This window comes from Geminocystis sp. GBBB08, from assembly GCF_016743215.1.
In the GTDB taxonomy this organism is placed as follows: Bacteria; Cyanobacteriota; Cyanobacteriia; order Cyanobacteriales; family Cyanobacteriaceae; genus Geminocystis.
The window spans coordinates 1-42,031 of record NZ_VRZC01000013.1; the positions used below are offsets into that span (position 1 = coordinate 1).

Annotated in this window: 35 protein-coding genes; 15 read left to right on the plus strand and 20 right to left on the minus strand. The window is 33.0% G+C overall.

Translation table 11 applies throughout. From position 1 onward, the window contains the following. Nucleotides 1-23: 23 nt before the first annotated feature. A complete protein-coding gene (locus FWJ34_RS03240) occupies nucleotides 24-221 on the plus strand; it encodes a DUF3285 domain-containing protein (protein WP_308253924.1) in 198 nt (65 codons plus the stop codon). Nucleotides 222-305: 84 nt separating this feature from the next. Here the strand turns inward: FWJ34_RS03240 and FWJ34_RS03245 are convergent, their stop codons facing one another. From FWJ34_RS03245 to FWJ34_RS03260, 4 genes are all read right to left on the minus strand, one after another. Next, nucleotides 306-2,051, minus strand: coding sequence for an ABC transporter ATP-binding protein (locus FWJ34_RS03245; RefSeq protein ID WP_308253893.1), 1,746 nt, complete (start codon nucleotides 2,049-2,051; stop codon nucleotides 306-308). Between the two features lie 177 nt (nucleotides 2,052-2,228). Next, on the minus strand, nucleotides 2,229-2,951 hold the full coding sequence (locus FWJ34_RS03250) for a sugar transferase (RefSeq protein ID WP_308253894.1): 723 nt from the start codon (nucleotides 2,949-2,951) through the stop codon (nucleotides 2,229-2,231). A gap of 250 nt (nucleotides 2,952-3,201) precedes the next feature. Further along, nucleotides 3,202-3,558, minus strand: a complete 357-nt coding sequence (locus FWJ34_RS03255; RefSeq protein WP_308253895.1) for a single-stranded DNA-binding protein — start codon at nucleotides 3,556-3,558, stop codon at nucleotides 3,202-3,204. A gap of 277 nt (nucleotides 3,559-3,835) precedes the next feature. Next, nucleotides 3,836-4,846, minus strand: coding sequence for an ABC transporter permease (locus FWJ34_RS03260; protein ID WP_308253896.1), 1,011 nt, complete (start codon nucleotides 4,844-4,846; stop codon nucleotides 3,836-3,838). Nucleotides 4,847-5,012: 166 nt separating this feature from the next. Between FWJ34_RS03260 and hisH the strand changes: the two genes are divergently transcribed. Then, a complete protein-coding gene (gene hisH, locus FWJ34_RS03265) occupies nucleotides 5,013-5,642 on the plus strand; it encodes an imidazole glycerol phosphate synthase subunit HisH (protein ID WP_308253897.1) in 630 nt (209 codons plus the stop codon). Between the two features lie 157 nt (nucleotides 5,643-5,799). Here hisH and FWJ34_RS03270 read toward each other — a convergent pair whose 3' ends face one another. The 8 genes from FWJ34_RS03270 to FWJ34_RS03305 form a co-directional block, all read right to left on the minus strand. Continuing rightward, nucleotides 5,800-7,401 carry a serine/threonine-protein kinase gene (locus FWJ34_RS03270; protein ID WP_308253898.1) on the minus strand — a complete coding sequence of 534 codons (1,602 nt, stop codon included), beginning with the start codon at nucleotides 7,399-7,401 and terminating at the stop codon, nucleotides 5,800-5,802. A 126-nt stretch (nucleotides 7,402-7,527) separates the two neighbouring features. Next, nucleotides 7,528-7,983 (minus strand): DUF29 domain-containing protein, encoded by a 456-nt coding sequence (locus FWJ34_RS03275; RefSeq protein WP_308253899.1) that lies wholly within the window; start codon nucleotides 7,981-7,983, stop codon nucleotides 7,528-7,530. Between the two features lie 154 nt (nucleotides 7,984-8,137). After that, nucleotides 8,138-8,254, minus strand: coding sequence for a photosystem II reaction center protein J (locus FWJ34_RS03280; protein WP_396231615.1), 117 nt, complete (start codon nucleotides 8,252-8,254; stop codon nucleotides 8,138-8,140). A 30-nt stretch (nucleotides 8,255-8,284) separates the two neighbouring features. Next, nucleotides 8,285-8,404 (minus strand): photosystem II reaction center protein L, encoded by a 120-nt coding sequence (locus FWJ34_RS03285; protein WP_308253900.1) that lies wholly within the window; start codon nucleotides 8,402-8,404, stop codon nucleotides 8,285-8,287. Between the two features lie 9 nt (nucleotides 8,405-8,413). After that, nucleotides 8,414-8,545, minus strand: coding sequence for a cytochrome b559 subunit beta (gene psbF, locus FWJ34_RS03290; protein WP_308253901.1), 132 nt, complete (start codon nucleotides 8,543-8,545; stop codon nucleotides 8,414-8,416). A gap of 27 nt (nucleotides 8,546-8,572) precedes the next feature. Next, complete coding sequence (psbE, locus tag FWJ34_RS03295; protein ID WP_308253902.1) at nucleotides 8,573-8,818, minus strand: cytochrome b559 subunit alpha; 246 nt, start codon at nucleotides 8,816-8,818, stop codon at nucleotides 8,573-8,575. 62 nt (nucleotides 8,819-8,880) lie between these two features. Then, nucleotides 8,881-9,882 carry a photosynthesis system II assembly factor Ycf48 gene (locus FWJ34_RS03300; protein ID WP_308253903.1) on the minus strand — a complete coding sequence of 334 codons (1,002 nt, stop codon included), beginning with the start codon at nucleotides 9,880-9,882 and terminating at the stop codon, nucleotides 8,881-8,883. Between the two features lie 48 nt (nucleotides 9,883-9,930). Next, the gene (locus FWJ34_RS03305; RefSeq protein WP_308253904.1) at nucleotides 9,931-10,278 is read right to left on the minus strand and encodes a rubredoxin; all 348 of its coding nucleotides are present in this window, start codon (nucleotides 10,276-10,278) and stop codon (nucleotides 9,931-9,933) included. Between the two features lie 452 nt (nucleotides 10,279-10,730). On the opposite strand from FWJ34_RS03305, the gene FWJ34_RS03310 reads away from it, so the two are divergent. Next, the gene (locus FWJ34_RS03310) at nucleotides 10,731-11,189 is read left to right on the plus strand and encodes a CBS domain-containing protein (RefSeq protein WP_308253905.1); all 459 of its coding nucleotides are present in this window, start codon (nucleotides 10,731-10,733) and stop codon (nucleotides 11,187-11,189) included. A 77-nt stretch (nucleotides 11,190-11,266) separates the two neighbouring features. On the opposite strand, the gene FWJ34_RS03315 is transcribed toward FWJ34_RS03310, so the two are convergent. The 6 genes from FWJ34_RS03315 to FWJ34_RS03340 all read right to left on the minus strand — a co-directional run bounded on the left by FWJ34_RS03315 (nucleotide 11,267) and on the right by FWJ34_RS03340 (nucleotide 18,946). Further along, entirely contained in the window at nucleotides 11,267-13,270 is a 2,004-nt protein-coding gene (locus FWJ34_RS03315; protein WP_308253906.1) for a ribonuclease R, read from the minus strand. Between the two features lie 240 nt (nucleotides 13,271-13,510). Continuing rightward, complete coding sequence (locus tag FWJ34_RS03320) at nucleotides 13,511-14,677, minus strand: family 10 glycosylhydrolase (protein ID WP_308253907.1); 1,167 nt, start codon at nucleotides 14,675-14,677, stop codon at nucleotides 13,511-13,513. A gap of 57 nt (nucleotides 14,678-14,734) precedes the next feature. After that, entirely contained in the window at nucleotides 14,735-15,622 is an 888-nt protein-coding gene (gene accD / locus FWJ34_RS03325; RefSeq protein ID WP_308253926.1) for an acetyl-CoA carboxylase, carboxyltransferase subunit beta, read from the minus strand. Between the two features lie 131 nt (nucleotides 15,623-15,753). Beyond that, the gene (locus tag FWJ34_RS03330) at nucleotides 15,754-16,587 is read right to left on the minus strand and encodes a photosystem II manganese-stabilizing polypeptide (RefSeq protein WP_308253908.1); all 834 of its coding nucleotides are present in this window, start codon (nucleotides 16,585-16,587) and stop codon (nucleotides 15,754-15,756) included. Nucleotides 16,588-16,955: 368 nt separating this feature from the next. Continuing rightward, nucleotides 16,956-17,669: a hypothetical protein gene (locus FWJ34_RS03335; protein WP_308253909.1), complete on the minus strand. Its 714-nt coding sequence runs from the start codon at nucleotides 17,667-17,669 to the stop codon at nucleotides 16,956-16,958. A 59-nt stretch (nucleotides 17,670-17,728) separates the two neighbouring features. Further along, on the minus strand, nucleotides 17,729-18,946 hold the full coding sequence (locus FWJ34_RS03340; protein WP_308253910.1) for an ABC transporter permease: 1,218 nt from the start codon (nucleotides 18,944-18,946) through the stop codon (nucleotides 17,729-17,731). A gap of 178 nt (nucleotides 18,947-19,124) precedes the next feature. Here FWJ34_RS03340 and FWJ34_RS03345 point away from each other — a divergent pair, with 178 nt between their 5' ends. Together FWJ34_RS03345 and FWJ34_RS03350 are read left to right on the plus strand one after the other, a co-directional pair. Continuing rightward, nucleotides 19,125-19,349 (plus strand): Calvin cycle protein CP12, encoded by a 225-nt coding sequence (locus FWJ34_RS03345; protein WP_308253911.1) that lies wholly within the window; start codon nucleotides 19,125-19,127, stop codon nucleotides 19,347-19,349. A gap of 338 nt (nucleotides 19,350-19,687) precedes the next feature. Further along, entirely contained in the window at nucleotides 19,688-20,749 is a 1,062-nt protein-coding gene (locus FWJ34_RS03350) for a Fe(3+) ABC transporter substrate-binding protein (protein WP_308253912.1), read from the plus strand. 274 nt (nucleotides 20,750-21,023) lie between these two features. On the opposite strand, the gene FWJ34_RS03355 is transcribed toward FWJ34_RS03350, so the two are convergent. After that, the gene (locus FWJ34_RS03355; protein ID WP_308253913.1) at nucleotides 21,024-22,925 is read right to left on the minus strand and encodes a S9 family peptidase; all 1,902 of its coding nucleotides are present in this window, start codon (nucleotides 22,923-22,925) and stop codon (nucleotides 21,024-21,026) included. Nucleotides 22,926-23,442: 517 nt separating this feature from the next. On the opposite strand from FWJ34_RS03355, the gene FWJ34_RS03360 reads away from it, so the two are divergent. From FWJ34_RS03360 to FWJ34_RS03380, 5 genes are all read left to right on the plus strand, one after another. Next, on the plus strand, nucleotides 23,443-24,906 hold the full coding sequence (locus FWJ34_RS03360) for a methyl-accepting chemotaxis protein (protein ID WP_308253914.1): 1,464 nt from the start codon (nucleotides 23,443-23,445) through the stop codon (nucleotides 24,904-24,906). Between the two features lie 190 nt (nucleotides 24,907-25,096). Next, a complete protein-coding gene (locus FWJ34_RS03365; RefSeq protein ID WP_308253915.1) occupies nucleotides 25,097-26,155 on the plus strand; it encodes a chemotaxis protein CheW in 1,059 nt (352 codons plus the stop codon). A 378-nt stretch (nucleotides 26,156-26,533) separates the two neighbouring features. Continuing rightward, on the plus strand, nucleotides 26,534-32,815 hold the full coding sequence (locus tag FWJ34_RS03370) for a translocation/assembly module TamB domain-containing protein (RefSeq protein WP_308253916.1): 6,282 nt from the start codon (nucleotides 26,534-26,536) through the stop codon (nucleotides 32,813-32,815). 112 nt (nucleotides 32,816-32,927) lie between these two features. Further along, on the plus strand, nucleotides 32,928-33,740 hold the full coding sequence (locus tag FWJ34_RS03375; RefSeq protein WP_308253917.1) for a tetratricopeptide repeat protein: 813 nt from the start codon (nucleotides 32,928-32,930) through the stop codon (nucleotides 33,738-33,740). A 225-nt stretch (nucleotides 33,741-33,965) separates the two neighbouring features. Next, on the plus strand, nucleotides 33,966-35,099 hold the full coding sequence (locus FWJ34_RS03380; RefSeq protein ID WP_308253918.1) for a 5-(carboxyamino)imidazole ribonucleotide synthase: 1,134 nt from the start codon (nucleotides 33,966-33,968) through the stop codon (nucleotides 35,097-35,099). An 84-nt stretch (nucleotides 35,100-35,183) separates the two neighbouring features. Here FWJ34_RS03380 and FWJ34_RS03385 read toward each other — a convergent pair whose 3' ends face one another. After that, complete coding sequence (locus FWJ34_RS03385; protein ID WP_308253919.1) at nucleotides 35,184-35,912, minus strand: Tic22 family protein; 729 nt, start codon at nucleotides 35,910-35,912, stop codon at nucleotides 35,184-35,186. 361 nt (nucleotides 35,913-36,273) lie between these two features. Here FWJ34_RS03385 and FWJ34_RS03390 point away from each other — a divergent pair, with 361 nt between their 5' ends. The 5 genes from FWJ34_RS03390 to FWJ34_RS03410 all read left to right on the plus strand — a co-directional run bounded on the left by FWJ34_RS03390 (nucleotide 36,274) and on the right by FWJ34_RS03410 (nucleotide 41,954). Beyond that, entirely contained in the window at nucleotides 36,274-37,002 is a 729-nt protein-coding gene (locus tag FWJ34_RS03390; protein WP_308253920.1) for an OB-fold-containig protein, read from the plus strand. A 299-nt stretch (nucleotides 37,003-37,301) separates the two neighbouring features. Beyond that, complete coding sequence (locus FWJ34_RS03395) at nucleotides 37,302-39,401, plus strand: SPFH domain-containing protein (protein ID WP_308253921.1); 2,100 nt, start codon at nucleotides 37,302-37,304, stop codon at nucleotides 39,399-39,401. A 168-nt stretch (nucleotides 39,402-39,569) separates the two neighbouring features. Then, nucleotides 39,570-39,860: a hypothetical protein gene (locus FWJ34_RS03400; RefSeq protein ID WP_308253922.1), complete on the plus strand. Its 291-nt coding sequence runs from the start codon at nucleotides 39,570-39,572 to the stop codon at nucleotides 39,858-39,860. Beyond that, nucleotides 39,857-40,966: an o-succinylbenzoate synthase gene (menC, locus tag FWJ34_RS03405; protein WP_308253923.1), complete on the plus strand. Its 1,110-nt coding sequence runs from the start codon at nucleotides 39,857-39,859 to the stop codon at nucleotides 40,964-40,966. Before FWJ34_RS03400 ends, menC begins: the two co-directional genes overlap by 4 nt. A gap of 88 nt (nucleotides 40,967-41,054) precedes the next feature. Continuing rightward, nucleotides 41,055-41,954 carry a bifunctional riboflavin kinase/FAD synthetase gene (locus FWJ34_RS03410; protein ID WP_308253927.1) on the plus strand — a complete coding sequence of 300 codons (900 nt, stop codon included), beginning with the start codon at nucleotides 41,055-41,057 and terminating at the stop codon, nucleotides 41,952-41,954. The last annotated feature ends 77 nt before the right edge of the window (nucleotides 41,955-42,031 follow it).

The window sequence follows — 42,031 nt, forward strand, 5'->3', positions numbered from 1 at the left end:
ATATTGTCCTGAAAAGTAAGTTTATGACTAATTCGACTCCTGAATCTATCACTACTAATTCTCAAGAATCCATAGAATCTAATGTTCAACCTCAAGACAGTTATGTTAAATTAGCAATGCGTAACATGGTGAAAAAAAGAGGTACATCTTTAAAGCATTTTTTCTTAACCACTTTTGCTTTATTAGGATTTCTCGTAGGAATTTCTTATTTAACCAGATAAGCCTCAAAAGTATAAAATAAAAAAAATACTCAGATAAATCCCTGACTACAAACCACCTCAAAATATTTTGTACCCTAAGCCTAATTAACTTAAAATTTCTTGTAACTGATGTTGTTGCCATAAAGATTTATACAAGCCTTGTTGCGCAAATAACTCTTCATGATTACCTGATTGAATTATTTTACCTGCTTCCATGACTAAAATACGATCTGCATTTTGTACCGCCGATAATTGGTGAGTTATAAAAATTACGGTTTTTCCCTTCTCTTGTTTAAGATTTTCTAAAATTTGAGCCGCAGTTTTATTATCAACACTAGAAAGAGCATCATCTAAAATTAGAATCGGTGCATCAGCAAATAACGCTCTAACTAATGAACTACGTTGTCTTTGTCCACCTGAAAGGGTTATACCTCTTTCTCCCACTAAAGTATCATATTTTTGGGGAAAAGTCATGATTTCTGGATGAATTTGAGCTTGTTTCGCTGCATATTCAACTTCTACCATCTCCCCAGCAGGATCACTATAAGCAATGTTATTCTTAATGCTAGTGGAAAATAAAAAACTGTCTTGAGGTACATAGGCGATCGCTTTACGCAAATCTGTTAAATTAATGTTAGTAATATCAATACCATCTAAAAATAATTGTTCTGGTGGTATATCTAATAAACGAGGAATCGCATTAGCTAAGGTTGATTTTCCTGAACCAATTAAGCCTACAATGGCAACAGTTTCACCTTGATTAATGGTAAAATTCAGATTATTTAAGACAGGATCATTGCTATTAGGATAACTAAAATTCAGATTAACAGCCCTGATTTCTCCTTTAACCTTTTCCACAGGTAAATTAACAGAAGAAGGATTATTTTGTATCTTAGATTCAACTTGAGTAATCGATTCAATACGATCAATACTCACCTCACCTCTTTGATAAGTGGTAATTGTAAAACCGAGTAAAGCAGTGGGAAAAACTAATCTTTCCACATAAATAATTAAGGCAATAAAATCACCTACAGTAATTAAACCTTTTTCAATATCCGCAGTACCAAACCAAAGTAAAATCAATAAACTAATATTCGCAATACCACCAATAATGGGAAATAATAAATTTCTGGTTTGTGCTAATTTTAAATTAGCTTTTAATAAATGTTGATTTTTTTTGGCAAAAGCCTTCCTTTCATTTTCCTCTTGAGCATAAATTTTTATTAAAGAAATACCACTCATATCCTCCTGAATTAATTCACTAATATCTGATAATTGTTCTTGTACTTCTAACTGTTCATCTCTTAACTTTTCACTAAATAATTGAACAGTAAATAACATTAAAGGATAGATAGCCAAAGCCATTAAACTTAACTTTACATTAATCAAAAGCATTGCTGGTAAAGTTAAACCGTAGGCAAAAATAGTGTTAATTATACTAAGAATAGCAAAGCCAACTAAACGGCGAATATTATCCACATCACTGGTGGCACGATTAATTAAATCTCCTGAAGTATTAACATTAAAATAAGCAGGTTCTAACTTTAATAAATGTTCAAAAATACGTTGTTTTAAATCAAATTCTACCTGTCTGCCAATGCCAAAAATAGCAATTCTGGAAAGCATCCGAATACACCACATAATACAAGCTAAGACAAACAGAAGAATCACATAACCAATCAGAGTTTTATAAGCAAAATTATTCTGTAAATCGTCAAAAATATCACGAATTAGCCAAGGGATATAAACCCCGATAATATTCACCACTAATAAAGCCGAAGTTCCCCAATATAGCTTATTACGATGCGGTTTTAAATAAGAAATTAATTTATTGAGTCGAGAATTAGCCATCAGATTTTTATTGATAATAAAGAGGAGGAGATAGTTAATAATGAAAGTAGAGACTTAATACATTAAACTCGGACAATAAATAATTAATAGTTGTAAAACAGGCAAGATGCCCATAATTCCACATTCCTCGAAAGGGAATAAGCCTGTAATTCCTCATTCCTAATTTCTCATTCCTCATTAATATGCTCCGTTATTTTTGGGGAAAAGAACAACCCCAATAGTCTTTAGTATAATCCAAATATCCAATAACCAATTATAATGATTAACATAATAGACATCAATTAGAACTCTTTGAGGATAAGGAATATCATTCCGACCAGAAACTTGCCATAATCCAGTAATGCCTGGTTTAATGGTTAAAACTCGATCCATTTTGCTACCATACTTATGTAACTCATCAGGTACAAGAGGACGAGGTCCAACTACAGTCATATCTCCTTTTAACACATTGAAAAACTGAGGAAATTCATCTAAACTTGTCCAACGTAAAAATTTACCTATCCAAGTAATGCGTGGATCATCTTTTAGTTTAAAATTATCTTCAAATTCTTGACGTTTTTGAGGACATCGTGCCAACATTTCTTCTAAAACTTGATCAGCATTTACCACCATAGTTCTAAATTTAATACACTTGAATCTTTTAAAATTTTTACCAACTCTTTCTTGAGTATAAAAAATAGGTCCGGGAGAGGCAAAAGCAATTAAAATGCTTAGAATTAGATATAGTGGCGAAAAAATCACTAACACAGAGGCTGAAAAAATAATATCAAAGCTACGTTTATAAAACTCTTTTGTAATTCTTATTTGTTCCCGATTCGGCTGACGAGATATACTAATTAACCCTCGTCTTGCCAAACCCTGAATTACCTTTATGGAAACAAGTTGGCTATTTGCTGTCATTTTTCTCCTTCACTTCACACCATGAATAATTAACCGTCATTTAATTGTCTTATTAAACAATGTTTATGACCTGTTTTATTAATTGACTGTTAAAATCAATCAAGTTATTGTCTAGTATTGTAAAACTTTTTTGATTTTATCGACAAACAATATTTGTAATTACTTAAAAAATATAGGTAACATTTTAAATTACGTTGCAAGATGCCTATTCCACAAAATTAATTGTTAATTGTTAATTGTTAATTGTTATTTAAAAATTACCATCATTATTTGGATAATTTTCAGAGTCTCTTTTTGCTCCTAATAAATCTAGCTTATCCACATTAATAACAGGTTTTGAACGTTTATCTCCACTATTACGATCATTCCATGTTTCAATTTTTAACGATCCTTGAATCCCAATTAAACTACCTTTTTTTACATAATTAGCGGCAATTTCAGCCGTTTTACCCCAAATTTCTAACTCAAACCAATCGGGTTGATCATCTTTTTTACTCACTCTATTTACGGCAAGAGTAATACGACATTTTACTTTTCCCGAATCAAAATAACGAATTTCAGGATTAATACCCGCACGACCGACTAAATGTACTATATTTAAACTCATGATTTTGCGTATAAATGTACTAAATATCATTTATTCTATCATAAGATTAGACTTGTTGCACAAGTACCGGAAAGAGCGGATTTGGGAAGAGGGAAGAGGCAACAGATAAACGTTTAAGTCAAGGCAAGGGGTTTAAACCCTTTGTTAGGAATTAATAAAAACTGCAAGTTAAATGCGTCAAGTGCTTAATAACTCTCAAACTCAAGTCATTTCTAAATTCTAAATTTTTCCTCAATGCAAATGCCACAAATCAAATAGGATTGCAACGCCGTTTATATTAACTATCACGCTTTTCTAATTTTATACGAGGATCAACTATTTTTAAGCATAAATCAGCGACTAAATTACCGATAATCAACATAGTAGCTCCCATCATTAAACTAGCCATGACTAAATATAAATCTTGAGCTTGTACTGCTTGTAATATTAATCGACCTAAACCAGGCCAGTTAAAGAAATATTCAGCGATAAAAGAGCCACTTAATAGACTAGCAAATTCAAAGCCTAACAAAGTTATTAAAGGATTAATAGCATTACGCAAAGCATGAACGTATAAAACACGTTTTTCAGGTAATCCCTTCGCTCTTGCAGTTTGAATATAATCTTGCCTCAATACATCTAAAAGTTGTCCCCTAGTAAGTCGTTGTAAACCTGCAAAACTGGTGATACTTAAAGCAATGGTAGGTAAAATCATGTGCCAACTTATATCTGTCACTTTTCCCCAGAAGGATAATTCATCATGGTTAATGCTTGTCATGCCACCAACGGGAAAAATCGGTGCTAAATTTTGAGCTAAAATCAAGAATAATAAAGCAGTGATGAAACTAGGAAATCCTTGCCCAAAATAGCTGATTACTCGTAAAATTCGATCAGTTATAGTATTTTGTTTAACAGCACTAATAATCCCTAAAGGTAAAGCGATCGCCCATGTGATGATGATAGAGGAAAATGCTAATAATAAAGTCGCCGGGATTCTTTCTAAAATGAGGCTAGATACCGAGCGAGAATAAACGAAACTTTGACCGAAGTCAAATTGGGTGATAACTTGTTTAAACCATAATAAATATTGCTGTAAAGGAGATTTATCTAAGCCGAAACGAATTTTTAATTCTTCGATGGTTTCTTGGGAAATAGTGGGATTTTGTCGTAAATTATCGAGGTAATCCCCAGGGGCTAATTGTATGATCGCAAAACTTAATATGGATGCTAAAAGTAAGGTTAAAAGCCCTTGAAATAAGCGTTTTAAAACATAAATAACATTTTCATTTAATAACCAATATTTTGTCATAATTCTTAATCATAAATTTCATTATTGTAACATTTTAATGAAAAATTAAATTTATACAAGTTAAATGAGTCTATAAAATTATGAACTATTATCTTATTAAACTAATTATCTCGATTTTGCATAACATCAGGTAATAATAATAAAATGTTGTAAATGTGAGCCAAAAATGACTATTATTGCTGTAATTGATTATGATATGGGAAATTTACACTCTGCTTGTAAGGGTTTAGAAAAAGCTGGGGCAATTCCTAAAATTACTGATTCTCCAAGAGAAATTGCTAATGCTGATGGAGTAGTTTTACCCGGGGTAGGTTCATTCGATCCGGCGATGCAACATTTAAAAGAAAGAGATTTAATTGAGCCGATCAAACAAGCGGTAAAAAGTGGTAAACCTTTTTTGGGCATTTGTTTAGGGTTACAAATTTTATTTGAGGCTTCAGAGGAAGGAAAAGAGGAGGGTTTAGGTATTATTAAAGGTAAAGTAAAGCGTTTTCAATCTGAGCCTAATTTGACTATTCCTCATATGGGGTGGAATACTCTTGATTTTACCCAAAATAATCAACAATTATGGAAAAATCTTCCTCTTTCCCCTTATCTCTATTTTGTACATTCTTATTATGTTGATCCTCTTAATGCCGAAATTATTTCAGGACAAGTTACTCATGGTTCACAAAAAGTAACCGCAGCGATCGCCCAAGATAACTTAATGGCGGTACAATTTCATCCCGAAAAGTCATCAGATTATGGCTTACAAATCTTAACTAATTTTGTTGAATTAGCTTCTCACTATTTTTAGATCAAAATCACCTCAGTTACCTCAGTTCTTCTGCTTTGAATATCCGATAAGGTTGCGGGTTTGACGGTTTGACGGTTGAAGATCATCAAGTTAGCTAATCAATTCCCTAAATTGAAAAATTGAAGGTAGGAAAAAGGGGAGAGTTTTTGATGCACCTCTAACTAATGTTACAATCCATTGTACGAGACATTAAACTATAAATGCCCCTTTCTAACAATCCTGACATCCCTACAGTGGGTAAATGTCCTTGAGGTGCTTTTATATTGTAAATTAGAATATCTTGAAATAACCATTTACCATTGATTCTCCATCCTAGGCGATCGCCAACTGCTTCCCAAACTTTTTTATCATATTCTCGTTTTCCTCCTAAACTAAGATAAATACGTTTTTGTACTGAAAAACCAAATTTACCCCTACTATATTTTGTCCAAAGTTTATCAAGAGTGTCTAAATCTCGACAAGGAAAAGTGCGCATCAAATCTTTCTCAATCCAACCAGAATCTTCTCGTTTAACGGCTTTTAACATTAGTTTATGAGTTTCTTCATCAGCTTTTTGCCATTGTTGATTTTTTAAAAATTCTTCTAAATTAGTATAATCTATACCAACTTCAGAAAGAGATATAACTGGCTGTGGTTCAACAATAGTTTGAGGAGATGATATTTCTGTCGGTAAATTTGATTGTTCTAAATCGCTATAAATAGGAGGTATTTCTTCTTGGACAAAAGTTGATTTGTGATCTTCAAATCTAGTAGGTGATAAAGGATCATAATGGGAATTATTATTGGGTATCACTTGAGATACTTTTGTAACTTTTCTTACCTTTCTCGTCACAGGTACGGGAGGAACTGCCATAATAGGTAAGTTATTCAGTGGAATTTTTTTTGGAGGATTAACAGGGATAGTTTTTTCTTTTTCTATGGATGAAGAAAGGTTGATTTGAGTATTTTCTGTGAGAATATGTAACCATTCAGCTACGGATTGAGGACGATTTTCAGGCTGTAATTCCATTCCCTTCAGAATCGCTAAATTAGTACGATCGCTTATGTGAGGATTATGTTGTTGAGGAGGAATTAAATTAATCCCTTGACTCCGAAATTGAGCGGGAAAAGGTATTTGTAAGGTAACAATATAATATAAAGTAGCCGCAAGGGCATAAACATCAGTATAAGCACCTCTTTTGGCATTTCTTAAATATTGCTCTAAAGGTGCAAAACCTTCTGTGCGAGAGTTAGTATGAATTTGGGTTTTATCCTCAATAAAATCTCTAGCTAAACCAAAATCAATTAATACCGCCTCATTAGTATGACGACGACGCATGATATTCGCAGGTTTAACGTCTCGGTGTAAAATGCTCCGTTGATGAATATAACTTAAAGCACTACCTATCTGATAAATATAGCGAATGGCTTCTACTTCATCTAAACCACCTTTTTTTTTGACTAAAGACTCTAAATTCCCACCATCAATGTACTCCATCATCATACACCACAAATTTCCCTCTTGACACACATCATCTACTCGAATAACGTGGGAATGATTACATTTAGCCAAGCGAAACGCCTCTTGTATAAATCTTTCTTGATGTTTAGGAAAATCAGGTTGTGCCTGAATTGTGGCATTTAAGGTTTTAATAGCGATAATATTTCCTGTTTGAACATCTTTGGCACTATAAGTAATACCTGCTCCTCCTGCCCCTAACACTTTCTCAATTACATATCTTCCTTTCTGGATAATTTGCCCTGTTTTCCAATAACTCATAGCGACTACAAAGTTTTCCGATGATCATCAGTAATGATTTCCCATTTTACTAGATTTGATGTTGATATTTTCTAATTATTAATGATCCTTTACCTTTACAGAAAATGCCATCACTTTTGGAAAACTTTATCTTTCAGGAAACCAATCTTCATCTAATAATTTATCTAAAGTATAAGGGCATTCAGGAGGAAAAGTCTCTAATCCTGTACTATCAATGACATATTTACGAGCTTTACGATAAATTGAGGATTTATTTTCCGTTAAATAATGATAAAAATTAGTTGTCATGCGATCGCTTATTTGCCCTCGAAAACTGGTAACTTCTGATCGCCAATGACGGTAACTTCTCTCTCTTTCATCCTGCCAATATTCTATTAATAATAAATGTCTAATTATTTGTTCTAATAAACTTTGTAAAGCTAATTTATCTCTTCTTGCCAAACTTTCTAACTCCTCGATTAAATTTTCTAAATCTAATTCATTTAATCTATTTTCTTTAAGTAAATTAATAGTTTCTTCTAACCACAAATAATCATCTATTTCATATAATTCTTTTAATTTTTTTTGAGTATCTATGATCATAAATTATCAGTCTTTATTGTCAATCGGATTTATTTTATTATATAGCAAAACTTTTTGATCCTATGGAATTTAAAAACCCTGTAAATAAAAAAACCGCCCTAGAGTTAATCTAAAAGCAGTTTTTTATCAGTTAATTAATTTTAATTAAACTATTTTATAAAGACGAACCGATTCCAGCATAAGCACCATAGAAAAATAATGCTACCACAGTTAAAATACCCATTCCGGCAACAGTGCCTACAATCCAAAGGGGAATTCTTGCGTCTCCCATAATCAAACCTCCTATTAAATAAATTAGTTTTTAGTTAAAGAAATAACTAGAGAATAAAACACCAAGCACCGCAATAAATAATAACCCTAAATAAAGGGAAGTACGGTTTAACTCTACACGTTGTTTGTTAGGATTTATGTTTCTGTCCATTGATTTCTCCTATCGTTGAATAAATTGCATAGCGGTAATAGCACCGATGAAAAATACAGAAGGTACGGCTAAAGTATGGATAGCTAACCATCTGACTGTAAAAATAGGATATGAAACTGGTTGATTAGAACTATTGCTCATCTTTTATTTACCTTTTTATGTAACTAACTATTTATTAAATTGTTCAATTTGTTTTGTAGCCTCATAGCGATCGCTAATAATCGGTAACTCTTCACGAGTTTGATTGAAATATTGATCAGGGCGAGGAGTACCAAAAGCATCATATGCTAAACCAGTACTTACAAATAACCAACCAGCGATGAAAAGCATGGGGATAGTAATACTATGAATTACCCAATAACGTACACTGGTAACTATATCAGTAAATGGACGTTCACCTGTACTTCCAGCCATAAGAGCATTGCCTCCAAAATTTTTTTAACTATCTAACTAATTTACAGCATTAACGACTCAAGTTATGCTTGACTTTGAGTATTATATTTTAACAGAACACCACGCTCTCCTAAAACAAAACCTTGATCTTCATTGAAAAAAAGTATTTTATAGAAATTAGAAGGCACAGATTCCACTTCTCGATCTTTCTCCCAAGTAATACCTGTATCAGAACTAACTAATAAATTTGCACTACCACCTGCTAACCAAATTTCATTATTTTGACGGGTAGCTAAATCTAAGAAACCCCAGCTAGTAGAATATTCAGGGTTAATAGCTTCTTCCCATTCTTCAAAATTATCAGGTTTCGTCAATTGAATTTGTCCACCTCTGGCAATTAACCAAAGACGATTATTTCCCAGAAAGCCCATATTTTGTAATCGTTTAGAAGAATTACGATTATGGGGAGTCCATTCTGTATCCCCAGGTTTCCATGTAGAATAAAAGTTACCTCTGGCACTTACGGCAACATATTTACCATCATCAGAACGACTAATATTCCGAGCAACACCAACAGAGCCTTCTACTAAGGCTTTCCAAGTTTTACCGCCGTCAGTGGTTTTATAAATAGCACCTAAATTAGTTACCATTTCTGCCGTATCAGGTGCAAGGGCAATTATACCATAAGGAATACCGGGTAATTTATTACTTAAAGGAATGCGATCCCAAGTAGCTCCACTATTTATAGTATGTAATAAAATAGAAGGTTCACCAGTAATCCAACCCTCATCACCATTAAAGCTAATAGCGGTAAAACTAACTCTTTCTTCCCCTAATTCAATAATTTTCGGTTGCCAAGTTTCACCACCGTCATTAGTTTCAAATAAACTAGCTTTTGTACCTACTAACCAGCCGTGATTCGAGTCGCTAGTAAAGGCTAAATCAGCAAAAGTAGCGTCAGTTTCTAAACTAATTAATTGCCAAGGATTTTGAGTAGTTGAAGGTACATTAGAGCAACTAATACATAAAAAACCAATGATTATCAATACTAAAAATTGTTTTAGTCGATTAAATAACAGATTCATTTTTATTTCCAAATATAATTTCTTTGATGAATTATTGATAGTTAATTTTTAACTTAATCCATATAAACTAATAAAAAACAGGAAACCCAAAGCTAAAGCACCGAAAATGAGTAAGTTTTTTTGCCCTGGTGTTAATTTATTAACTCCAAAACCAAACTCTAAGTTTTCAGCAAATCCTGATGGTGCATCTTGAGCTCCAATATTTACAAATGCAGTATGACTAGAACCACACACAGGACAACGCCAGTTACTTGGTAAATCAGTAAATAACGTACCCGGTGGTATATTGGTTTTACTATCACCTTTTGAGGGTGCGTAGGTATAACCACAGGAACGACATTCATAACTCGGTGGTGCTTGTTCTGCTAAAGTTTTTTCTTTGGCCGCTTCACTCATGACGATATGTTAAGCAAATCTTAAAAGTTCTTTAAGAATTATTACATAAAATGAGGAATTAGGAATTAGGAATTAGGAATTAGGCATGATGAGATGAGAAATGAGTAATACTCACATCTTGCACTCTTTACATAAAAACTAAGTAAAAGGTGGCCGGTAGTAGGTGTCAGGTTTGATGATTTTTGACTATTTTAAAGGTTGAGGCAACAATTAAGATTTTTTTGTTAGCTTAAACTCAGATCTTGCACCAGTACAATAATACCAATAAAATAAAACGGGAAAAATCAATTTTAGGAGTTTTAAAATCAATTCTGATTACTTTTCCCTCTTCCCTCTTCCCTCTTCCCTCTTCCCTATCCTCATCGAGAAATGTAAATAAATGAATAAATAAAAAATTCAGACAGTGCATTTTGATACAATTACTGGTATCAAAAAATTGGAATCAAAAAAACATGAATAAAACCGTTGCTGAAGTGATGACACCTACTGCTATTACTGTTACTCCAGAAATGCCTTTAAAAGAAGCGATCGCCATTTTAGTAGAAAATAAAATTAGTGGTTTACCTGTAATTGATGGAGAGGGAAAATTAGTAGGCATAATTTCTGAGAGTGATTTAATGTGGCAAGAAACAGGAGTTGAACCACCTCCTTATATTATGATTTTAGATAGTATTATCTATTTGCAAAATCTCGGACGATACGAAAAAGATATTCATAAAGCATTAGGGCAAACTGTAGGTGATGTTATGAGTGAGAAACCTATTACCATAAAAGGTAATCAACCCGTTAAAAAAGCGGCTCAAATACTCCACGATAAACAAATTCGTCGCCTTCCTGTTTTAAATGATCAAGATTTAGTCATTGGCATTATTACTCAAGGTGACATAATCCGTGCAATGGCTTCGGAATAAAATGCCGGAAACTTTCCCTTAAATAATAATTACTTACCTCTTCCCTAGCCTCAGCAAAATACTTTTTGACGCACCCCCTAATTATTTACTGCTTCTTTGAAACGAATTTCATCCCGTTGAGGATCACAGAAATGTACTTGTAATTTAATTTGTTCTCCTATTTTGGGAACACGATCGAAGCGATGAGCAAATTCTAACCCTAAATCTTCTAATAAAATCAAGGCTAAATTATCATCTTCTCTTAACCAACGCAAGACTAAACCATGCCAAATTTCGTTACTATGTTTCTGTAAATATTGTAAACTCCAATAACGATTCGTTTGTCTTTCTACTAAGACTGCCTCAGAAGAAGTGCTCATAACTTCAAAAATAATTTCTTGCATTTTATCCCGATGGAAAGGAAATTCATCTCCTCTTAAATGGGCTTTAATTTGAAAATGGGCAAGTAAGTCTGTATAACGGCGAATTGGTGAAGTTACTTGAGTATAAGTTTCTAAACCTAAACTAGCATGACGGGCAGCGGATAACCCTGTCTCACTTTTGGGCATACAACGGCGTAAAGCACATGATCTTACAGGACCTGGAGGTAAAAGTATTAATTCTTCTTCTGGAGGTAATTCAGGTTGGGGTTGACTGCGAAATGCTACGGGTATATTGTGTTCTTGACAATACTTTCCAGCTACTTCACCAGCTAATATCATCATTTCTGCTACTAATGAACGAGAAAAAGAAGGATCTAATAATTCGATGGTAACTTCATCATTATCTTTTACTTTAATCACCGCTTCTGGCATAGAAATCATAACAGATCCATTCTCTTTGCGCCACTGCGATCGCTTTTTTGCCGCTTCTGCTAACTGTTTTATTTCTGGTTCAGCTTGTATATTCAAATGCAACATTTCATCAACATCATGATAGGTTAATCGATAAGTTGGTTTGATTAAGGTAGAGTGAATTTCATAGTCCATAACGCCGCCATTCTCATCCAGAGTAACCCCAAAACTTAATGAGGGGCAAATTTGACCTTGAATCAAACTCATTGGTCCTGTGGCTAATTCTGAGGGAAACATCGGAATCATCCCCGTAGGTAAATATAAACTGGTACTGCGTTTACGCGCCTCTAGGTCTAAAATATCGTCAGGGTTGATTAAACGAGTTGGATCTGCTATATGTATCCAATAACGTAATCTCCCATCTTCTAAAGTTTCCACACTTAAACCATCATCTATTTCTTCTGTACTTTCATCATCGATGGTATATACTTTTTGATGAATTAAGTCTAATCTATGATTAGTATCTTCTATCGTACCGTTATTAATTTGATCTAAAATAGAATGAGCCACTTCCGACACCTGTAGAGGAAAATAATTAGGATAAGAACTACGGCGTAAAAAGATATTTTCGTGTTTATCCCATAGTTTTAAGTCTATCAGTAATTGCACTGCTCCATCACCACTTTTTTGTCTGCCGAGGGATTCTAATATTTCTTGTGCCTGTTTTGGTGGGTTGTCAGGTTGTAAAGCATATTTTTCCAAAAAATTAAGTTTCAGAAAATCGCCATCTTCCCATTTAACTATCTCCCCTTGTAAAACCTGATGAAGTCTAGCAATAAATCCTTCTTTTTCTTGTTTTTTCTGCGCTTCTATTTCGATTTGATGTTTAATTTCTTCTACTTGACTTGTTGATCGAGGTTCATAAATATCACCTTTTTTCTTAAAATAGATTTTATCATCGGAAAGAAGAATGTGTGTGGCATAACACATGGCAGGAGTTTCTTCTGAAAAAATCAAAGAAGCTAATTCTGATGGTGTCACAGGGGTAGAGTCTTCTACCAATAATTCCCATGCTATTTCCAAATTTGATTCATCTAAATAAGGCTTAACTTCTGCTTTAAATTGCCCTATTTCTGTGTATTTGAAAGATTGTCCTTTTATTTGATAATCAACTCTCTGAGGGCGAATTTTGTGGGGATTTCCCTTTTCATCTATGGCAATCCAGTCTTTTTTCCCTTCTGGCTTTTCTACTACTGCTAAACGGCGATCGCCATTTACTTTAAATTCTACTAAAGTTCCTTTTTCCACCCTGAATCCTTAATATATAACTTGATCACTTTATTTAATGTACCTTATAATGATTATTATTTTAGCTTATTTTCTATTTTGGAGATGTCTAATAGGGATAGTATAAAAAACTCGATTACTTCGACTACGAGTAATAGTAACTAAATTTTTATAATGAGTTAAACCACTGCTATAGTTAGTTATTTTTCCTCATTAACTGTTGAGATGATTCTTTTGTTAAGATTTAAGCTAAAAAACTGATTAATTAATTGATAATCGAGGTAGTTTTTCAGTAAAAATATTACTCAAATAATCTTGTCTTTCTTGAGGTGTTTCCGGTCCAAAATTCCAAAGACTTTCATAAAAGAAAAAAGCCATTCCACCAAAACCTTTTTCTCGGGTAGATTTTATTTGTTCATTAATTAAATTTAAATCAGTAGCTCTGCCTTTTAAACCTGATAAAATACCTATAGCAGAGGGGATATGATCTTTCGCTAATTGTAAATCTTTTTGTGCCAATTCACGGTTAAAAGAATCCATATTATTTCGGTAAATTTGGACTATTAATTCTTCTATTAAACCCTTTCTTTCCCATTGCCCCCAATCCATTAAAAATTCTTCTTTAGAAAATTCTTGAGGATTAGGAGAAACGGATATTATCACTTTTTGATTAACATTTTTGATTAACTTAAATAATGTCCCCATATAACTGGTTATTTTATCTGATCGCCATTGTATCCATTCAGGATTTTTTGAGTCTAAAGGCGGTAATTTTCCCTGATGTTCTTGACCGTATAATCTTACAGTATAAGGATCATAACCTAATTCTGAAGGATAACCAAAATGATCATCCACTTGAATGCCATCAATATCATATTTAGTCACTATTTCTAAGATTAAATCAGTGATAAAATTTTGTACTTGAGGATGTAACGGATTTAACCACACTCGTTGATGAATATTTCCTTCTAACCAAATTTTACTTCCATCTCGTCTTTGGGTTAACCATTCTGGGTGACGTTGGGCTAATAGTGAATCTGCTGGTGCCATAAAACCAAATTCAAACCATGGTATTACTGCCATCTTATGTTTATGACCTTCAGTGATAATTTCTCTTAATACATCTCGATTTTGTAAGCCTTCAGTAGGATCAATTTTACTCCCAGTGATATTTTCCGCAACGATACTCGGATTTAAAGTAGGGCCCCAATTCCAAACTTTTGGATAAAGACTATTAAAATTGAATTCAGCTAAACTGGCGATGGCCTTTTTCGTATTTTCAGGAGAAAACAAGACATCACTATCAATATTCGTTAACCAAACTCCTCGAATTTCTTTTTTTACCGGTTGAGTATAAGCATATTGACTATAACTATAAATAAAAATAATAGTGAGAAAAAAAATAAGACATAACTTAATTAATTTCATAAAAGTAGGGTGGAGTGTGCATCGCAATTATCAAAAATTTTAGGAATAAAACCCTAACTACAAACTTACTTGACCATTAATAGAGTATAAAGGTTGATGTAAACTTATTAGATGAGCTAAAGTCTTTTTAAGTTGCGTACGAGAGACAATCATATCAACGAAACCATGTTGTAACAAATATTCTGAAGTTTGGAAACCATCAGGTAATTTTTCTCTCAGAGTTTGCTCAATAACTCGTCTTCCTGCAAAGCCAATAGTTGCCTTTGGTTCGGCGATAATTAAATCTCCTAACATCGCAAAACTAGCTGTAACTCCGCCAGTAGTTGGATGCGTAAGCACAGGAATATATAACAATTTCTTTTCTCTATGACGCTCTAAAGCCCCAGAAATCTTCGCCATTTGCATTAAACTTAACATTCCTTCCTGCATTCTTGCACCCCCAGAAGCACAAATAATCACTACGGGGAAAGCTGTTTTTGTAGCATATTCAATCAATCTAGTGAGTCTTTCACCGACTACTGATCCCATACTACCGCCCATAAAACGAAAATCTATAACCCCTAAAGCTATAGGTAAACCATCAATTAAACCTGTACCAGTTTGTACAGCATCGGTTAAAGGAGTTTTAGCGTGTAATTCTTTAAGGCGATCGCTATAACTTTTGCGATCATGAAAATGAAGTGGATCTGTGGGAATCAAATGATGATTTAGAGGTTGCCATGTTTTAGCATCAATTAACTGCTCAATTCTTTCATCACTAAAAATGCGCATATGGTAATTACATTCCAAACATACCATATTATTAGCTTGTAAATCTTTGGTATAGGCTAAAACTCCGCATTCAGGACATTTAGTCCATAAACCATCAGCAATTTCTCTTTCTTGTTGGGGTTTTATTTCCGGCTCAGATTTTCTTAAATTATCAAACCAATCTAATAATGACATTTTCTCACAAAGGGCAAAGGGCAAAGGGCAAAGGGCAAAGGTAATCAAGAATTATAGTATATATGTTATTCCTTATTTCCCGTTACCTATTCCCCACTTAATTACTTATTACTTATTACTTATTATTTAATTTAAACTTGTGGTTCTAAACGAGCATAGAATACACCACGAATTTTAACTTCTTCTGGATCTTCTGCACCTAAGTCAGTGGAAGAAGGTTGCTCACTTTCAAATACCCCTGACACTTCCCCTGTCTCTTGATCTACTTTAGTAATTTGTAAAGAGATTTCACCTTGGTAAGAATCAGCATTTTTGATATTACTACGGGTATATTCTGTACTATCAGCACCTGCTGGTAAAGCTACGGCATTATCATAACCTGAAGTTAAACCACGCCCTTTCGGATCTAAGAAAGATGCACCACGATAAGAAGGTACTTTAAATTTACCAACAAAGTCAGCTGAAGTATTAACAGAAGTGAAACCGGGTTCAGTTTGTGCCACTAATTTTTTGATGGTAAAGAAGAAAGGTACTTGATTCCCACCGGGTAACTGAACTGTAGCAATCTGAAAATCAATACCGTCTAGTTCTGTTAAAGTTAAGACACCATTTTCGTCAGTAGTAAGAGTACCTCTGATTTGTTCAAGGCTAGAAGTGTCTCTAGTTAAGAGTTTACCTTGTATATATTCTGCTTTTTGTCTTTTATTAATAGGTTCTTCTTTAACAAAATATTCTTGTGGTTCTAAACATAAATCGACGATTGACAAGGGTTGATCAACAGAAATAGCAATAGTACCACGAGTAAACTCAGAAATTTCTGGACATTTGTTAGCTAACCCAGTATTAAGAATTTCATCATAGGTAATAGACTTAGGATCATACGCCTTAGCAGCACCATCACTACAAGCACCTAAAAATCCTAAACATACAATTAGGAAAGCGACTAATAGGTTGCGAAACCTCATAATTTGACCTCTCTGTGTTAATCTCTTTTAAATTTTTAATCTTAAGTCGTACTTACTCCTAATTATGATTCCTAATTAATTGACTAGGATTGAAAAGAATAAGTATAGTTAGATTTATCGTGATCTACTTTACCAAATTAAGAGTCTTTATTTACAAAAAATATTAATGATCCATTGACACAGAAGAATTTTTCAATAAAACACGCAAAAGGTTTAAATAACAAGGAAATATCAAGAAAAAAGTTTCAATATTCAACGATTAATTCTTTTTAAAATTTTATTAAGTAATTGTTACAAAAATTATTTTTTTTATGGTCTTTTATATGGTAGAGCAATTATATATATGTGTTAATTGTAAGTATTATATTTTAGATTTCAGTGTTAAGATCAAAACCTTTACTCAATAAACAACCTAATATTTTAGCTTCTGTGGATTCTTGATCACATTGAGAAAGATTCCCGAAAGTATAAGTTTTATTTTTGATAGTTGCAAAACATTTTAAAATTTTCGTAGATATACTAAATTTTGTCTGGCATAAACTAATAGCATCCATATCTAAAAAATAACTATTATTAATTATGTTATTGCAATCATTTTTAGTAGTAGAATTAGTAAAAGCATTGCAAATATTTTGAGCCTTATCAAGAGCTATTTTATGTTCATATTGATAATCAAGTTTATTTTTATTAACATTTTTTCCCCTGTGTTTTAAACAATCATAAATTTTATATTCATTAGTGCTGTTTCCGCATTTTAATAATTCTGAATCTGTATAAAATTTGTTACTAATACTTTGAAAACAGTTAATAGTTTGAGTAGAAATAAAAAATATATTTTCACATAAAAAAACTGCATTAAAATCTAAATAACTTGAATTATTAATTATCTCGTTACATTGCTGTCTTAAATCTGATCTAGTATATTTTTGACAAATATTTTTAGCTATATTCAAGCCTAATTTTAAAAAATAATGGTTTAGTTGATTGAAGTTATTTATCCGATTATTTTGAGCGATAATAGCAGTTATATTAACATTAAGAAAAATCAAGGAGAACAATAGAGTAAATTTTCTAAATAACATTTAAAATATCGGATAGTATCTATTATTTTACTAATTTTTAATTCCTTCTTTATTCTAAATTAAGCACTTCTTAAAGCTACAATAGGATCTAATTTTGCAGCCCGTTGGGCGGGTAAAACGCCGAATAATAATCCAATTCCTCCTGAAACTCCAACGGCTAAACCAATAGTTCCCATAGAGATATTCGTAGGCAAAGGAGATACTAAACCAACAATAGTTAAACCACCAATACCGATGGCAGTGCCAACTAAACCACCAACGGCGGAAATAATAATCGCTTCAATTAAAAATTGTGATAATATGTTATTTTCTGTAGCTCCGATGGCCTTTCTTAAGCCAATTTCTTGAGTTCTTTCACTCACCGACACTAACATGATATTCATTACCCCAATACCACCTACTATTAAAGAAATCGCAGCGATCGCACCTAACATCATGGTTAATCCTCCTGTAACAGTACCAACAATACTGAGAATATCTTTTTGAGTTTCCACCCGAAAATCATCTTCTCCGACAATTTTGTGCCTTAAACGTAATAAATTTTCAATTTGAAATCTAGCCGCCGTTATATCTTCAGCATCTTTAGCAGTAACATTAATTAAACTTAATTCTAATCCGTATTGAGAAGTTTTGCCGACAATTTGGTTAGCCATAGTGGTTAGGGGAATATATAAAGTTTCGTCCTGATTTGTGCCTAAAAACGAGCCTTTTGACTCCATAATACCAATTACTTCAAAAGAAACGTTTTTGATCCTTAAACGCTTTCCGATGGGGTTTTGTCGAGGAAAAAAATCTTCAGCAATTTGTGAGCCTAATACTACTACTTTCTTATTACGAACAAGATCCGACTCATCAATAAATCTCCCTTGAGCGACATCAAAACTGCGAACTTGTAAAAATAAGGGAGTTGTACCCATAATTGAAGCATTATTATTTTTATTACCATAGGTGACAAGTAAACGAGAATTAATTTGCGGTGCAACACCTACAATACTTGGTACTTGGTTGGCAATGGCTTCAGCATCAGCTAAGACAAGGGTTTTAGGAGTGTCAAAAGTAGTGCGTCGAGATTCTCGGCTACCGGGTACAACAAATAACACATTAGCACCTAAAGACTCAAATTGATCCGCCGCTAATTTTTGTGTTGCTTGTCCAATACCTATCATAGAAATCACAGAAGCATTACCTATAATAATTCCTAACATAGTCAAACTACTACGCATTTTATTTGCCAGTAAAGTAGTAATCGCCATCTTGATGCTATCAGTAATTTTCATGGTAGAGGAATAATCAATTATGAACTCTAATGAAATCTTAACCAAAAATTGTGATAGTTTCCTGAGATTAATATATAATTTTGAAAATGGCAATGGGATATTTCCCGATAACAAATCATAAAATTCTGTTATAAGCTATTAGTAGGGATAAAAAAATATTCAAAGGAATATCTAAAATATGACTAATATACAAGAGAAAATTCAAGAAGAACTAAAAGAAGCTAGGGAGGTTTGTGATGTGAGTGGAAAAGATTCTCCTGAATGTGCAGCCGCCTGGGATGCGGTGGAAGAATTACAAGCAGAAGCCTCTCATCAGAAAAACAATGAGCCTCAGAAGACATCTTTAGAGCAATATTGTGATGCTAACCCTGATGCGGCGGAGTGTCGTCTTTACGAAGATTAAATAGTTGGCAATCTTCATCATCAAAATTTTGTGGGTGGGCTTTCCCACCTTTTTTTTTGCTCTCAATATTTTGACGACTTTGAGTTAGCCTTTTGATCTTTATATAGCAATAAACGAGTTAGTTAAGACATTCTCGAAATCTATAGTTGTCATTCCGAGCATAGAGAGGAATCTCAAAACGTTCTAATCAACTCGTTATCTGCTATATTTAGTTTTCTTTGACCAATATGCAGAATATATTATATAATCTTTTTGCTAAAAAATATCATAATTAGTGCAATTAATTCTCAATACTGGTAAAATAAATTTCAGATAAAATTTTTCAAAACCAAGAGTCCATGAATAAAATTAGCAGAAGAATATTTTTAGGTACAGGAGCAGCAGTTTCGGCAGTGGCTTTAGCTGAATTAACGGGAGTAGGTAAAAGTTCAGCACAAAACAAACAGATTAATCTCTATTCGTCTCGTCACTACAATACGGATATGAAACTATATACTGATTTTGAAAAACAAACTGGTATAAAAGTCAATTTAGTGGAAGGAAAAGGAGAGGAATTATTACAAAGAATTAAAAGTGAAGGGCGTAATTCTCCGGCAGATATTTTTTTGACGGCAGATGTGGGAAATATTTGGTTAGCCCAACAAGCGGGAGTTTTTGCTCCTGTTAATTCTTCCGTCTTAAATCAACGAATTCCCCCCAATCTACGAGATACGGTTAAAAATGAATGGTTTGGATTTAGTACTAGAGTTCGAGTGATTATGTATAGAAAAGGAAAAATTAATCCTAGTCAACTATCTACTTATGAAGATTTAGGAAATCCGAAATGGCGAGGGAAATTGATTATGCGTACTTCTACCAATATTTACAATCAGTCTTTAACCGCATGGCTTTTAGGCATTCAAGGATCAGCAAAAACAGAACAATGGGCAAAGAATGTCGTTGCTAATTTTGCCCGTCAACCCCAAGGTGGCGATCGGGATCAATTTGAAGCTGTAGCCGCAGGAATTGCTGATTTAACAGTTGCTAATACTTATTATTTAGGAAGTTATGGTACTTCTAAAGATCCTCAAAAGAAAGAAATTTTTAATAGTATAGGTGTCTTTTTCCCTAATCAAGGTAAAGGACAAAGTGGTGCTTTTTCTAATATTAGTGGTGGTGGAGTGTTAAAAAATGCCCCTAATCGAGCTGGTGCTATCAAATTTTTAGAGTATTTAACTAGCCCCTCAGCACAAAACTATTTTGCAAAAGGTAATTTTGAGTATCCGGTGGTTAAGGGTGCAGAAATTGATCCTTTATTAAAAAGTTTTGGTACGTTTAGAACTTCAACCACTTCTTTAACAGGAGTTGGACCTAATTTAGCTAATGCAGTCAAAATTATGGATCGTGCTGGTTGGAAATAAAACCTTAACTTCAACAAAAAATAGGCGATCGCTGTCAGTAAGACTAGAGTTTAATATGAGGGACAAACAAAAAATTGAAATCCCCTTTTTTCAACTTGGGCGTTTTTAGAGTCTGCTATTTGATTGGGAGGCGATCGCCTTGGGAGGCACTGGGTGATCGAATGGCTTAAGGCGGTTTCCAAAAAAGAATTTACCATTCTTCTTTATAATTCCCCCTTTGTTAAGGGGAGTTAGGGGGGATGAGGCTTAAACCCGTTGCCTTGGCATAAAATTCTTAACCTTTCCTATTTATATTAAAAATTAGCACATAAAATTGAAATTCACTATCTAAAGCTCGTTTAATATTTTCGGCTTTTCTAAATCCATGCGCTTCATCAGGAAAAGTGACATAAATTGTTTTAATTCCCTTCTTTTCAAGAGCTTTTACCATCATTTCTGCTTGATTTGGGGGGACAATTTTATCTTCTAATCCTTGAAAAAATGCCACAGGACATGATAATTTATCGATGTGATTAATAGGAGATCGAGCTTGATAAATTGCTTTTTCTTCGGGATATTTACCGATTAAATTATCTAAATAACGAGACTCAAATTTATGGGTATCTTTGGCTAAGGCTTCTAAATCACTGACACCATAATAACTTGCTCCTGCTTTAAAAGTATCATCAAAAGTTAAAGCAGCTAAAGTAGTATAACCTCCTGCACTACCACCAGAAATTGCTAATTTATTTTCGTCAACTTCTCCTTGTTTAACTAAATATTTAGCAACATTGATACAATCTTCCACATCGACAATGCCCCAGTTTTTATTTAATCTTAAGCGATAATCCCTACCATAACCAGTACTTCCACCGTAGTTGACATCCACAAAAGCAAAACCTCGACTTGTCCAGTATTGTATCTTTAAATTATAACTAGCAGTGGTGGCCGCTGTAGGTCCTCCGTGACTTTTGACTAATAAAGGAGGCAATGAGTTTTTAGGTGCTTGAAAATCTTTGTTTTTAGGAGGATAATACCACGCAAAAGCAGTTTTATTATTACTGGTAGGAAATTCTATCTGTTGGGGTTGACTTAAGTAATCTTGATCTATATCTAAGTTACTCGATAGTTTGAGAATTTTGGTTTCCCCCGTGGCAATGTTGATTTTTACAATTCCTGTGGGTTGGGTTGGAGAGCCTCCTGTAAACAAAATATTATTGCCTTTGACTTGTAAATAAGCAATATTGGTAAAAGAAATATTAAGGTTAGTTAGGCTTTTATTTTTAGTATCTAAACTAGCTAAATGGGAAATGCCATCTTGGATATAAGTGCAAATAATAGTATTTTCATCAGCAAAACCATAAACTGACTCTCCAAAAACCCAATGAGGATAACTAAATTCGGCATCTAATGCGTATAAAGACGTTACTTCTCCTGTTTCTTCTCGGCGATAAATATTCCACCAATTACGGCGATCGCAACTAAAGTATAATGTACCGTTGGGGCTAAATTCAGGCTGACAAATCGATTCATTTTCTCCCCCTGCTACTAATTGGATATTGGTTAAACTGCCATCGGGGTTAATATCCGCTAAATATAATTTTGTACTATCCCAAGGCATATTAGGATGATACCAAGCTAACCATGCTAATTGAGCATTATCTGTAGAAATACGGGGCGAAGAGTAAAAATCTGCCCCTGTGACAAGGTTTTGAACTTTTCCAGTGGTTAAATCAATGGTAACAAGTTTATTTTCAGGTTCAGTGTTAGGATTAGTATGATCTTCAGCCACACAAATTAACCGATTACGAGTCTTATCTAAGGCAAAATCAGCATAACGTAAGGAAGATTCAGCAGTTAAGGGTTGCGGTATTTCTCCTTTTTTGTGTACATATATCTGTCGATCGGTAAAGTTACTAAAATAAATTATGCCCTCATGAATCAAAAATGCACCACCACCATATTCATGAACACGACTACGCACATTAAAAGGTTTTGGGGTAATATCCACCGTTGTACCATCTTCATTTAAACACACGATCACTGATCTACCGCCTTCCGATGGACGACTTTCTAGCCAATAGATTTCTTTTCTGTCAAATTTTACTGCACCTAAACCAATGGTAGCGGATACAATTAAATCTGAACTAATTGGCGATCGCCATGAACCATAATTTGCGATAGTCGTTTGTGTCATAAATGTACAAAATTAATTATCTATTGACGGTTTATCATCACCTAATCTTTATCTTGACATAAATTTTGATGATCAGGAATTAAATTTTTAGCAAAAAAAGATAAATAAAAAGAAATAATAAAAATTGTAAAAAAATAGCTCTTATTTTACGAATAAGACTATATTGAAAGTAGAGGAAAAAATAAATAGTAAATAGTCAAGATTCAATATAGCAACTATTTTAGTTATAAAAAGACTTCAACTATAGAGTACTACTACATGATGATTCTTAGGCTATTAATACCAGTGCAAAATAAATTGTACATAGGCAAGGCACAAGGTTTAAACCCCTTAATTGCCCCTTATTCTCCTAGTATGCCCAAAAATAAAATGCAGTATTGATTTTGCTTACCTACTTATTTTGACTTCCAGATGAGGTTAACAAATATTGATTATCAAAAATTATAAATTTAGTAAAAAAATAGTTAAATATTGTTAATATTATGTCAAAAAATAATTAATCTAAGGAGAAAAATACATGGCTACGGGAATTAGTAAAGGTTTAAAAATTAGATATTGGATAGGTATTGGTTATGCCATCCCCATTATTTTATCGGTTATCGCTCCCGTTTTAGTAGTTAGAAATATTGGACAATTAAAAGAAGCTATTGCCGAAACAGACAACGTTAGCTTTATCATGCAAGATGTAATCAATTTGACGGAAAATGTACAAATTAGTTCTCGAGCAACCCGTGGTTATTTACTCAACCCAGATCAAACCAGTCTTGATAACTTTAAAGATTCGATCAAAGAAGTACAAGATACTCTTAAATCTATTCAAAAAAGAGTCAAAAATGAGGAACAAATTAAAAGATTAGATGAATTTGAAAAAGTTTTTGCGGAAATGACTCAACTCAACCAAGATTTATTAGATGTTGCTCGATCTCAAGGAAATGAAGCGGCAATCAAAAAATGGATTGCTGAAGATGGAAGAGCTGCTATGGGCAGAGTAACAGAAATATTAGATGAATTTGAGGCTAAAGAAAAAGAAATTTTTGAAGAATATGCCACAAAACAAAATGAATCCGTCAACGCGCTCCAAAAAGTAGTTTTATTGACTAGCATTATTATTGTAGCAGGTTCTTTAACATTTGCGTTTATTATTTATTTCAATATCACCCGTCGTCTCAACGATGCTACTGCTCAAATTGCGACATCTAGCACTGAAATTGCCGCTACCATTGAACAACAGGATCGTACTTCCAGTCAACAAGCCGCTTCTGTTAATGAAACTACCACGACAATGGATGAATTAGGAGCTTCTTCTCGTCAATCATCTGAACAAGCCGAATCCGCCGCTAATGCTGCGAGGGAAGCCTTACAGTTAGCAGAAAATGGAGATCATGCGGTACAACAAACTCTCTCAGAAATGAATGAACTTAAACATAAAGTAGGTGCGATCGCCGAGCAAATAATGCAGTTAAGCGAACAAACTAACCAAATCGGGAGTATTTCCCAGTTAGTAAGTGATATTGCTAACCGGACTAATATGTTAGCCCTTAATGCTGCGGTGGAAGCAGTTAGAGCTGGAGAACATGGTAAAGGTTTTGCTGTAGTTGCTGCCGAAATTCGTAAATTAGCAGATCAAAGTAAACAATCAGCCGAAAAAATCAACGGTTTAGTATCCCAAATTCAAAACTCCATCAACACAACGGTAATGGTAACCGATGAAGGGACAAAAACTGTAGATTCAGGTATGCAAATCGCTCAAAATACCGCCCTTGCCTTTGCTGGGGTAAAAGAATCCGTTAATAACGTAGTGATGAATAACCAACAAATCGCCCTCAATATTCGTCAACAATCCACTGCTTTTGAACAAGTCTTAACGGCTATGAATGCGATTAATCAGGGTGCAAGAGAAACCTCCGCAGGTATTACTCAAACTCGTATTGGGACACAAAAGCTCAATGATGTTACAAAAGAACTAAAAGAACTTGTTTAATTAGGAATTAGGAATTAGGAATTAGGGATCAATAACTTAGTAAATCGTCATTGCGAGGCACGAAGCAATCTCAACCCCTTAATTTTCCAATTAACACAATCCCCTTATTATTGCGTAAGTCGTATTAACCTAGAGCATCGTTGCCTATTGCCCATTACTTCCCTTCAGCAAAAAATTTAGATTATTTATTATGAAAGATCATCCTTATCTTACTTTTACCCTCAATGATTCAATTTATGGTATCGATACCTTTGCCGTTGAGGAAATTTTCTTTTTACCCGAATTAACTCCCATTCCCGAAGCCCCTAGAGATATTATTGGAGTGGTAAATGTGCGAGGTGAAATTTTGCCTGTAATGGATATTAATCTTCGTTTTGGGTATCATGAAGAAGATCATCATATTACAGATAGTGTTATTGTTCTTAAATCTGATAATTTAAGGGTTGGTATCATTGTCAATCAAGTCGAAGAAGTCAAAAATATTGAAGATACTGCTATTAGTGAGGAAATTTCTATCGGTAGAGATTCTATTGTTAGTCAACGGCGTAAATTTATCTCTGGTATTGCCCGAAAAGATGAGAATATTATCGTGATTCTTGACTCAAATCATTTAATCCATTACATCGAAAAACAAGAAATTACTCAAGATTTAAGTGATCTTTCTCAAGATAATATTAATGAAGATTATTTAGCTTTAGAAAAAAGACCCGTTTTTTGTCCAAATGCGACTTCAGAAGAAAGAGAAATTTACCGTCAACGAGCTAATAATTTAAGACAAACAACTGAAACTGAGGAAAAAGAAGGTTATAAACCTCTTGCCATTATTGCTTTAGACGATGAGTTTTTCGGAATGGATTTAAGTATTGTTAGAGAATTTACCGATATTAGTCATTTAACCCCAATCCCGTGTTGCCCTCATCATATCATTGGTAACATGAATTTACGAGGAGAGATTTTAACTTTGGTAGATATTAGAAATTTACTAAATCTTTCCCAAAAGGATATGAGTAATAAATCTCAGGCGATCGTGGTACAAGTAGATGATATAGTGGCGGGAATAAAAGTAGAGGAGGTTGTTGATGTAATGTTCTTAAATCCAAAAGAGATTACTTCTATACCTACTGCCCTTCATTCCTTTAACGATGAGTATTTACAAGGCACTGCTCCTTATCGGGATAAAATGATGACTATTCTTGATCTTCCCAAAATTTTATTAAGTAATGCTTTAGTAGTAGAAGAACTTGTTTAACTGGTCATTACAAGTACTTAAAAGTTATAAAACAATAGACTTCTCCAAAAAATCTGATTTTAACTCAGGGATCATTAAAAACATAGCCTAAATTCATAAATAGTTTATTAGAATTGATTGCATTTTTAATTATTGGAGATGCCTAATAAATAGTGATGGGGTGAATAAGTAGGGGATTAATGAGAAGATAAAATTTTTTCTTAGGGAAATAAAGTTAAAGTTATAGAAATCTCTTATAACTCTCCTTTAATCTTAACAGGGTTGTTTTATTTTCGACTAGAAAAGAAATAGTAAAAAAAAGAGAAGAAAAAGTGCAAAGACGCAAAGAATACTATTAAGTTATTATCTAAGGATAAGGATAATCAGGAGATTGAGGAGATGACTAATCAACAACCAAGGAATTCAGAAGAGAATCAACAACAGTCGTTAAGTTTCGGGGAAAAATTGACTGCTATCATCGCAAAACCCCAGACTCAGTTGGTTTCTTTGTTAACAATAATGGCGATTGTTGCTGGTGGTTATGTCGTAAGTCGGCATTTAATCACAAAGGTTATTCCTTCACAAATGGAAAAAGAGTTAGAAAGAATTTTTGACAGGGATGTTAGTTTAGGGAAAGTTACCAGTTTTTCTTGGAATCAAGTTATTATTGAAAATTTAGCGATTCCACCCACAAAAAAAGATGTTAGTTTTGTCGAAATAGACGCTATAAAAATTAATGTAGATTTGTTGTCTTTAATTTTCCATCGTCATTTATTGTTAGATATTATCGCCTCCGATGTCAATGGTTATGCGCAGTTAGATACTTTATTTGATATTCAGAAGCAAAAGACGTTACCAAATTCTCTAAAGTTACCCCCTTTACCGATTGAGACAATTATTAGTTTAAGGTTAAATCATAGCAAAATCGCCATTACTCCGAATATGGAAACAAAGGCGGTAGAGATAAAAACGAAAGGAAAACTTAAGTTAATTTATGATAATGATACTCAACCTTTAAGTTATGAGTTAGAGAATACGATTAATAATAGTGAGATTAACATTAAGGGAGAAACTTTATTAAGCAACACCAGTAGTAAAAATGAGTTAGAAATTCGTTATCTTTATTTGCCTGAAGTTGTCTCATTAATTCCTAATTTACCTTTAGAGATAAAGGAAGGAAGACTTAACAGTAATTTAGAATTAGTTACTCTTTCTTTGCCACAATTTCCACAGACAATTATCACCGGTAAAATTAGCTTAGAAGATGTGGAAGGAAAACTCAATATTAACGAGATTAATGTTAGCAAAGAGATTAATAATATTCAGAAGGTAACAGATAAGGAAAAATCGAGGAAGATTCCCCTCTTGGAAAAAAGTTTTACTGGTAATGCTTCTTTAAATTTGCAAAACAATTCTCTTAATATTGAAACTGCTAATTTTACTTTCGGTGAGTTAGGAGGTTTTGTTAAGGGTGATATTGGTATCGACACTGGTTATAATTTGATGGCGAATCTTAATCCCGTTATTATCAGTAAAGTTTTACCGAGTTTAAATATTCAATCACCTGTTAAAGTTGATGGTTTATTATCAGGGAATTTTCTTGTCAAGGGAGAAATAGACAATCCGCAAATTTTAGGAAAAGTGAGGATAAAAAATAGTCAAGTAGATAAATTAGAGTTAGGAGAAATTAATAGTCAATTTTTGGCAAATTTAGATAACGTCACCATCAAAGAAGTAACGGTTAAACCACCAACAGGAGGGAAAATTGTCACTCAAGGAGTGATTAATACTAATTTTAGTCAAACTCTTAACGAAGGAAAATCAATAAAAGTGGAGAAGATTCCTTTCAATTTTCGATTTACTGCCAATTTACCTTCCACAGAGTTAATTAATAGTTATGATATTTTACCAACTGGCATTGATATAGGAAATTTGTTGACAGCAGGAGAAATTAAAGGGAATCTTAACCAACCTCAAGGAAGAATATCTTTTTCACTGCCGAATATAACGGGAGAAAAATTAGGAATCATTTCGACACAAGGAAAATTTGTTATCAACAAAAATGAAGTTAATCTTCTGGATACCGAGTTAGTCATAAATAAAAGTCGTATCCAAATTAATGGTGAGAGTAATTTTAAGGAAAAAACTTGGCAACTTTCCGCACTTAGTAACAATATCAATCTAACTCCTTTCCTTGATCAATTTTGTCAAACTTCTGCTAACTGTGAGAATCTTCCCGTCAATTTTTCTTTGCCGATAAAAGCGAAAGATTTAGATATTAGTTTAAAAGGAAGTTTTGAAGAAGAGGAGACACAGAGACAGGGAGATTTGTTAGTTAATATTTCTGAAAAGGAAGAGAAGAGACATGATGAAAGTAACGGGTTGGCAAAAATTAATTTTAATAATGTAGAAGGAGAAGGAAAAGTTAACCTTGTTATCAATGATGGTAATTTACGATTAGATACTCGTTTAGTTAATGGCAATTTATTTATTAACGGTAAGGCTAATCAAATTTCTGTCAATAATTTATTCCCTTCTTTACCGACAACTACTCATCTTATTAGTAGTCAATTTAAAATTAGTGGTGACGTTAAGGAGTTAATTGACATCGGTAACGAAAATAGAGAGAATCTTCCTCCGAGTTTAACTTTTTCTGCTGATAGTCAATTACGCATTGAAAATGGTTTAGTTGAAACTGCTACTAAAATTGATGAGGAAAAGACAGAATTTTCTGCGGATTTTCTTAGTCAACTTAGTCTTAATCAATTTATTCCTACTCTTAATGGTGAAGTTAACTCTAGTCAGATAAATTTGTCAGCAAAAACGAAGGAGTTATATCAATTAGCTAGACAATCTTTTAACTTCCATAATTTTTCTACTATTAATAGTCTTAACTTGACGGGAAATTTTCAAGGTAGGTTAGCGGATGGTAATTTTAATACCCAGGCAAGGATAAATAATGGCATCTTTTCCTTAGATGGAGTCACGAAAAATATTTCCCTTTCTCAACTGTTACCTGAGACGAAGATAAATGCTAAAAATCTCAATACTAATATCAGTATCTCTAGTAATTTTTCTGAGTTAGTGACTTTTGCGATTAACTATATAGATAGTCAAAGTTTTTCTCCTTTGCCGAGTTTAAATCTTCTTGTGGATGGTAAAACAAATATTGCGCAAGGAAGAATCTTCCTCTCTACGAAAATTAATAACAGTCAATGGCAAAGTAATATTAAAACTCAAAATCTTAATCTCGAAAGTTTTAATCAACAATTGGCTTTTCTTCCTTCTTCTTTCTTCCTTGAAAAAGAGATAAAAGGAGTTAAGCAATTTAATAACGTCAACAGTGAAATAAATATGAGGGGAAATCTTCCCGTTTTTGGCGAGAAAATCACTTCTTTTCCTGTCAATCTTGAGTCAGCGTTTATTGAGGCAGGGAAAAATACTGTCAATGCAAAAGGTAATTTTAATCTTGTCAATATCTTAACTAAACCAGATGTTAATAATTTACAACTGCAAGTAACAGCTAACTCTAACTTAAATATTATTCCTATTAATCAACTTTTTTCTCAAGAATCTTCTCGTCAAGGTGTCAATTTTCTTCCGCAATCACTGAATCTTGAAGGCAAGGTTAATTTTCAAGGAGTCTTGTCGGCGCAAAATTTATTAACTAATCCACTAGGTAAAAATAATCTTAATATTGAGGGAAACTTAAGCCTAACTAACCTTAACTTTAATCAACTAAAATTTGAGTCTTTGTTGACGGGAAAAGTTGCTATCAATCCCAGTCAAAAAATTGTCTTAGATTTACGAGGAAAAGAAGACATCATCGCCGCTAACTTTGTCAAACAAAATTTATCAATTCCTTCGGCAAATTTAACTTTACCCTTCACTCCTAATAGTTTAGAAATTAATAAAATAGGAAACTTCCCCTTCAACTTTCAAGGAAGACGAGAAGATAATCAGTTTATTGTTTCCCTTCACAACTTTTCTTTAGAAACTCTGCAACTGCAACCGGTGATTAGTTATGGAATCAAGGGGAAAATTCAAGGAAACTTGGCGACAAATTTTACTCTTAATTTAACTGACTTAACTGCTAAAGGTGACTTAAAGTTAAATAATCTTGGTATTGGCAACATTATCGGTAAGCAATTTACCACTAATTTTTACTATCAAAATAATATCGCTCAATTAGATAACGGGCAACTAAAATTTGGTGAAACTATCTATGACTTGCAAGGAAAAATTAACTTAGCAACTCAAGACATCCAAGGCAAAATTAACTTACAAGGCAAAATTGAAGACATTTTTAACACCTTGAAAATAACCGATGTCGCTACCTTAACTGGTTTACTAAAACAATGGCAAAATGAAAATTATTTCGTTGCCGCTTCTGCTATCCCTAGTCAATCTTTAGGAAACCAAGATGATTCCATCAAAACAAAAGTTAATCTACTTTCTAGTATAGATGATCAAATCCGGGCGATCGCAAAACAAATAGAATCTGGTACAATACCTAATGATTTAGATATATCGGGCGCTTATGAAGGGGAGATTCTTCTCGGTGGCAAACTATCGTTACCTGAGATTGGGGTTAACTTAGAAGGCAATCAATGGCAATGGCTACCGCAACAACCTTTTCCGAATATCGTCAATAGTTTGGGTTTAATAATACAAGAAAGTCAAGCAATTCCCATTCAAAAAATTGCCTTAAATGCCAACTTCAAAAATGATAATCTAACAGTCAATCCTTTTCGCTTAAATCTTGGCAACAGTCAAATTTTCTTTGCCGGAAATCTATCACCAAAAACCCAAGAAGGTAAGTTTCAAATAATAGACTTTCCTCTAGATTTCGTTACTGCTTTTTTTCCTCTACCTTTCGATATTAACAGTTTAATTGATATGGAAGGTAACATCGCTGGAAATTTGCTCAATCCTGAAATAAAAGGCAACCTAACTTTAAATAATACTGCCCTCGATGGAGCAATAATTGAAGATAAAATAAACACCGAATTTACCTATAAAAACTATCAACTAGATATAGCAACTATTGATAGTAAAAATATTAATTTTAATGCTTCTCTGCCTTACCATCCATTAACTATAACAGATAAACCTGCGATTATTAATTTACAACTAGATACCGAAAACATAACATTTTTAGAATTACTTACCAAAGGGCAATTGCAATTAAAGCAAGGAAAAATATCAACAAATTTAGCCATAAAAATAGATTCATTTAATAAGCTGTTTAATAACTTTAATATTGATAAAATAAAGCTAGGAGGAAACATAAACTTTGAAGATGCAATAATAAATAGTGTTAGTTTAAATACTCCTGTTAATTTATCAGGCAATATTAACTTAATAGAAGAAAAACAAGCAATTGATGTAAGTAATTTAGAGGCAAAAATTAACAATACTGATATTAAGATAACTGGAATTTTACCCCTAATCAATCCATTAAAAGATAACGAAAATATTCTAACTTTAAATATTCCTAATCAAGCCTTACAAGTAAAAAATATTTACTCAGGAAAAGTTGATGCTGATATCAAGATTGATGGTACAGTATTAAAACCTAAAATTGGCGGTTATGTAAGTTTAAATAATGGTAACTTTAGTCTTAGAGAAACAGAAACCAATAATAATGTATCCCAACCCAAAAATAAACAACTGTCAGAAGATTGGTTGGGGAAAAAATCCGCCTCAAATTCTAGTTTCTTTCAGCCAGAGTTACAAAATTTTACTTTAAAACTAAATAATACAACAGCAAATCAATGGCGATTTTATCGCTTTTTATTTGGCGGAGAATTAGTGCTTAACGGGGGAGTACTTAATTTAGAAAATCTTAGGGCCGATGGGGCAATAAACATCCGTAGAGGGCAAATTTATCTGGGGGGTGCAAGTCCTTTAGTAAGTTTAACTTCTGATTTAGCTGTAGGACAAACTACATTTTTCTTATCTCGCACGAATAATAATAGAATAATCTTTGATAAAAATGAAAATATCCTCAATCCTGACATTGATTTAGAGTTACAAGCTGACATTGTAGATTATTCGAGACAATTACCAACTACTCAACAAAACGAAATATCCGATCCGATTATAAGGGGAGGAAGGGGAGAAAATATACAGGTGGTATTAGGAATTAAAGGAGGATTAGCTCAATTATTACCAGTATTAGGAGATAATAATTATGGTGTGTGTCGTGTACCTGCTTCTACTCCGATAGCTGATAATATACAACTATCACCCTCACAATTAGATAAAGTGTCACAATGTATCAATTTAGCGGTATTAAATAAACAAGGCACAAATTTGAATCTATTAAATTCCCCTTTAGTGTCTCTTAGTAGTACACCTAACCGTAGTGAAGGGGAGTTAATTAACTTAATTATAGGGGGACAATTGTTCAATTTAGCCACTCAATTACAGGAGTTAAGTGGAGAGCAATTATTTGAAAATGGTTTAGTACAATTTATTTTAGTACCTTTAGCCAATAATATCAGTTTTGGGGTCAATGAAAAAGTAAGTACATGGGGTAAACCTTTAGGAATGAAAGATTTGAGAGTTTTTCCGTTAGTAGAGGGGGTGTATGAAGTGAAAGATAACTCTAATGTGACAGTTTCTTATGACTATATATATGGAGAATTTAAAGTGCGTTATCAGATGCGATTTTAACGATTGACAATTAAGAATGAGCTACTAAGCTATTAAAATATTAATTATGCGGAATATAAGTTAAAATTCAGAAAGTGTTTTTTTGCTATTTTATTCTTATGGGCTAAATTATATGTTAAGACTAATTATCGTCACGGTGCTTTTTTGTCTGTTTTTTTTTAATACCCCTACCATCGCCACAGAAATAATTAATACTCCCTTTACGGAAGCACAATTACAAGAAGGAGAAAATATCGCTGAAGAAGCGTTAAAAGCAACGGAAAAAGGTGATTTTACCCTCGCCGAAAACTATTGGAGTCAATTAATCGAAAAATTCCCTACAAATCCCGCCGTGTGGAGTAACCGTGGCAACGCTAGAGTTAGTCAAAATAAATTAGAAGAAGCTATTGCTGACTATAACGAGTCTATCAAACTTGCACCGAATGCACCAGATCCTTATCTTAATCGTGGTACTGCCTATGAAAGTTTAAAAGAATATGAAAAAGCGATCGCTGATTATGAAAAAGTGTTGACATTAGATCCAGAAGATGCTATGGCTTATAATAACTTGGGTAATGCGAAAGCTGGATTAAAAGATTGGGAAACGGCGGTGAAATATTATCATAAAGCCACAGAATTATCCCCTCAATTTGCCTTTGCTGGTGCGAATGAATCTCTTGCTTTGTATCAAATCGGCAAAAAAGATGAAGCTTTAAAAAAAATGCGTAATCTTGTGCGTAAATATCCGATGTTTCCTGATATGAGAGCTGCTTTAACGGCGGTTTTATGGGAAAATGGGAAACAAGGGGAAGCTGAAAGTAATTGGGTTGCTACTATTGGCATTGATAGTCGTTATAAAGATGTTGAATGGTTGAAGGAAGTTAGACGTTGGCCCCCTAATATGGTTGTAGCATTAGAAAAATTTTTAACTATAGACGGAAATTAAAATCATCGGCAATCGGTAATATTGAGATCTTGCACCAATACATTAATACTAAGGAGATAAAAGCAAAAAAATCAATTTCAATAGCTTTAAAATCAATTCTTATCACTCTTCCCTCATCTCTTTTCCCAAATCCGCTCCCCTAACCGCCTGATTTATGACGAATAGTGTAAGATCTGAGTAATAGGCGAAAAATAATCCTAAAATAATTAGTGCAAAAAAATAGCAATGAGAAAAAAAGTTGGAGTTATTGGCGGTGGTCAGTTAGCATGGATGATGGCACAAGTTGCACCATTGGAAAATATTGATTTATGGGTACAAACTCCTCATCATTCTGATTCTGCTGTGAGTTTAGCTACTCAGACTGTTTTTGCCGATATTGATGATGCCATCGCCACTGATATATTAGCTCAAAACTGTGATGTGATTACTTTTGAGAATGAGTTTGTTAATTTAGAAAAGTTGCAAAAGTTAGCGGATAAAGGGGGCTGTTTTTATCCTCGTCTTTCTAGTTTATCTCCGTTATTGGATAAATATGAGCAAAGATATTTTTTGAAAAATCATGGTTTTCGTGTGCCTCATTTTCAGGCTTATAATTCGGAGGCGGATTTTGAGTCTTTTTCTTTTCCCTTAGTGTTAAAAGTCCGTCGTCACGGTTATGATGGACAAGGAACTGTCATCATTAAGCATAGAGAAGAATTAAGCTCGATTTTGCCTAAATTTAATGGTATTCCTTTATTAATAGAAGAATTCATTCCTTTTGAGCGAGAATTAGCTATTGTCGCCGCTCGTAGTGTTAATAATGAAATTAAGATATATCCAGTGGTGGAAACCTATCAAGAAAATCAAGTCTGCCGTTGGGTAATCGCCCCTGCTTTAATCACTTTGGAGCAAATTAAGGAAATTGAAGCGATCGCCAAAAAACTATTAATAGAGTTGGATTATGTCGGGGTATTAGCCATTGAGCTATTTTTAAGCAAAAACGGGAAAATTTTAGTAAATGAAACAGCACCCCGCACTCATAATTCAGGACATTACACATTAGATGCTTGTGAAACTTCTCAATTTGCTTTGCAGTTACAGGCAATTACGGGAAAACCTTTAGGTAATATAAATTTAAAAACTTCTGGAGCATTAATGGTAAATTTACTTGGTTATGAATCAGCAAATAGTGAATATTTAGAGAAAAGAGAAGCTATTAAAAAATTAGGTGCATTGGTTCATTGGTATGGAAAAACAGAATCTCGTATAGGCAGAAAAATGGGTCATGTGACGGTGTTGTTAACCGAAAATAACCCAGAAAAAAGGTATCAACAAGGAAAATTAATAGCAGAAAAAATCGAGTTTATTTGGAATAGTTAATATTTCACAGTATAAAACATTTACTATAGTTTGTATTAAGGGATTTATCCCTGATTTTATTAATTCCTCATTCCTCATTCCTCATTATTTTTTAGGTGCATTAGCACGAAGAAACTCGATGGATTCTTTAGAAGGCCACAGTATTATTTTAGTAAGCATTTCATCTTGTCCTTGTTTTAATGCTTCTAACATTCCTTCTAAGATAACAACTTCAATTTTCACACTAGAAGCTAATTGAGGTTGAGATTTTTTAAAACTTTCGACTAAATCTTCTACCTGTTTTTGATCAAAAAAGAATGGTATTACTTCTTGATCATTTTGTTTTATAGTTAAATAACCTTGATCATCTCCAGCTCTAGCAACAAATAAAGGTACTCCTGCTTGATATTGATTATTCAGTTTTTTTGCTTGATCTACTTGACTTTTTGAAGGTACATAGGCAAAATTGATGGCATCTTTTTCTTTACTATTTTTTTCGGCTAACTCAAAAATTTCCCCTAAAGAAACAGGAATAACTTGTACTTGTTTACCTAATTCAGGATTTTCTTGTTTCAATTTTGCTACAAAATTATTAGCGTCTTCTTTACTGATAAAAACTCCTGCGACTTTACCATCTTTATCATTAGAAGCAATAAGAGGAGCTCCTTTACTATCAGCAACAGTAAAGACAGGAATGGGTCTAAGTTTTTGGACAATTACTTCTTGGGGCAATGCCAATAATTTTGTAGTTTGGGTTAACCAGCAACTAATTAAAGTTGCACTAACTAAACTGACATTTTTTACTTTATTTAATAACGATTTTTTCTTCGACATAATTGTTTAAAGATATTAATTTGAGTGATGATGTTTGATCGAGACGACTATTTTACTAAATGGCACTCCCACAATAACATATCAGATATAGTGAATAATTGATTTATCACTTATACTTTCACTATATCAATGTTTTTTGTAGTTTTATGTAAATGAAAACAAAATAATACCATTACTTATAGCTTAATAGTGATGATCAGGTACAAACAAAAAATTGAATTCCTCTTTTTCAAGGGGGATAGAATTGCTATATATAAAGATTTTCTTTACATTTTCAACAATTCCCAAATCTAAAGTTAAGCTAGAAAATAAGAACTATTATTTATTTATTAAGTTCCTTGATCTGTTTTTAATTATCAAAATGCTTTTTGATACGGCAAATTTAACCTATTGGATTTTTCTAGGCATTGGTATTTTTTTATTTCTTCTTGTGATTCTCACGGGTGGGGGAGAAGATCAAGATTTAGATACTGATGTAAATTTTGATGCTGATGTGGATATGGATACCGATGTGGATTTAGATAGTGAGGTGGATAATCATATAACTCCTGATTTTGATACTGATTCTGATGTTAATTTTTTGTTTGTTTTGTCATGGTTAGGAGTGGGAAAATGTCCTTTTTTAATTCTCCTTGCCATTGATTTTTCTACTTGGGGAGTAGCCGGTTGGTTTCTTAATGTTACCATTGGTGGTTTTCTTAATGCCATTCCTAGTGGTTTTTTCGCCGTTTTCATTTTCTTTATTTCTTTCTTTTTTAGTATTTGGGTTGGTAGAGTGCTTTCTCATCCTATCGGTAAAATTTTTGCTAATTTTGGGGAAGAAACTGATGGCGATCGCCTGATTGGTAGTATTGGAACTGTGACTTCTAAACAATTACCTTATTTAATTAATGGTAGAATTGGTCAAGCAGATGTAGTTGATAATGCCAGTAATTTAGTAACTATTGAAGTTTGTTTACCTGATTGGGCAAAGATTATACCTCATCGAGGGCAGGAAATTTTAATTATTGATCGTCAAAAACATTGTTTTATTGCGATCGCAAAAGACACTTCAGATCAAGATAAATGGCTTAATTCCATGAAGAATTAGGAATCAGGAAAAAGGAATTAGGAATTGATAATAGACTTCTTGCACCAAGTCGAGTAATGAGTAATAAGTAATAAGTAATGAGTTAAAAAATCAGCATTTTTCACCTTAAAACAGATTTTACTTTGAATTTTGCACTCGTGTCTAATGAAAAAAAATCCCCTGAGTTGAAGATTGAGGAGCTTAAAAATTTGCCCTCGTTGCCCAACTTTAGGGGGGAATAAAGAAAAAATGTAACACAGGTATCTTGCCTGTAACCCTAATTGGGGATTAAGTTACTTCATATATTGAGGAGTAAAATTATGAAATTTTGGTTACTGTTTATTCAAACTTTATCTATTAGTAAATTAGAAAATATTGAAGTTAATAATCTGATTCAATATGATAGTAATTTCACTAAATCTAATAGTAATTTAAAGACAAATATCGCTCAAATACCTTTAAGCAATACCCATACTTTAGCCCAAGTAAATTTAGGGAATTTGACTTTTTTTGGAGGTTTAATCGGTGGTTTAGTATTACTCGGTTTAGTTGCTATTTGGGGTTATACAAGGGTTTATGTTGTGACTCCTAATAACGAGGCATTTGTTAGAAATGGCGGTTTATTTACTAAAGAAAAAAAGGTAATTCTTAACGGTGGTTGTATCGTGATTCCAGGTATTCATGAGTTAACTCGAGTGCCTTTAAGAGAGATTTTTATTGACGTAGTAAGACAAGGGAATTTAGCTGTGCGAACAAAAGACTATTTACGAGCAAATATGCGAGTTACTTTTTATGTTTGTATTAGTGCTGATAAAGATGCGGTTTTAACAGCGGCTCAAAGGTTATCGAAACAAGGTAAAATTTCTGAATCTGACATCAAAGATGCTCTCGAAAAACGTGCTGATGATGCTATTCGGGCGGCGGCAAAACAAAAAAGTATTGCTGAAATTGACTCTGATAAGTTAGGTTTTGCGGAAGAAGTTTTAAATTTAATCCAACAAGATTTGCGAAAAGTTGGTTTAACTTTAAATAATATTGCTGTTTCAGAAATTGAAGAAAGTGATACCTATGATGAAAATAACTTTTTTGATGCCCAAGGAGTTCGTTTACGCACAGAAACAATCCAAAAATCTATCAAACAAAAATTAGGAGTTGAATTAGAAACTCAACGAGAAAAAAGAGAGATTGAATTAAATACTCAAGTGGCTATTCAACAACAAGAATTAGCCGCCGAAAAACAATCTTTAACTATTAATAAACAGAAAGAAGAAGCTAAATTAACACAAATGAAAGAAATTGAATTTCTTAAAGTTCAAAGAGAAAGAGAAGTTCAAGAAGCAAGGGATCAAGAACAGGCTAAAATTGAACGGAATAAAATTTTGCAACAACAAGCCATTGAGGAGGAAAGAATTAAACAACAATTAGCAGTACAACAGAGCCAAATTGATGCTAATATTGCTTTAGAAGAACGTAATAAACAGTTTAAAGTTGCCCAAATCGCTCAAGCACAAGAGTCAGAAGTAGCAGAAATCGATCGCCAACGTACAGTTGAAGCTACCCGATTACTAGCTCAAATTGCCATAGCTGAAGCTGATCAACAATCTCAAATTGCTCAAAAAGAGGCGGCGATCGCCATTACCGATAAAGAAAAAGAAAGATTTGTCGCCGAAGCGCAAAAAGCCAAAGCTGAAGAAGCGGTGAAAACTGCCCGACAAGTAGAAAATGCCGAGAGGGAGAAACAATTATCATTGATTGTTGCTGAAAGAGAAGCGGCAGAAAAACGAATTACCGATCAAAACGTAGTCGAAATCGATGTTTTCCGTCGTCGTCGTCAAGCAGAAATTGCCCGTCAAGCGGCAGAATTAGAAGCAGAATCTATCCGCACTTTAGCTGATGCTGAAAAGTATCGATTATTAGCTGAAGCCCAAGGTAAATTAGCTGCTATTCAAGCGGAGAACGTTCTCAGTGACGCAAATCGTACGGCTGACCTCATAAAAGTCATTTTCCCCATAATTGCCCCTCAATTGCCCGAAATACTCAAATCTTTAGCACCACAACCCGGAGTTTTAGGGGATGCCCGAATTTATGCGTTTCCAGGATTAAATAGTAATGGCACAAATAGCGGTAATGATATTAATAAAATTTTGCTTTCTACCAGTGGTTTATCATTAATAAATACTCTATTAGATGAGGGTAAATTAGGTGATATTATTGCTCAAATTAAAGGTTTATTAAAGTCAAATGAAGGAGTTAATAATAATACTCAATTAACCAATGATTTTAATTATCAAACTAATGTTACTAATGTTAATTCTGAGACTATTCCTTCTGAAACTTTAGCCTCAAATATTGATGAAATTGATCAATCTATGGCACAATCAGAAGATGTAGATTTTTCTCCTTGGGCAGAAAATGGTTAAGGAATGAGGAATTACATCTAAGATGCCTATTTTATCAATATCAATTTTTTAGTTGGTCTTTTAAGTTATTGTTGATTTATAATGGCTAAAGCCATCACTACGAACTTTGAAAAAATATACAGTTAATTTTACATGGCTACTTATTAATATTACTGACTATTCACTATTATGTCAAATTCACAAAATAACAAAAGAAAAACCATAGAAGAATTAGAAGCTGAAATTTTAAATTCAACGCCTATTAAAACAAAAACTTTTAGCAGTTTAATTACATCGGTAAAAAATTGGTTTGCTACTTTACCTTCCACTGGTAAAATTGTTGTTGGTTTATTTGGTTTCATGATTGCTTTTTCTCTTTTAAAAACTGTTTTATCCATCGTACAATTAGCTTTTACTTTTGCTATTTTAGGAGTTATTTTTTATATTGTTTTTCAATTTGTTTCCAAATCTAAACTATGAAAATTGAACAAATTGAGCTTTATAATCTTTCAATTCCTTTTATTTTTCCTTTTAAATTTAGTAATGGTGAATTATTACAGCATACTTGTTTAATTGTAGCAGTGAAAAGTGAAGGTGAAAAGGGTTGGGGAGAATGTCCAACTTTTGATAATCCTTATTATACTTATGAAACTATCAGCACTGCTAGTCATATTTTAAAAGATTTTTTAATTCCTAAAGTTATCGGTAAAAAAATTAATCGCCCTCAAGAAATTAGAGATTTATTAGCACCAATTCGAGGGCATAACATGGCTAAATCAGCTTTAGATTGTGCAATATATGATTTATTTGCTAAATTTGAAAATGTTTCTCTTCGTCAATATTTAGGTGGAGTAAAAGATAAAATAAAAGTCGGTGTTAGTGTTTCTTTAGAAGGAGATATTAATCAATTATTAGACAAAGTTGAAAGTTACGTTAATGAAGGTTATCAAAGAGTTAAATTAAAAATTTCCCCTCATTGGAATTTACAACCTTTACAAGAAGTTAGAAAAAAATATCCTGATTTATTATTAATGGCGGATGCTAACTCTGCTTTTACCCTTGATGATGTTGCTTTATTTCAGGCAATGGATGAGTTAAATTTAACTATGATTGAGCAACCTTTGGCTTATGATGATTTATTAGGTCATAGTACTTTACAACGTCAAATTAATACCCCTATTTGTCTCGATGAAAGCATTAATTCTCTTCATGATACCAAATTGGCGATCGCTTTAAAATCAGCAGAAGTAATAAATTTAAAAGTGTCAAGGGTAGGAGGGATAACTAACGCCATAGAAATTCATGATTTATGTGAAAAAGCAGGAATAAAATTATGGTGTGGGGGTATGCTAGAATCAGGTATTGGTAGAGCAACGAATCTACATTTAGCTAGTTTGAGGAATTTTGTCTATCCTGCTGATATTTCCGCCACTAATCGCTATTTTCTCGAAGATATAACCCAACCAACGGTTTATCTTAACTCTGAAGATTCAACGATAAATGTGCCAACAAATTCAGGTATTGGAGTAGAAGTTAATAAAAATCTGTTATTAAAATATTCCCACTATCGACAAGTTTTTCGATAATCAATAAAATCTCCCAAAATCTTATTAATTATTAATTGTGTTGAAGATTATCACTACATCCCTTGAAAATGTTTTTCCTCCCAAGGAAATGATAAAATATCCCAGTGCCGTAGCATTAGGAAACTTTGATGGCATACATAAAGGACATCAGCAAGTAATTCAACCTATTTTTAAATATCCTAATTTAACCCCTTCTTTAGTCACATTTATTCCCCATCCTCAAGAATTTTTTACTGGTAAAAAGAAACAACTTCTTACTCCTATTTCTGAAAAATGCAAAATATTAGAAACCTTAGGGGTTAAACAATTAATCTTATTACGTTTTGATGGAGATTTAGCTAATTTAACAGCAGAAAAATTTGTCAAAGATATACTAATTAAACACATTAAAGCCAATTTTATCAGTGTCGGTGAAGATTTTTGTTTTGGTTATCAAAGACAAGGAAATGCAAAATATTTAGAATTATTAGCCCATCAATATAACGTCAAAGTAAGTATTACTAAAGAGCAAAATTTAACTATCAGAAAAGAATCTATTAGAATTAGTAGTTCATATATTCGTCAAAATTTAAGTCAGGGAAAACCAGAGTTAGCGAATGAAATGTTAGGAAGAGAATATCAAATTATTGGTAAAGTAATTGAAGGACAAAAATTGGGTAGAAAAATTGGTTTTCCGACTGCTAATTTAGAGATTCCTTCAGAAAAATTTTTACCAAAAAAGGGAGTTTATGGTGTTAAAGTTAATGTAGAAAATAAACACTTATTATCTAATTTACCTGGGGTAATGAATATTGGTACACGCCCTACTATTGAAGGAAAAAATATATCTATAGAAATTCATTTATTAAATTGGCATGGAGACTTATATAATCAAATTTTAACAGTTAAATTACTTAATTTTATTCGTCCTGAACAAAAATTTTCTTCTATAGATGAATTAAAAAAACAAATTAAGTTAGATTGTCAACAATTAACAATAAAAGTATAGGTATAAAGAATTAGTAAGGTAGATGTTGAACAATATTTAAAAAAGTTAACTACAAATCGAGAAAATTATGCCTTTAA

Coding starts and splice junctions, on each gene's coding strand:
- FWJ34_RS03240 (WP_308253924.1), top strand. CDS start 24: ATGACTAATTCGACTCCTGAATCTATCACTACTAATTCTCAAGAATCC.
- FWJ34_RS03245 (WP_308253893.1), bottom strand. CDS start 2,051: ATGGCTAATTCTCGACTCAATAAATTAATTTCTTATTTAAAACCGCAT.
- FWJ34_RS03250 (WP_308253894.1), bottom strand. CDS start 2,951: ATGACAGCAAATAGCCAACTTGTTTCCATAAAGGTAATTCAGGGTTTG.
- FWJ34_RS03255 (WP_308253895.1), bottom strand. CDS start 3,558: ATGAGTTTAAATATAGTACATTTAGTCGGTCGTGCGGGTATTAATCCT.
- FWJ34_RS03260 (WP_308253896.1), bottom strand. CDS start 4,846: ATGACAAAATATTGGTTATTAAATGAAAATGTTATTTATGTTTTAAAA.
- hisH (WP_308253897.1), top strand. CDS start 5,013: ATGACTATTATTGCTGTAATTGATTATGATATGGGAAATTTACACTCT.
- FWJ34_RS03270 (WP_308253898.1), bottom strand. CDS start 7,401: ATGAGTTATTGGAAAACAGGGCAAATTATCCAGAAAGGAAGATATGTA.
- FWJ34_RS03275 (WP_308253899.1), bottom strand. CDS start 7,983: ATGATCATAGATACTCAAAAAAAATTAAAAGAATTATATGAAATAGAT.
- FWJ34_RS03280 (WP_396231615.1), bottom strand. CDS start 8,254: ATGGGAGACGCAAGAATTCCCCTTTGGATTGTAGGCACTGTTGCCGGA.
- FWJ34_RS03285 (WP_308253900.1), bottom strand. CDS start 8,404: ATGGACAGAAACATAAATCCTAACAAACAACGTGTAGAGTTAAACCGT.
- psbF (WP_308253901.1), bottom strand. CDS start 8,545: ATGAGCAATAGTTCTAATCAACCAGTTTCATATCCTATTTTTACAGTC.
- psbE (WP_308253902.1), bottom strand. CDS start 8,818: ATGGCTGGAAGTACAGGTGAACGTCCATTTACTGATATAGTTACCAGT.
- FWJ34_RS03300 (WP_308253903.1), bottom strand. CDS start 9,882: ATGAATCTGTTATTTAATCGACTAAAACAATTTTTAGTATTGATAATC.
- FWJ34_RS03305 (WP_308253904.1), bottom strand. CDS start 10,278: ATGAGTGAAGCGGCCAAAGAAAAAACTTTAGCAGAACAAGCACCACCG.
- FWJ34_RS03310 (WP_308253905.1), top strand. CDS start 10,731: ATGAATAAAACCGTTGCTGAAGTGATGACACCTACTGCTATTACTGTT.
- FWJ34_RS03320 (WP_308253907.1), bottom strand. CDS start 14,677: ATGAAATTAATTAAGTTATGTCTTATTTTTTTTCTCACTATTATTTTT.
- accD (WP_308253926.1), bottom strand. CDS start 15,622: ATGTCATTATTAGATTGGTTTGATAATTTAAGAAAATCTGAGCCGGAA.
- FWJ34_RS03330 (WP_308253908.1), bottom strand. CDS start 16,587: ATGAGGTTTCGCAACCTATTAGTCGCTTTCCTAATTGTATGTTTAGGA.
- FWJ34_RS03335 (WP_308253909.1), bottom strand. CDS start 17,669: ATGTTATTTAGAAAATTTACTCTATTGTTCTCCTTGATTTTTCTTAAT.
- FWJ34_RS03340 (WP_308253910.1), bottom strand. CDS start 18,946: ATGAAAATTACTGATAGCATCAAGATGGCGATTACTACTTTACTGGCA.
- FWJ34_RS03345 (WP_308253911.1), top strand. CDS start 19,125: ATGACTAATATACAAGAGAAAATTCAAGAAGAACTAAAAGAAGCTAGG.
- FWJ34_RS03350 (WP_308253912.1), top strand. CDS start 19,688: ATGAATAAAATTAGCAGAAGAATATTTTTAGGTACAGGAGCAGCAGTT.
- FWJ34_RS03355 (WP_308253913.1), bottom strand. CDS start 22,925: ATGACACAAACGACTATCGCAAATTATGGTTCATGGCGATCGCCAATT.
- FWJ34_RS03360 (WP_308253914.1), top strand. CDS start 23,443: ATGGCTACGGGAATTAGTAAAGGTTTAAAAATTAGATATTGGATAGGT.
- FWJ34_RS03365 (WP_308253915.1), top strand. CDS start 25,097: ATGAAAGATCATCCTTATCTTACTTTTACCCTCAATGATTCAATTTAT.
- FWJ34_RS03370 (WP_308253916.1), top strand. CDS start 26,534: ATGACTAATCAACAACCAAGGAATTCAGAAGAGAATCAACAACAGTCG.
- FWJ34_RS03375 (WP_308253917.1), top strand. CDS start 32,928: ATGTTAAGACTAATTATCGTCACGGTGCTTTTTTGTCTGTTTTTTTTT.
- FWJ34_RS03380 (WP_308253918.1), top strand. CDS start 33,966: ATGAGAAAAAAAGTTGGAGTTATTGGCGGTGGTCAGTTAGCATGGATG.
- FWJ34_RS03385 (WP_308253919.1), bottom strand. CDS start 35,912: ATGTCGAAGAAAAAATCGTTATTAAATAAAGTAAAAAATGTCAGTTTA.
- FWJ34_RS03390 (WP_308253920.1), top strand. CDS start 36,274: ATGCTTTTTGATACGGCAAATTTAACCTATTGGATTTTTCTAGGCATT.
- FWJ34_RS03395 (WP_308253921.1), top strand. CDS start 37,302: ATGAAATTTTGGTTACTGTTTATTCAAACTTTATCTATTAGTAAATTA.
- FWJ34_RS03400 (WP_308253922.1), top strand. CDS start 39,570: ATGTCAAATTCACAAAATAACAAAAGAAAAACCATAGAAGAATTAGAA.
- menC (WP_308253923.1), top strand. CDS start 39,857: ATGAAAATTGAACAAATTGAGCTTTATAATCTTTCAATTCCTTTTATT.
- FWJ34_RS03410 (WP_308253927.1), top strand. CDS start 41,055: ATGATAAAATATCCCAGTGCCGTAGCATTAGGAAACTTTGATGGCATA.